The following is a 55,292-nucleotide window of genomic DNA, read 5'->3' on the forward strand; positions in this document are numbered from 1 at the left end:
CATCCCCGCGGTGCGCACGATGCAGCCCATCGTCGGCGGCAGGTTGAGCTCGTCGATCATCGCTTTGAGCTTGCGGCGATCGGCGCCGTTCGAAATCTTGCGGCTGATCCCGCCGCCGTGCATCGTGTTCGGCATCAGCACGCAATAGCGGCCGGCGAGCGACAGATAGGTCGTCAGCGCAGCGCCCTTGTTGCCGCGTTCTTCCTTGACGACCTGCACCAGCATCACCTGGCGGCGGCGGATGACGTCCTGAATCTTGTAGCGGCGACGCAGCGACATGCGGCTTTCGCCGTCCTCGTCCTCGTCCCGGCGGCGGCCGCGCCCGCGGCCACCCTTGCGGTTGTCGCGTCCGCGCCCACGGCCCTTGCGGTCGCCGCGGCCGTCCCTCGCTTCGCCATTGCCTTCTCCGGCGTCGCCATTCTCTTCGGCTTCGCCATGGTCTTCGTCGCCATGGTCGTCATCGCCATTTTCATCGTCGCTATGGTCGTCATCGCCGACGGTCTCGGGATGCGGCGCATCGCCATTCTCGTCCTCGTCATGCCGCTCGACGTCGGCAACATCGCCTTCCAGCTCGTCGAGATCTTCCTCGGCGCGCTGTGCCGCGGCGGCGGCGTGCTCGGCCTCTTCGCGGAGCAGCGCTTCGCGATCTTCCTTCGGGATTTGGTAATAGTCGGGATGGATTTCGCTGAACGCCAGGAAGCCGTGCCGATTGCCGCCATATTCGACGAATGCCGCCTGCAAGGACGGTTCGACACGGGTAACCTTGGCCAGATAGATATTGCCCTTGAGCTGCTTGTGCTCGGCGGACTCGAAATCAAACTCCTCGATGCGGTTTCCCTTGGTGACGGCGACACGGGTTTCTTCCCGATGCCGCGCGTCGATCAACATGCGCGTGGTCATTATTATCACTCCAGGCGCGCCGAGGCGCGCCAACAAAAAAGGCCGCCGCCCCCCGCGAAGGAGGACTGCGGTCGATAGGGTTCAAAAAAAAAAAGACGTTATTGCCTTGTGCGGCCCGCGTCCGACCTTGGACGCGCATGCGGTCTTCCGTCGCGGCAGCGGACGCAAAAGCGCCGGCGTCGCGATCGAAAGAGGGCATGGCAAGCCTCATGCGGCATCAACCTGTTACGGGATGCCCGGTCAGCGCGAATCGACCAGATGTCCGATCTTCTTTCGCTGCCCCGTGCATCCGGGGTGGGCCGACGGCAGGTTGCCATGCCTGTTTTGCCGGGCGCCGGGGGAGCGATGCCGTCCGATCCGGATGGGCGCAGTCCCCGCATAAGGCCCGGCGGGTCAGGAATGACACCGTCAGCGTGGGCGGTGCTAGCATCGGTGGTCGCCAACGGCAACCGCCCGCCCCAAAAAATGGTGTCGGGACAAGGCCTCGGCAGGGGAATGGGCCGCACGCGGGCGAATCGTGCTGAATTGCCGGTTAACCCTTCCGCTTCACCGCGATTTGACGGGGCATCCCTAATGATCGGTTCATCGTGATGACCCGCAGGTGGCCTTGGATGTTTTCGGATAAAGACTGGACCAGCCGCCGTCGCTCGCGGCATAAACGTGCCATGCTTCTCCTCCCGCTCTTCCTCTCGACGCTGTTCGCGACGCCCGCGGTGGTCGCGGGAAATATCGGCGCGATCGAGATCGGCGAGGGCGAGGTGACAGTGCGTTTCGACGACTTCGTTACGGGCGCCTCGACGCTGCTGCTTGCGGGTCCCGACCGTATCGCGCTCGACATTTCGGGGGCCGAGGCGGGGCATTCGCCGCAGGGCGCGGGGCTGGTGCGCGCCGTGCGCCAGGGCCAGCAGGGGCCCGGCACCGCACGCGTCGTGCTGGACCTCGACCGCCCGGCGCTGGTGTCGAACGCGCGCTTCGCCGCCGACGGGCGCAGCCTGACCTTCAAGCTCGACCCGGTGTCGGCCGAGGAATTCCAGCGCGCTTCGCGTGGCCCCCGGCTCGAGCTGCAGCCGCCGGCGCAGTTCCGCGCCAAGCGGCCCGAAAAACGCTATTCGGTGACCGTGCCGATCGGCAAGCCCAAGCCCGCGGTCGCGCTGCCCCGGATCGAGGGGCCGGACAACCCGCGCCTGCCGCTTGTCGTCATCGACGCCGGCCATGGCGGGCACGATCCGGGCGCGATCAGCCCGCACAGCGGCAAGCGCGAAAAGGACATCACGCTGGCGCTGGCGCGCGCGATCCGCAACGACCTGATCGCGTCGGGGCGCGTCCGCGTCGCGCTGACGCGCGGCGACGACCGTTATCTGGTGCTCGAGGAGCGCTATGGCATCGCGCGGCGGTTGAAGGCCGACCTGTTCATCTCGGTCCACGCCGACGCCGCGGAGAACCAGCAGGCGAGCGGCGCGTCGATCTATACCTTGTCCGAGGTCGCTTCCGACCGCGAGGCCGCGCGGCTCGCGGCGCGCGAGAATAAGGCCAACATCATCAACGGCGTCGACCTCGGCGCGCACAGCAGCGACGTGTCGTCGATCCTGCTCGACCTGACGCAGCGCGAGACGATGAACGTCGCCTCGGACTTCGCGCGGCTGCTCCAGCGCGAGGCGGCGGACGACGTCAAATTCCGCACCACCGCGCATCGCTTCGCGTCCTTCGTGGTGTTGAAGGCGCCCGACACGCCGTCGGTGTTGTTCGAAACGGGCTTTATCTCGAACGAGACCGACGCCGATTTCCTCGCCTCGGCCGACGGCCAGAAGAAGGTCGCGCGCGGCGTGCGCCAGGCGGTGCAGATCCACTTCGCGCGGCAGATTGCCTCGAACTAACCCTTGACCATCCACGCCCGCGCCGACAGCTTCGCGCGGGTCGAAGGGAGAGCGGGATGGGTTGGAGCAATTGGTCGGGCAGCGTCGCCGCGCCCGTCGCCGTCACCCGCCCCGCGAGCGAGGACGAACTCGCCAGCCTCGTGCGCAACGCAACGAAAGTGCGCGGGACCGGCGCCGGCCACAGCTTCATGCCGCTCTGCGAATCGAGCGAACTCATCCTCAGTCTCGAAAACCTCCCCGGCGAGATCAGTATCGCCCCCGACCGCCAAACCGCGCGCATCCCCGCGGGATGGAGCATCAAGCGGCTCACCGCAGCACTGTGGGACAAGAGGCTGGCGCTCGCCAATCAGGGCGACGTCAACCCGCAGTCGCTCGCCGGCGCGATGGCGACGGGGACGCACGGCACCGGGGTCGATCTCGGCAGCCTCGCGACGATGGCGCGCGGCTTCCGCCTGATCGGCGCCGACGGCGAGGCGCGCTGGTGCGACGCCGGAACCGAACCCGACCTCTATCAGGCGCAGCGGCTGTCGCTCGGGATGTTCGGCATCGCGACCGAGATCGAGGTTGCGGTCATCCCCGCATTCCATCTTTCGGAGCGCATCGAGAAGCGCCGCTGGGACGAGATCCGCGAAAGCTATGACGAGCTCGCGCAGCAGCATCGCCATATCGAATTCTGGTTCTTCCCCCATGCCGATCAGGTGATCCTGAAGACGCTCGATCTGTGCGACCCATGCGATCCGCCGCCCAGCACCACCGACATGGAGGAGACCGCGTTCCGTCGCGTGCTCGATGTGGCGGCGCGGCTGCCCTTCCTAACCCCCATCCTCCAGCGCGGGATGATGAAAACCGCTATGAACGGTCGCCGACGCGGACCGGCGCATGCGATCTTTCCCTCGGATCGCACGATCCGTTTCGAGGAAATGGAATATGAAATGCCGCGCGCCGCGGGGCTCGACACGCTGGCGGAAGTGGTCGGCTGGATCCGCAAGAAGCGCCTGCCCGTCACCTTCCCCTTCGAATATCGCACCGTCGCCGCCGACGATATCTGGATGAGCCCTATGAATGCAGGCCCTGTCGCGGCGATCTCGATGCACCAATATGCGAAGATGCCGTGGCAGACCGTCTTCGCCGACGCCGAAGCAATTTTCCGCGCCAACGGCGGCCGCCCGCATTGGGCCAAGCGTCACACGCTGGCGCGCCCCGACGTCGATACGCTCTACCCGATGGCCGAACGCTATCGCGCCGTCCGCCGCGCTGCCGACCCGGCTGGCAAATTCCTCAACCCGCATCTGGAAGCCCTTTTTTCATGACCGACGATCTGACGCTCCACGCCCATCTGGTCGGCCGGCAGGGAAGCCGCGCCGACCTCAACACGCCGGTGCTGGTGCTCGACGTCGCTGCGCTGGATCGCAATATCGCGACGATGGCGGGGCTCGCGGCGTCGCACGGCATCGGCCTGCGCCCGCACGCCAAGACGCACAAGAGCGTCGACATCGCCAAGCGCCAGCTCGCGGCGGGCGCCGCGGGCGTCTGCTGCGCCAAGATCGGCGAGGCCGAAGTACTCGCCAAGGGCGGCGTGACCGGCATCCTCATCACCTCGCCCGTCGCCGCGCCGCGCGCGATCGAACGGCTCGCCGCGCTGGCAGGCAGCGCCGAGGGGCTGATGGCGGTGGTCGACCATCCCGCGGTCGCGGCGCGGATCGACGCGGCGCTCGACACCAGGCTCGACGTGATCATCGACATCGACCCCGGCATTGCGCGCACGGGCGTCGCCTCGCCCGAGGCGGCGGTCGCGCTCGCCGAAGCGATCGCGGGCCTACCGAACCTCAACTATCGCGGCGTGCAATTCTACTGCGGCCGGCAGCAGCATATCGAAGGCTATGCCGACCGCCGCGCGGCGATCGAGGAGCGCACCGCCTATCTCCAGACCGTAATCGCCGCGCTGGCCGCCGCGGGCCATCCGCCCGAGATCGTCACCGGATCGGGCACCGGCACGCACCGCATCGACCTCGATCTCGGCGTCTTTACCGAGCTCCAGGCGGGCAGCTACGTCTTCATGGACAAGCAATATCTCGACTGCGACCTGACCGGCGACGGCGCTGTGCCGTTCGAAACCTCGCTCGGCGTCGATGCGCGCGTCGTCAGCGCCAACCACAGCGGCCTCGTCACCATCGACGCCGGTTACAAGTCGCTATCGACCGACGGCGGGGTCGCGGTCGTGCGGCGCGGGGCGCCCGAAAGCGCCGCCTTCGTCTTCATGGGCGACGAGCATGCCGCGCTGATTTCGCCCGGCATCGGCGAAGCGCTCCCCCCCCGCGACCCGGTGACGCTCACCGTGCCGCACTGCGACCCAACGGTGAACCTCTACGACCATTATCATGTCGTCGAGGGCGAGACGCTGGTCGCGATCTGGCCGGTGAGCGCGCGAGGGCGGGCGCGCTGACGCGCCCCACCGCAACCATACTTCCCTTTCGCGGGCGCACGCTTTAGAGGCGGGAGCCTATGGCCGCCGAGACCACGTCCCACTTCCGCTATCGTCTGCGCCGCGACAGCAATGCCGTCGCGAGCTGGTTTCGTTCGATGTGGACGCGCCGCTGGTTTCGCTGGCTCGGCTATCTCGCGCTCACCGGCCTGCTCGGCCTGTTCCTGATCTGGCTGATCTTCGCGCGCGACCTGCCCTCGGTCGAGCAACTCCGCGACTACGAGCCGCCGCTGCCGACGATGGTTCGCGATGCCGAGGGCAAGCCGGTGCACAGCTATGCGCGCGAGCGCCGCGTCCAGCTCGAATATAGCGAATATCCGCAGCTCCTGGTGCGCAGCTTCCTCGCCGCCGAAGACAAGACCTTCTTCAGCCATGGCGGCATCGACTATCCGGGCATCGCGTCGGCGATCGTCACCAACCTCAGCAGCAGCGGCCGCCCCGTCGGCGCCTCGACGATCACCCAGCAGGTCGCCAAGAATCTTCTGCTCACCAACGAGCTCAGCTATCGCCGCAAGGTGCGCGAGGCGATCCTTGCGATGCGCATCGAGGATGCGCTGACCAAGGAACAGATCCTCGAGCTCTATCTCAACGAAATCCCGCTCGGTCGCCGCAGCTTCGGCGTCCAGGCTGCGAGCCGCGCCTATTTCGACAAGGACGTCGACCAGCTCCAGCTCCACGAAATGGCGTTCCTTGCGATTCTGCCCAAGGCGCCCGAGAAATATGGCCGCGCGCGCAACGAGGCCGAAGCGGTCGCGCGGCGCAATTTCGTGCTCGGGTCGATGGAGCAGAACGGCTGGATCACTCCCGCGCAGCGCGACGCCGCGCGCGCGATGCCGCTCGGCCTCACCAGCAGCGGCAATACCGCGGTCGCGCAGGTCGGCGGCTATTATATGGAGGAGGTGCGGCGCCAGCTGATCGCCCAATTCGGCGAGACCGCCGAGGATGGCCCGCACAGCGCCTATGCCGGCGGCCTCTGGGTGCGCACGCCTTATGACGGCAAGATGCAGGCGGCGGCGACCAGCGCGCTGCGCAAGGGTCTGCTCCGCTATGACGCGGGCAAGGGCTGGTCGGGGCCGATCGCGACGATCGAGGCCGACGACCAGTGGCAGAGCCGCCTCGCCTCCAGCTTCATCGGTATCGATTACGACGGCTGGCGCATCGCCGCGGTGCTGTCGAAAAATACCGGCGAGGCGCGCATCGGCTTCGCCAATGGCGACACCGGTCGCCTGCCCGCGAGCGCCGCGACGCAGGGCTATCGCAAGACCGGCGGCAGCGCCTTCTCGGCGATGCGCCCGGGCGACCTGATCGCGGTCAAGGCGACGGGCGGCGGCAGCTATGCCCTTCGCAACATTCCCGAGGTGTCTGGCGGCTTCATCGCCGAGAGCCCGCATTCGGGGCGCATCTTCGCGATGCAGGGCGGCTTCGACGTCCGCCTCTCGCCCTTCAACCGCGCGACGCAGGCCGAGCGCCAGCCGGGGTCGACGATCAAGCCCTTCGTCTATGCCGCCGCGCTCGACAATGGCATGACGCCCGCGACGATGATCGTCGACGGCAGCTTCTGCGTCTATCAGGGCGCGCGGTTCGGCAACAAATGTTTCCGCAACTTCGGCGGCGCGGGGGGCAGCGGCGAGCATACGATGCGCTGGGGCCTCGAACAGTCGCGCAACCTGATGACGGTGCGCGCGGCGAGCCAGGTCGGCATGGAACCGGTGGTCGACACGATCCGCACCATGGGTATCGGCGAGCACGAACCCTATCTCTCGACCGCGCTCGGCGCGGGTTCGACGACGGTCGAGAAGATCACCAATGCTTATGCGATGCTCGCCAACCACGGCCGCGAGCTCAAGCCGCGCGTCATTGACTATGTCCAGGACCGCCGTGGCAAGGTGATCTTTCCGGTCAATTGGAAACCCTGTGTCGGCTGCAACAAGAAGGATTGGGACGGACGCCCGATGCCGCGCTTCGCCAAGTCGGGCAAGCAGCTGATGGACCCGCTCACCGCCTATCAGGTCGTCCATATGCTCGAGGGCGTCGTCCAACGCGGCACCGCGGTGCGCCTGCGCGACCTCGGCGTACCGATCTTCGGCAAGACGGGGACGACCTCGGGCCCGAACGACGTGTGGTTCGTCGGCGGCACGCCCGACGTGGTCGCGGGCATGTATATCGGTTTCGACCAGCCGCGCTCGATGGGCGGCTATGCGCAGGGCGGCAGCCTCGCGGCGCCGATCTTCAAGGATTTCGCACTCGTCGGGCTCGACGACCGCCAGCCGATCCCCTTCGCGGCGCCCAAGGGCATCCGCATGGTGCGCATCGACCGCCAGTCGGGGCGCCGGGTCTATGGCAGCTGGCCGGGCACCGACCCCAAGGCGTCGATCATCTGGGAGGCGTTCAAGCCCGAAAGCGAACCCCGCCGGACGATCCGCGAGGCCGAGATCAAGCCCGCCAAGGCCGCGACGCGCCAGGATGCGCCGGTGCAGCAGGGCAATGGCCGCCGCAGCGACAGCGACTTCCTGGAGGATCGCGGCGGCATCATCTGACGTCTCGCGAGCTTCTTCCCCTTGAGCCGGACACGCTCTAAGGGCGGTTCGACATTTTTTCAGGAGCAACGACATGCGCGCCGAAGCGCAGGATCATATCGACAAGATCGGCGCCGCGCTGGCGCTGCTGCGGCGTTTCCTCGACTGGGACCGTGCGCTGCGGCGGCTCGACGAGCTCAATGCCAAGGTCGAAGACCCGACCCTGTGGAACGACGCCAAGGCCGCGCAGGAGGTGATGCGCGAACGCCGCCGCCTCGACGAGGCGATCGCCGCGACGCGCGCGATCGAGACCGAATGCGCCGACACCGCCGAGCTGATCGAGCTTGCCGAGATGGAAGGCGACGAGGCGATGGTCGACGAGGCCGTCGCGGGCCTCGCAGCGCTCGCCGCGCGCGCCGAAGAGGACAAGATCAAGGCGCTACTGGCCGGCGAGGCCGACGCCAACGATGCCTATATCGAGGTCCATGCCGGCGCGGGCGGCACCGAGAGCCAGGACTGGGCCGAGATGCTCCAGCGCATGTACAGCCGCTGGGCCGAAAAGCGCGGCTTCAAGGTCGAGCTGGTCGAATATCAGGCGGGCGAGCAGGCGGGCATCAAGTCGGCGACGATGCTGGTCAAGGGCGAGAATGCCTATGGCTATGCGAAGACCGAGAGCGGCGTCCACCGCCTCGTCCGCATCTCGCCCTACGACAGCTCGGCGCGCCGCCACACCAGCTTTTCGAGCGTCTGGGTCTATCCGGTGATCGACGACAATATCGACATCGAGATCAACGAGGGCGACCTCAAGATCGACACCTATCGCGCCTCGGGCGCGGGCGGCCAGCACGTCAACACCACCGATTCTGCGGTGCGCATCACGCATATCCCGACGGGTATCGTCGTCGCGTCGCAGAACGACCGCTCGCAGCACAAGAATCGCGCGACCGCGATGGGGATGCTGAAGGCGCGGCTGTACGAGGCCGAGCTGCAGAAGCGCGAGGCCGCGGCGTCGGGTGAATATCAGGCGAAGACCGAGATCGGCTGGGGCCACCAGATCCGCTCTTACGTGCTCCAGCCCTATCAGCTGGTAAAGGATCTGCGCACCGGCGTGACCTCGACCGCACCCGGCGATGTGCTCGACGGCGCGCTCGACCCGTTCATGGCGGCGGCGCTGTCGCAGAAGGTCACCGGCGAAAAGGTCGACGTCGAGGATATCGACTGATGCTGCGCGGCGCCGTCCTCGCCGCGCTCGCGGCCTTGCCGCTGCTCGGCGGGTGCGACGCGGCGCCGTGGGACCAGGACGGCGACCGCGCCACCACCGCGCGCGATTTTCCGCCCGCCGACCGCCCCGTCGCGCCGACGGTGTCGACCAAATGGTCGACCGAAGAAGCGCGCGACCGGGTGAACGAGGCCGAGGATGTAATGGACTCGGCCGACGTCCGTCCGGGCATGACCGTCGCCGACATCGGCGCGGGCGACGGCTATTATACCGTGCGTCTGGCGCAGCGCGTCGGCGCGAACGGACGCGTGCTCGCGCAGGACATCATGCCCGAGGTGATCGAGCGCCTCGCCGACCGCGTCGCGCGCGAGCGGCTCGACAATGTCTCGATCAAGCTCGGCGCGGTCGACGACCCGCGGCTGCCAGCCGCCAGCTTCGACCGCGTGTTCATGGTCCATATGTATCACGAGATCGGCGAGCCATACGCCTTCCTCTGGCGGCTGCGCCCGGCGCTGCGCGAGGGCGGGCAGATCCTCGTCGTCGACGGTGACCGCCCGATCGCCGACCATGGCACGCCCTTCCGCCTGCTCGTCTGCGAGTTCGAGGCGGTGGGGTATAAATTGCTGTCCTACGACGACAAGCAGCACGCGGGCGGCTATCTCGCGCGCTTCGTCCCCGACGGGAAGCGGCCCAGGCCCGAGGATATCAAGGTTTGCGCGAATCCGTGACCATTTGATCCTCCCCATCGCGAAGCGTTGGGGAGGGGGACCGCCGCCGCAGGCGGTGGTGGAGGGGTCTGGCCTTGCGCCGACGTCTGACGGCGTCGAACCCCTCCGTCAGCGCTTCGCGCTGCCACCTCCCCATCGCTGCGCGTGGGGAGGATCGATATTTCAGTAGACGACCATCCGGTCCCCCGGCCCGATATCGGCCATGAAGCTCACCAGTCCCGCCGCCTTCACATGCGGCACCAGCTCGGTCGCTGCGACGCCGACCAGCGCCATGCCCGACTGGCAGACGAACAGCCCAACCTCCATCGCGATCGCTTCCTCGACCATCCAGGCAAGCTCGGGCTGCCCCGCCGCGCGCCGCGCCGCGTCGCCGGCAAAGCTCACCGGATCACGGAGCAATGCCGCCGCCTCGCCCTGCAGGAAGACGCGCGCCGGGCGTCCGAGCGCCGCCGATGCCATCGCGGCTTCGAGCGCCGCATAGAGCCGCCGGCCCTCGGCGACCGCGACGATGATGTTCAGGCTCGACATGCCGGGCACCCCGGGTCCTTCGCGACGCCGACCTCGCGCCAGCGCCGCTCGAGCATATCGACGATGGCGAGCCGCCCGGCAAGCGGCGATCCCCAGCCGGTGAGCGCGCGCACCGCCTCGAGCGCCGCCATCGTCCCGACCATGCCAGCGAGCGCCCCCATCACCCCGGTCTCGGCGCAATTGATCCCCTCGCGGTCGGGATCGGCACCGACGAGACACTGGTAGCAGGGCGCGCCCTCGCGCCAGCCCTCGTAGAGCGCGACCTGCCCCTCGAACGCCCCGATCGCGGCCGAGAGCAGCGGGATCTGGCGCGCCACCGCGGCGCGGTTGACCGCGAGCCTTGTGTCGAAATTATCGCAGCCGTCGAGGATCAGGCTCGCGCCCGTTAGCAGGGTTTCGGCATTGCTGCTGTCCAGCCGCTGGACCACCGCAACCGCCTCGACATGCGGATTGATCCGCCGCACGGCATCGGCCGCGACTTCGGCTTTGGACGCGCCGATGTCGGCGTCGGTAAACAAAGGCTGGCGCTGCAAATTGGATAGCTCGACATGGTCATGGTCGACGATCGTGAGCCGGCCGATGCCGGCGGCGGCCAGATAGGTGATCGCCGGACATCCGATCCCGCCCGCGCCGATCACGGCGACATGGCTAGCCTTCAGCTTCGCCTGCCCCGCGCCGCCGAACTGCGGCAGGATGATCTGGCGAGCGTAGCGGTCGAGTTCGGGGTCGGAGAGCAATTACTCGCCCGGCCGCCGCAGCTTGATCTCCGAGAGCGATCCGACATTGTCGGGGATGCTGTCGTCGACCGGCTCTTCCTCGCCTTCGCTGCTTTCGCTCGCGCTCGCGACACCGGTCGAGCCGAAACCGCCGGCGCCGCGCGCGGTCTCGTCGAGCGTCTCCACTTCGGCAAAGCTCGCGCGCTGTACCGGCGCCGGGACCAGCTGCGCGATGCGGTCGCCGCGCTTGATCTCGAAATTATCGTCGCCGAGATTGGCGAGGATCACCTTCACCTCGCCGCGATAGTCGCTGTCGATCGTCCCCGGCGTGTTGAGGCAGGTGATGCCATGCTTGAGCGCGAGCCCCGAGCGCGGGCGCACCTGCACCTCATAGCCCGCGGGGATCGCCATCGCGAAACCCGTCGCGACCGCGTGACGCGTGCCGGGACGGATCGTCAGCGATTCCGCCGCGACGACGTCCATCCCCGCGGCACCGTCACTGGCATAGGCGGGCAGGGGCAGGCCGCCGCCATTGGGCAGCCGCTGGATCCGGATTTCAATCGGACTCAAGTGGGACACGCGCATCGAGCTCATCGGCGATCTTTTCCATCAATTTGCGGGCGACGGCCTGTTTGGGCAGCCGATCCCAGCTGTCTACGCCGCTTTTGCTAACGATATGCACCCGATTCGTCTCGCCCCCCATCGGGTCGGCGGCGACGTCGTTGGCGACGATCCAGTCGCAGCCCTTGCGGTCGAGCTTGGCCTCTGCATGCGCGAGCACGTCGTTGGTCTCGGCGGCGAAGCCGATCAGCAGCGCCGGGCGCTGCGGGCTCTTCGCGACGCCGGCGAGGATATCGGGGTTTTCGGCGAGCTCGAGCGGGGGAACCTGCCCGCTGCCGTCCTTCTTGATCTTCTGCGCCGATGTGTCGGCGGCGCGCCAGTCGGCGACCGCGGCGACCATGATCGCGGCGTCGACGGGCAGGCCTTGTTCGACCTCGGCCGCCATCTGGCGCGCGGTTTCGACATCGACGCGGATCACGCCGGGCGGGGTCGGCAGCGGCACGGGGCCGGCGATCAGCAGTACCTCGGCGCCCGCTTCGGCGGCGGCGGCGGCGATGGCAAAGCCCTGCTTCCCGCTCGACCGGTTGGCGATATAGCGCACCGGGTCGATCGGCTCGTGCGTCGGCCCCGCGGTGATCAGGATGCGGCGCCCGTGCAGCGGGCGGTGGTTGGCGGGGGCGAAATCGGGCTGGCCGACGAGCAGCGAGGGCGCGGGCGCGTTGGCCAGGGCTTTCTCGATCGCGGCAAAGATCGCGGCCGGTTCGGGCAGCCGCCCCGGCCCATATTCGCCGCACGCCATCTCGCCCTCGTCGGGCGCCATCACCGTCACGCCGTCGCCGCGCAGTGTGGCGACATTGCGCTGCGTCGCGGCGTGCAGCCACATCCGCACATTCATCGCGGGTGCTGCGAGCACCGGCTTGTCGGTTGCGAGCAGCAGCGTGGTCGCCAGATCGTCGGCGATGCCGTTCGCCATCTTCGCCAGCAGATCGGCGGTCGCAGGCGCGACGACGACCAGATCGGCCTCGCGGCTGAGCTGGATATGCCCCATCTCGACCTCGTCCTTGAGGTCGAACAGGCTGGTATAGACCTTGTTCTCCGAGAGCGCCGCGAGCGTCAGCGGCGTCACGAACTGCTCGCCCGAACGCGTGATGACGCAGCGCACGACATAGCCCGCCTTGCGGAGCAGCCGGACGAGCTCGATGCTCTTGTACGCGGCGATGCCGCCGCCGATGATGAGCAGGATGCGTTTCGCCGCCATTATCAGACTCCCGTCACTAGCATGTCGACCGCATTCAATATTTCATAGCGGCGGTCGGCGAGCGACGCGACATGGCTGCCGAGTTCCTTGCTGTCGACCGCCGACGCCAATTGCGTCGCCATGATATGCCGTTCGCCGTCGATTTCGAATATCGGATGAAGGCGGGTCAGCTTCTGCGCCGTTTGCGCCGGAACCAGCGGGACGACAAATCGGGTGTCGAAATGATCGAGCAGGTCGCTTTGGCAATCGAGCAGCAGCTCCTCGCCGCTGCGGCTGGCATAGACGTCGAATTGCGCCATCAGAAACGCCGGTATTTGGCGAGCGGGAGGCCGTGCTTGCGCGTATAATCGTTCCAGCTCTCGGTGGCGGCGCGATTCTTTTCCTTCCAGACCGCCTCGCGGGCCTTTTTTACCTCGGCGGCGAGACCGGTCTGGCACGCTTCGCTGACATTGATGCCGAGCTGCTTTGCCTCTTCGACCAACTCGGCGTTTAGCGAAACATTGGTCGCCTTCTTCGGCCCTTCGAATCGCGCGAGACGGTTCATCGCCATTCTCCTTGCGCATAAGATATGCGCATCCTGTGCGACGATCAAGCTGCGGCTGGCGGCGCGAAGCACCCGGCGCGGCCGAGCTTCCGGTGCAACCGCCAGCCGGCGAAGGCACCCGATGCGCCGGTCCAGACCAAGGCGGCCGTTGGCGCCAGAGGGCCTTCGACGATATCGAAGCGCGGCAAGCCGCTGACGAAGAACAGCCAGCCATAACAGAGACCGATCGCCAGCCCGATCACGCTCCACAACCTTGGTCCTGCCAAGCGACGGTCGCGCTTCGCGCCGACCAGAAGCACCGCACCCGAAATCGTGGCGGTGGGCCACAAGACGAACAGCGCCACGAGCAGGGCGAACGGCAATATCATCGCGAACAGGACCCAAAGGAAGAAGAAATTCTGCGCGATGCTGTCAAGGGTGTCGGGGTAAAGCGCCAATTCGCCCGCCGATACGATGATCATCAGTAGCGCAAGGCCGACAACGCCCGTCTCGATCGCGGTCATCAGCGCGCTGCCGGCTAGCTGCGCGGCGATCGACCGATGCACAAGGGTCAGGAGACGAACCACATCATCCCTGCCACGCCGGCAGCGGCACCCACCAGCGCCGTCAGCGTATAACGCCACCAGATGCGCTTTTCGCCCTTTTCCCACATCAGCGGAATTTCGGGCAGCGGCGGCGCGGGCGGGGCAGCGCCCTTTTTCGGGAGCTGTTCGTCGAGGCGGCGGATGATGTCGGGGATCAGTGCCAGCGTCTTGCCCTGCTGGCGCAGGCCGTCGGCGAGCGCGGCCTCGGGGCCCAGCTCGTCGCGGATCCATTCCTGCACGAACGGCCCCGATACGTCCCACATGTTGATCCTCGGGTTGAGCATCGTCGCCACTCCCTCGACCATCACCATCGTCTTTTGCAGCAGCAGCAGGTGCGGCTGGGTCTGCATGTCGAAATCGCGCGTGATCGCGAACAGCCCGTCGAGCATCTGCCCCACGCTGAGCTCGCTCACCGGCTTGCCGCGCATCGGCTCGCCGACCGCGCGAAGCGCCGTCGCGAATTCCTCGACATTATGATAATCGGGCACGTACTGCGCCTCGAAATGGATTTCGGCGACGCGGCGGTAATTGCCCGTGGTCAGGCCATAGAGGATCTCGGCGAGCCAGTAGCGCGCCTGGCGGTTGATCCGCCCCATGATGCCGAAGTCCACCGCGGCGATCGTGCCGTCGGCCTTCACGAACAAATTGCCCTGGTGCATATCGGCGTGGAAGAAGCCCTCGGCGATCGCCTGACGCAGGAAGGCGTTGACGAGGTTCGCCGACAAGGCCTCCATGTCGTGCCCTGCCGCGATCAGCTTGTCGCGGTGCGAGATCTTGATGCCGTCGATCCAACTCATCGTCATCACGCGGCTCGCGGTGCGGTCCCAGTCGATCACCGGGACCTCATAGGTCGGCACGCCGGTCATCGCGTCGGCGAGTTCGGACGCCGACGCCGCCTCGCGCCTGAGGTCGAGTTCGCGGAGCGTCCAGCGGCGGAAGTTCGCGATCACTTCGCGCGGACGCAGCCGCGTCGCCTCGCCGCCGAGCGCTTCGAGGTGCGCGGCCGCCCATTCATAGGTGTCGATGTCGCGCGCGAACTGCTTGTCGATGCCGGGGCGGCGCACCTTCACCGCGACCTGCCGACCCTCGGTGGTCACCGCGCGGTGGACCTGTGCGATCGAGGCCGATCCGACGGGGATGGGATCGAATTCGCTGTAGAGGCTTTCGAGCGGCGCTTCGAAAGTGAACTCGATTTCCTGGCGGATGCGCTCGAACGGCACCGGCGCCAGCGCGTCCTGCAAGGTCAGCAGGTTGCGCGCAGCTTCCTCGCCGACGAGATCGGGGCGCGTCGCGAGCGTCTGGCCGAGCTTGACCGCCGCAGGGCCGATCGCCTGGAAGGCCGCGGCATAGTCGGGCACCGTCGGCTGCGAGGTGCCGAAGCGCGCGATGCGGCACAGCCGCTTGACGCCGATCGGGGTCTGCGGCGCCGTCTCGATTCCGCGCAGCGCCCCGTGGCGCGCGAGGATACGGCCCCATTTCAACAGGCGGGCAATATGGACGATCGGACGGGTCAAGCTTTCCACCCGCTGTGGATCGCGACGAGCCCGCCCATGATCGGCTCGACCTTCACCGCGGTGAAGCCCGCCGCGCCGATCATCTTCGCGAATTCGGGCATCGGCGGAAAGCGGCGGATCGATTCGATCAGATAGCGGTAGCTGTCCTCGTCGTCGGCGATCAGCTTGCCGAGCTTGGGGACGAGGTGGTGCGAATAGGCGTCATAGGCCTGCGCGAAACCCGGCCATTCGTTGGTCGAGAATTCGAGGCAGAAGAAGCGCCCGCCATAGCGCAGCACGCGGTGCGCTTCCCCCAGCGCCGCGAGGATGTCGGTGACGTTGCGGATGCCGAAAGCGATCGTATAGGCATCGAAGAACTGGTCGGGAAAGCTCAGCTTCTCGGCATTCTGCTCGGACCAGACGAGCGTGTCTATGCCGCGCTCGGCGGCGCGCTCGACCCCGACGCCGAGCATGTCGGGGTTGATGTCGGCCACGGTGATGCTCGCGCCCGACTTCTCCATGCGGAAGGCGATGTCGCCGGTGCCGCCCGCCATGTCGAGGATCGCCTCGCCCGCGCGCGGTTTCACGCGGCGCACGAAGCGGTCTTTCCAGAGGCGATGCAGGCCGCCCGACATCGCGTCGTTCATGATGTCGTACTTGCGCGCGACGCGGCTGAACACCTCGCCGACCATCGCGGTCTTCTCCCCCGCGGGAACCTGCTCATAGCCGAAGCTGACGGTGTCGGGACTGGCCATGATGGTTACGCCTTTGCGGGGAGAAACGAAGTCGCACCGGCCTTTAGCGGGGCCTTGCCGCCCGCGCAAATGGCGCGTAGCCCAGCAGGGGTCAGAACCTGCGGCTGGAACGGCTGAGGTTTGAGGCCAATTTGTTCAGTGCGAGGAAGAGCGGCGCAGGCATATGAGGATATTCCAAGGCGCTCTGACGCGGCAATGGACAAATTGGGTCAAATCCCGAAGGGACGGCAAAATGGCTTCCATCTCGGGCCAAATCTCCCTTGAACATAGACCCACTATGTCCGGCGGGAGATTTGGCCCGATATGTTCGCCATTTTGCCGCCTCAGCCGTTCCAGCCGCAGGTTCTGACCCCATATATGCCCGAACTTCCCGAAGTCGAAACCACCGTCCGCGGCCTCGCCCCCTTTCTCAAGGGGCAAAGGCTGACCTCGGTCACCACCTTCCGTCCCGACCTGCGCCGCGCCTTCCCGGCCGATCTCGCGCAGCGGCTGACCGGCGCGACGGTCAGCAGCCTGTCGCGGCGCGCCAAATATGGCATCGTCTCGACCGACCGCGACGATCATATGATCTTCCACCTCGGCATGTCGGGGCGCTGGCGGACCGAGGGCGGCGATGCGGGCAAGCACGACCATCTGCTCATTGAAACCGGGGCGGGGCACCGCCTCTTCCTCCATGACCCGCGCCGCTTCGGCTCGGTCGATCTTGTCGCGGGCGATCCGCTGACCGCCTTTCCGGCCTTCGTGACGCTCGGTCCCGAGCCGCTATCGGACGCCTTCGATGCCCCCTATCTGGCCAAGGCTTTTGCGGGCCGCCGGTCGCCGATCAAGGCGATGCTGCTCGACCAGACCGTCGTCGCGGGGCTCGGCAACATCTATGTCTGCGAGGCGCTCAACATGGCGCACATCCACCCGGCGAAACCCGCCGCCGAGGTGTCGAGGGCCAGGCTCGCGCTGCTCGTTCCCGCGATCAAGGATGTGCTGGCCGCCGCGATCGCCGCGGGCGGATCGACCTTGCGCGACTTTCTCAGCCCCGAGGGCGACCTCGGCTATTTCGCCAAGGACTGGCGTGTCTATGGCCGCGAAGGCGAGGCGTGCGAATGCGGCGGCACGATCGCGCGCATCGTCCAGTCGGGCCGCTCGACCTTCTTCTGCCCCAAATGCCAGCGTTGATGCGGGATATTTCCCGCAAACCCATTGACCAAAGCGGCCTTGCTGGCTATGGGCGCACCCTTCGAGCAGGGTCCGGTGTTCCGGAACCGGCCGTATCCGGACATTGATTCGCTGCTTTGCGCGATTCGGCTGCTCCGGTGACGCTGTGCTCCGACCGACTTTGACCGTTTGAAAACCGAGGAATTTATGGCCAATACGCCCCAGGCAAAAAAGCGCATCCGCCGCAACACCGCGCGCACCGTCGTGAACAAGAATCGCGTCTCGCGCATTCGCACTTTGGTCAAGAAGGTCGAGAATGCCGTCGCCGCCGGTGACAAGGATGCCGCCGCCGCCGCGCTGAAGGCTGCGCAGCCCGAAATGGCCCGCGGCGTCGCCAAGGGCGTGCTCCACAAGAACACCGTTGCGCGCAAATATTCGCGCCTGACCAAGAGCGTCAACGCGATCGCGTGATTGCCGCCCGATTCGGCTTTGGCCGATCGCGCATCAAAAGGACCCGCCGGCGCATCGCCCGCGGGTCCTTTTTTGTACCCATTTCGGGACAGAGTGATCGGCGGCTTTGTTACGGGACCATGGCAATAGTGTTGCATCGCGGTAAGTGGCGGATTTATCGCGATTCGTTTTTCATGACTCCTATTGTAACAATTAAACTATTGATTTAATTGAGGAAAACATCGACTTCGCGCGATTCCGGGGTCCCCGGGGAGTCAAGATTTTTATTTCAATATTTTTACATCCCGCGCTCTTGATCGACTCGCTCGCCCCTGCCTAGACAGGGGTGTCATCGGCCTTCGCCGCTGGCCGCCACATCACATGATTCGCCGTCCTTCGCTGCTTGCGCGGAACGGGAAACTGCGTCCTGCGACCGGGACGCGGGCAAGGTGCTGTGCGGCCGGGGCGATGCCGGGGGGCATCCGATGACCGAGCAAGGTGGGGGGGACAGGCGTGATTTCAGGCGGGGAGAGCTATGGCCGGCGTGGCGGAGAAACGGCGATGAGCGGCGACGCCGCGACGCTGTGGCCGCGCGTGGCCGAAGGGCTCCGCCGCGACCTCGGCGCGCGCACCTTCGACCATTGGCTGAAGCCCGTGCGCTTCGCCGACTATTGCAGCCTGTCGGGCGTCGTGACGCTCGAGGCGACCAGCCGCTTCTCGGCGAACTGGATCAACGAACGCTTCGGTGACCGGCTCGAACTCGCCTGGCGCCAGCTGCTCCCCGCGGTGCGCAGCGTCAGCGTGCGCGGCGCCAGCGCGGGCGCCGAGCGCGCCGCGATCCTCGCGCAGCCGCCGCTGCCGGCTTTCGAGACGCCGCCGCCGCCCGCCGCGAACCCCGCGCTGCTCGGCTTCGACCCGCGCCTGTCGTTCGACCGCTTCGTGGTCGCGCGGTCGAACATCCTCGCCGCCAATGCCGCGCGCCGCATGGCGATGGTCGAGGCGCCGCAGTTCAACCCGCTCTACCTCTGTTCGGGCACCGGCCAGGGCAAGACGCACCTGCTCCAGGCGATCGCGCAGGATCATGCCGCGGCGCACCCGACCGCCACTATCATCCTGATGTCGGCCGAGAAGTTCATGCTCGAATTCGTCGGCGCGATGCGCGGCGGCGACATGATGGCGTTCAAGGCGCGGCTGCGCGCCGCCGACCTGCTGCTGCTCGACGATCTGCAGTTCGTGATCGGCAAGAATTCGACGCAGGAGGAACTGCTCCACACGATCGACGACCTGATGACCGCGGGCAAGCGGCTGGTCGTCACCGCCGACCGCCCGCCGGCGATGCTCGACGGGGTCGAGGCGCGGCTGCTGTCGCGGCTGTCGGGCGGGCTCGTCGCCGACATCGAGGCGCCCGAGGATGACCTGCGCGAACGCATCATCCGCCAGCGGCTCGCCGCGATGCCGATGGTCGAGGTGCCGGACGATGTCGTCGCCTATCTGGTCAAACATTTCACCCGCAACATCCGCGAGCTTGAAGGCGCGCTCAACAAATTGCTCGCTTATGCGGCGCTCACCGGCGCGCGCCTCGACCTCGCGCTCGCCGAGGACCGGCTGGCGGAAAATGTCCGCAGCGCGCGCCCGCGGATCACGATCGACGAGATTCAGCGCGCGGTCTGCGCGCATTACAAGCTCGACAAGAGCGAGATGGCGTCGAAGCGCCGCGTCCGCGCGATCGCGCGCCCGCGTCAGGTCGCGATGTATCTCGCCAAGGAACTGACCCCGCGTTCGTACCCCGAGATCGGGCGCCGCTTCGGCGGGCGCGACCATTCGACGGTGATCCACGCGGTGCGCACGGTCGAGGCGCTGCGCGTCAGCGACAGCGAACTCGACGCCGAAATCGCCGCGATCCGGCGCAGCCTCAATAGCTGATCCACAGGTTTCTGCCGGGGTTATCCCCGGACTTGTCCACCGGTTCGTCCACAACAAAAGGGCCCGCCGTCCTTTCGGAAGGCGGGCCCTTTTGTCTGGCCAATGGCGGCGCGATCAGCTCTTTTCGGGCGGCGCCACGGTGATGCGCACCTTTTCGCCCGAATTGCCGGGGAAGCCGGTGAACATCGCCTCGACCAGGTTCGGGACGATCGCCTGCAAATTGTTGTCGCGCGACTGCGCCTCGGCGCGGCCCTCGAACAGGCGATAGCCGTCCGACGCGCGGCTGATCTGGAGGTCGAGGCCGCTGGTGTAGACGGTGTAGCTCTCGACGTCGTTATAGCCGAAGCCCGGGCCGAAGCCGCCCCACAGGAAGGGGTCGCGATAGCCATAGACGAAGCGGCGGCCGCCGCGGCCGGTGACGATCACCGGGCGATAGAAGCCGCGGCCGTAATAGCCGCCGTACCAGGGGTCGCCGAAGCCGGAGGTGCTGCGCACGCGCTCGCGGCCCTTGTCGATGTCATAGCCCATACGCACGACCATGTCGGGGCGCTCGCCGGGCGCCGCGGGGCGATAGCCGAAGCGCGTCAGCTCGCCCGACACCAGATTGGCATATTGGCCGAACTCGATCCCACCCGCGAGCCGGGGATCGCCCGCCTCGACGGTGAAGCTCTGCCCCTGCGGGGCGGGCAGCTGGGTCTGGAAGCGCGCGACATCGGCGCGGAAGGGGGTGGCACAGCCGGCAATCGCCAGCGTCGCGGCGGTCAGCGCGGCGAGGCTCAGCCGGCGGAAAGTCAGGGTCTTCATCATCGTCTTCGCTCCGTGAGTCGGCGCGCCATGCACGCCGCTCTTTATAGCATGACTACGCCGATGCGACTTAACCTTGGTTGAACTCGCCTTGCCGCAACCGGTTGCACCACACGATATGGGGTGGCGGCGGGCGGAAGACAAGATTTTCGCTGCTGCGCCAGACGGTTCGCTGTTTGCGCTTAGCGGCAGAGCCCCAGCGCGGCATAGGCCGCGTCGAGCGTCGGCTGCGCGAGGGTGCGGGCGCGCTCGGCGCCCTTTTCCAGCGCGGCGTCGATCGCCGCGGTGTCGGCCTTCAGCGCATTCAGCCGCTCGGCGATCGGCGCCAGCGTCTCGACCAGCAATTCGCCGAGCGCGGGCTTGAACGCGCCGAACCCCTGTCCGGCGAAGCGCGCGAGTACGTGGTCGACGCTTTCGTCGGCCATCGCGGCATAGATGGCGACGAGATTCTTCGCCTCGGGCCTCCCCTCGAGCCCTGCCGCTTCCGACGGCAGCGGCTCCGGATCGGTCTTGGCTTTGCGAATTTTCGCCATGATCGTGTCGCGGTCATCGACCAGGTTGATCCGGCTTGCGTCGCTCGGGTCCGACTTCGACATCTTCGCGCTGCCGTCGCGCAGGCTCATGATCCGCGCCGCGGCGGGGGGGATCGTCGGCTCGGGCAGGGTGAAGGTGTCGGTCCCGGTGTCGAGGTTGAACTTGGCCGCGATGTCGCGCGCCAGCTCCAGATGCTGTTTCTGGTCGTCGCCGACGGGGACGTGCGTGGTCTGGTAGAGCAGCACGTCAGCCGCCTGGAGTACCGGATAGGCGTAGAGCCCGACGCTCGCGCCCTCGCGGTTCTTGCCCGACTTTTCCTTGAACTGCGTCATGCGGTTCAGCCAGCCGATCCGCGCGGTGCAGAAGAGCAGCCAGGCGAGCTCGGCATGCGCGGGCACGCGCGCCTGGTTGAAGAGAATCGCCTTCTCGGGATCGATCCCCGCGGCGATCAGCGCCGCCGCCATCTCGCGCGTGTTCGCGGTCAGCTCGGCGGGGTCGTTGTAGACGGTAATCGCGTGCAGATCGGCGAGGAAATAGAGCTTCTCGCCCGGCATCTCGTCCTGCATGCGCACCCAGTTGCGGATCGCGCCCAGATAATTGCCGAGGTGCAAATTTCCGGTGGGCTGGATGCCCGACAGCGTCCGCATGATCTACTCCTGTGCCGGCGCGGGTTTGGCGCGCCGCCGCGTGAGCATGGCGACGAGTTCCTTGTCAAGCGCGCCGACGAGGAAGGCGGTGGTCAGGAAGGCCACGCCGCCCGCGGCGCACAGCGCCGACAGCGACCAGATGCGCTCGAACACCCCGCCGCCATAATAAGGCGCGAGCCGTGGCATCATCCACCACAGCAGCGCGCCCATCACCGCGACCGCGACCAACTGGCGCAGGATCCGCCCGCCGAGCTTCATCGTGAAATGGAACCAGCCGCGGCGGTGCAAGATGATATAGAGCAGCAGGCAGTTGAGCGAGGCCGACACCGCGGTCGCCCCCGCCAGCCCGACGATGCCGTAACGCTCGACGACATAGAGGTTGATGCCGATGTTGACGATCAGCGAGGCTAGCGCGGTCCATACCGGGGTCTTCGTATCCTCGCGCGCGAAAAAGCCGGGGTTCAGGATTTTCACGATGACATAGGCGGGCAGGCCCGCGACGAGCGCGACGACGATATGCGCCATCAGCGCGCCGTCCTCGGGGGTGAACTTGCCGCCGACGAAGAAGGCGGCGGTGAAGGCGGGGGCGCAGATCGCGAGCGCGACCGCGGCGGGCAGGGTGAGCAAAGTCGCGATCTCGAACGCATTGGCTTGCAGCCGCTGGGCCTCGGCGCCGTCGCCGCTGTGGATGTGGCGCGCCAGCATCGGCAGGATCGCGGTGCCGAGCGCGATGCCGACGATACCGAGCGGCAGCTGGTTCAGCCGGTCGGCGAGCTTGAGCAGGGTCAGCGATCCCTGCGGCAGGCTGGTCGCGAAGAAGGTGTCGACGAACTGGCTGATCTGATAGATGCCGGCGCCGAAGGTCGCGGGCAGGATCAGCATGCCGAGCTTCTTGACCTCGGGCGTGAGCTTGGGCAGCCGGATGTGCAGCTTCAACCCCGCGCGCCGCACCGACCACCAGAGGTAAAAGAGCTGCAGCACCCCCGCGAGCGACACCGAGATCGCGAGCGCGATCGCGACGATGCGGTCGTCGCCGCCCGGCCCGCGCATCTCGGCGCCGATCAAGATACCCGCGATCAGCACGATATTGAGCAGCACCGGCGCCGCGGCCCCCGGCGCAAAGCGCGAGCGCGCGTTGAGCAGCCCCGACAGCATCGCGACGAGGCTTATCAGCCCCAGATAGGGAAAGGTGATGCGGCTCAGGAAGACCGCGAGCTCGAACTTGCCCGGCACCGTTTGATATTCGCGCGCCAGCACCCACACGATGCCGGGCATCGCGATCATCGCGACCGCGGAAAAGACCAACAGGACCCAGAGGAAGACGCCGAGCACGTCGTCGGCGAATTTCGCCGCCGCTGCCTCGCCCTCTTCCCCGTGCAGCGCGCGGCTGTACATCGGCACGAAGGCCACCGAAAAGGCGCCCTCGGCGAACAGCCGGCGAAAGGTGTTGGGCAGGGTGAAGGCGAGCTGGAAGGCGTCGGCCGCCAGCCCCGCCCCGAGCACGCGCGCGAGCAGCATGTCGCGCGCGAAACCGAAGACGCGGCTGACCATCGTCAGCCCGCCGATCGTCCCGACGCTCTTGATCAGGCTGCTCACCCCGTCAGCCCGCCCCGCCGACGAGGCTTAGGCTTGCCCGACCGGCGCGATATCGCCGGCCTGTTCGGCGGCGATCTGCTGCGCCTGCTGCTGGAAAAGGCCGTGGAAATCGATCGGCTCGAGCAGCAGCGGCGGGAAACCGCCGTCGCGTACGACGTCGGCGACGACGCGGCGCGCGAAGGGGAACAGGATGCGCGGCGCTTCGGCGAGGAAGAAGGGCTGCAGCTGGTCTTCGGGGACGTTGCGCACGCCGAACAGCCCGGCATATTTCAGGTCGACGACGAAGGCGGTCAGGTCGCCCGACTTCGAGGTGATGTCGATCTTCAGCGACACTTCGAACAGATTGTCGCCGACATTGTCGGCGCCGATGTTGAACTGGACGTCGATCTGCGGCGCTTCCTGCACCTGGTAGATCGCCGGTGCGTTCGGATTTTCGAACGACAGGTCCTTCACATATTGCGAGATCAGGCCGATCGCGGGGCTGTTGTCCTCGCCGTTGCTCAGCGTTTCGGGGGTGAATTCGGGCGTCGTTTCGTCGGCCATGACTGTGATGCTTTCCCTGTATCGAATGAAAGGGCCCGCGCTTCCGGATCGGCCCGATCCGGCGGTGCGGGCGGTTGCCGGGGCGCTTAGCAGCGCCGGGCGGGCAGCACAATGGGCGGTCTGGGGGCGCGCAAGGCAACCGGTTCCGCGCACCGGACGTTGACCTGAGGCATGGCTGCGGCCATGGAGATTTGAAACATGGCCGCCGATAGCCTATGTATCGGCCAAGACTTTCCCAAAGACCGCATTGGACTCCAGCCCGTGACAGCCATTTCGATCGTCCTGCTCGCCATGATCGCCGCCTTCCTCGGCATGCGGCTCTATTCGGTGCTCGGCAAGCGCACGGGGCACGAGCAGGAGCCCGTACTGCCGCGCCGCGACGAACGCGCCGCTCCCGCGCCGCTGCGCATCGACGACCCCGAAGCCCCGCCGTCGCCGCAGGGCGGCAGCGCCGACACTTCGGGCCTCGTCTACGAACCCGCGGCCGAGGCCGGGCTGCGCCAGCTGCTCGCGGCCGACCGCCAGTTCGACGCCGGCCGCTTCATGGAAGGCGCCGAGGCGGCCTATCGCATGATCCTCGAGGCCTATTGGGCCGGCGACCGCGAGACGCTGCGCGATCTCTGCGACGCCGACAGCTACCAGGCGTTCGCCGACGCGATCGACGCGCGCGAGGCGCGCGGCGAGCGCCTCGACAACCGCCTCGTGCGCATCGATTCGGCCCGGATCACTGCGGTCGAGCTGTCGGGCGGCGAAGCGCGCGTCACCGTCCGCTACCGGGCTGACATCAGCGCGGTCACACGCGATGCCGATGGGAACATGATCGCGGGCTCGATGATCGACGCGACCGAGACCAACGATCTGTGGACCTTCCGCCGCCGGCTCGGCAGCGGCGATCCCAACTGGCAGCTCGACGAAGCCGAATCCGCCTGACGTCGATGCCCGGCCCCGTCTCCACCAGGGCGCTGGGATTCGCCCTCCTCGCCAGCCTGCCCGCACTGTCGGCCTGTTCGTCGGTGATCCCCGATGCGGGCAGCGGGCGCGTCGAAACGACGCCGCGCCCGGTCCCCGCGCCGACCCACGCCCCGACGTCCAGCGCGCCGACCGGCCCGACGCGCCCCTACACGCCGCGCCCGTCCGAAAGCGGCAGCGCCGCGGCGAAACCGATCCCGGCGACGCCCAACCCGGTGCTCGCCGCCTCAGCCGTACCCGCGGGCGCTACTACCGCCGCCGAGGCGGGCGTGGTCGCCGGGCCCGAGTTCGACACGCTGGGCGTGACCTCGTCGCAGGCCAGCGCCGCGCTTGCCGCCTATCGCCTCAGCTGCCCCTCGGTGACGCGCCGTGCCGACGTCAGCGGGCTGACGCAGAACGCCGACTGGAACGAGAGCTGCAACGCCGCGAAAAACTGGCGCGACGATGATGCATTGGCCTTTTTCCAGCGCTATTTTGGCACGGTGCAGGTCGGCGCGGGCACCGCCTTTGTTACCGGCTATTACGAGCCTGAGATCGCCGGATCGCGCACCAGGCGCGCGGGCTACGACGTCCCCGTCTATCGCCGCCCCGCCGACCTGGTCGATGTCGACCTCGGCCAATTCTCCGACGAGCTCAAGGGCAAGAAGATTCGCGGCCGCGTCGATGGCAGCAACCTCGTGCGCTATTACGACCGCGCGGCGATCGAGCGCGGCGCGCTCGAAGGGCGCGGGCTCGAAATCGCCTGGGCGGCCGATGCCGCCGAATTCTTCTTCCTGCAAATCCAGGGCTCGGGGCGCCTGCGCCTTCCCGACGGCGGGGTGATGCGCATCGGGTACGACACGCAGAACGGGCGCGACTATGTCGGCATCGGCAAATTGCTCGCCGACCGCGGCGAACTCAAGCCCGGCCAGACCTCGATGCAGGGCATCCTCGATTATCTGCGCGCCGACCCGGTGCGCGGCGCCGCGGTGATGAACGAGAACCCGAGCTGGGTCTTCTTTCGCGAGATCACGGGTCCGGGGCCGCTGGGTGCGCTCGGCGTGCCCGTCACCGGTCGCGCCAGCGTCGCCGCCGATCCCAAATATACGCCGCTCGGTGCCCCCGTCTTCCTCTCGCTCGACCGCGCCGAGCCCAACGGGCTGTGGATCGCGCAGGACACGGGCGGTGCGATCAAGGGCGCCAACCGCTTCGACAGCTTCTGGGGCGCCGGCAACGACGCGCGCGCGATCGCCGGCGGCATGTCGGGCCGGGGCTCGGCGCTGCTCCTCTTGCCGCGTACCAGCATCGCGCGCCTGATCCGGCGTTGATATGGCCCGCCGGCTCGCCCCCGACGAGTCGGCGCTCTGGCGAAAAGTCGCGGCGACGGTAAAGCCGCTGGCCAAGACACCTGCTCCGCTCGCCCCCGCCGCCCCGCCGACGGTCAAGCCGCCCAAGCCCCAGCCGCGCGTTACGGCGTCGCCCGCCGCCCGCCCGCCGTCGCCGGTCCCCCCGCCACGCCGCACGCACAGCGCCGCGACGCTGGACGGCCATTGGGACCGCCGCCTGCGCAAGGGGCTCGTCCGGCCCGACATGAGCATCGACCTGCACGGGCATACATTGGCCTCGGCGCAGGCCTTGCTCGACGAGAGCATCCACCGCGCGCTGATCCGCGGCGCGCGCGTGCTGCTCGTCGTCGCGGGGCGGCTGCGCCCCGGCGCCGACCGGCTACCGGTGATGCACGGCGATCCCCGCCCGCGCGGCGCGATCCGCGCCTCGCTCCCCGACTGGCTCGCTTATTCGCCCTATGCCGACCAGATCGTCGCGCTTCGCCCGGCGCATATCAGTCACGGCGGGGCGGGGGCGGTCTATGTGATCATGCGGCGAGGTCGCGAGGATTAGGCCAGCGCGCGGATCAATATCCCGCGATAGATCGCCGCCAGCTTGTGCAAATCTGCGATCGCGACCGCCTCGTCGAGCTTGTGCATCGTCGCATTGGTCAGCCCGAACTCGACCACCGGGCACAGCGCGTGCAAAAACCGCGCGTCCGATGTGCCGCCCGTCGTCGACATTTCGGGCATGATATCCGTCTCGGCATGGATCGCCTCGGCGACCAGCCCCGACAGATCGCCCGGCGGCGTGAGGAAGGCTTCGCCCGAAATCTTGCCGAGAACCTTGGCTTTCGGTTCGACTTCGCGCGCGATGCGCTCGATCATCGCGACCAGGTCGGCGCCCTTGTGCTGGTCGTTGAAGCGGATCGACAGCCGCGCGCGCGCCGACGCCGGGATGACGTTGGTCGCGCCATTGCCGACCTCGATATCGGTGAATTCGATGTTCGACGGCTGGAACCAGTCGTTGCCCTCGTCCAGCACCACCGCGTGGATCGCCGCCAATATCTTGACCAGCTTGGGGATCGGATTGTCGGCGAGGTGGGGGTAGGCGACATGCCCCTGCGTGCCCGGCACGTCGATCCAGATATTGACCGACCCGCGCCGCCCGATCTTCACCATGTCGCCGAGACGGTTCACCGAGGTCGGCTCGCCGACGACGATCATGTCGGGCGCGACGCCGCGGCCCGCCATATGCTCCATCAGCGCGCGGGTGCCGAAGATCGCGGGGCCTTCCTCGTCGCCGGTGATGATCAGGCTGATCGTCCCGGCCTCGACCGGGGTGGCGGCCGCGGCGGCGGCGAACGCCGCGATCGAACCCTTCATGTCGACCGCGCCGCGACCGTAGAGCAGATCGCCGCGCACTTGCGGATCAAAGGCATCGCCGGTCCAGCCGACGCCGGGCGGCACGACGTCGAGATGCCCGGCAAAGCCGAAATGCCGCGGTCCCTTGCCCTTGCGCACCGCGAGCAGATTCTCGACCGGCCCGTCGGGCTCGATCCCGTCGATGAAACGCTCGACGGTGAAGCCGAGCGGGGTCAGCGCCGCCTCGAGCACGTCGAACACCGCGCCGGTGGCGGGGGTGACGGAGGGCGCCGCGATCAGCGCCTTGGCGAGGTCTACGGGGTCGATACGGTGCGTCATCCCTGCCCTTTACGCCCGCGCGTGCCGCGAAGTCGAGGCTTTGCATTATGTGCCGATTGTGCGAAACAAAGGCAGAACATGAAGCAGGACTGCCCCATGCCCAAGCTCGATCTCGATGCCATCCCGCAAACCAATGCGACCGGCTATCCCGCGCCCTATGACGCGGCGGTGCAGGGCCGCTGGTACCGCCGCCTCGCGCCCGTCACCGGGATCAGCGATTTCGCCGCGAGTCATGTCGTGCTCAAACCCGGCGCGATGTCGTCGCAGCGCCACTGGCACGACGGCGAGGACGAGATGGTGATCATGATCGCGGGCGAGGCGGTGCTCGTCGAGGACGACGGCCGCTGGCCGATGCGCCCCGGCGACATCGCGGTGTGGCCCAAGGGCAGCACCAACGGCCATCATCTGGTCAACGAATCGGACGCCGACTGCATCCTCGTCGCGCTCGGCGGCGGCAAGAAATACGACACCGGCGGCGGCTATTCGGACATCGACATGCTCTTTACGCCCGACGGCTATTTCCACAAGGACGGGACGCCCTATCCGACCAAGCGGATTCCCTAATCGATCCGGAACCCCGTCATCACGAACTTCGCAGGCGCGGTGGCGTAAACCCCGTGGCCGCGCGCGTTCGACGAGCCGAACACCAGCCCGATGCGCTCGACATCGGCGAGCGCGTCCTCCAGCGCTTCGGGGCTGTGCGCGGCGGGCTGGCCGAGCACCGAGATCCACTGCGGATCGTCGAGGCTCACGCTGATTTCGCCCACACCGGGCGCCAGCTCGCGCACCGTCGCGGCGGGCGCGTACCAGCGATAATATTGATAGTGGCCGCGCGCGTTCCAATTGTCGCCGCGGCGCTGGAGGTAGAGCGACACCGTGCCCGCGCGGTCGGGGTTCGCCTGCGGCACGAAGCGCGTCCCCGGCTTGGCATCGACGCGGTAGCGCACGGTGATCCGCGATTTGCCCGCGAGCGAGCCGGGGCGGAAGGTCACATAATGGACATGCCCCGCGGCCTTGCTGCCGACGGGGAAGTCGAAAGACCAGCCGCCACGCTCGGGCCGCGGCGCGAGCGGCATGCCGACCGAATAATTCTTGCCTCGGATGACCGGGCCAATTTCCCAATCGCTCGCGGGCGCCGCGGCGGCGGTGATGACGACCGCGCCGAGCGCGAGGGCGGAGGCGAGAAGGATCTTCTTCATGCCGCCTTCTTACCGCCTGCGGGGCAGCGCGGGCTGAACGCCGCGTTCATCGCGGCGACATTTCAGCTATCGGCTTTTTCGAACTGCTCGATCACCCAATCCTCGGCCTGCGCGCCGCCGATCCATTCCTGCATGCACGGGTGGCTGATCACCGCCTGGCAATAGGGCACGGCAAAGCGCGGCAGCGGGATCGAGTAAGTGATGAAGCGCGTCACCACCGGCGCGAACATGATGTCGGCCGCCGACCAGTCGCCGAACAGGAAATCGCCCTCGCCGCCGAAGCGCGCGCGCGCCTCGGCCCAGATCTGGACGATGCGCACGACATCGGCCTGCACCTCGGGCAGCAGCTCGGCCGCCGGGTAGATGCGGCGGATGTTCATGCTGTGGTTTCGGCGCAGCGCCGCGAAGGAGGAATGCATCTCGGCCGCCATCGACCGCGCCATCGCGCGCGCCGCCATATCCTCGGGCCAGTATCCGCGCGTCCCACCGGTCTTTTCGTTGAGATAGTCGATGATCGCCAGGCTGTCCCAGACGACGATATCCTCGCCGTCCCACAATATCGGCACCTTGCCCCCCGACGGCGCGAACTCGTCGCCCTCGCGGCGGTTCGACCAGTCCTCGTCGTAGAGCGGCACGGTGACCTCTTCGAAGGGCAGCCCGCTATGCTTGGCGGCCAGCCAGCCGCGCAGGCTCCAGCTGGAATAGGCCTTATTGCCGATGAACAGTTTCATGCGATCTCCCTGCCCCCTCCCTCAAGGGGAGTGGAGCGAAAGTCAAACCTCGACCGCCTCCAGCACCGCGGTGCGCAGTTCGGCGATGCCCATGCCCTTCTCGCTGCTCGTCACGATCACCTCGGGATGCGCCGCGGGATGTTTGCGCGCCTCGGCCTCGGTCTCGGCCAGCACGCGCGCCAGTTCGGTCGCTTTCACCTTGTCGGCCTTGGTCAGCACAATCCGGTAACTCACCGCCGCTGTGTCGAGCATCTCGAGCACGTCGCGGTCGACGTCCTTGATCCCGTGGCGGCTGTCGATCAGCACGAGCGTACGCTTCAGCACCTGCCGGCCGCGGAGATAATCGTTGATCAGGAAGCGCCATTTCTTGACGACATCCTTGGGCGCCTTGGCGAAGCCGTAGCCGGGCATGTCGACCAGCCGGAACACCAAGGGCGATCCGACGTCGAAATAGTTGAGCTCCTGCGTCCGCCCGGGGGTCACCGAGGTGCGCGCCAGCCCGTTGCGATTGGTCAACGCGTTGAGCAGCGACGACTTGCCGACGTTTGACCGCCCTGCAAAGGCGATCTCGGGCATCGACGGCGCCGGCAGATGTTCCAGCGCCGGCGCCGATTTCAGAAAGGCGATCGGCCCCGAAAACAGCTTGCGCGCGCGCTCGGGGCGCTCGGGATCGGCCCCGGGCCCAAGCTGGTCGGCTGGCTGGTCGTCGCTCACTTCGCCGCCGCCGCCTTCAGCGCCGGGAATTTGCGGTACATCCACTGTTGCTGCGCGATGGATAGCACGTTGTTCGTGATCCAGTAGAGCAGCAGGCCCGCGGCGAAGGGCGCCATGATGAACATGAACATCCACGGCATGATCTTGAACACCTGCGCCTGCACCGGGTCGGTCGGCGGCGGGTTCAGGCGGAACTGCAGCCACATGGTGATGCCCAGGATCACCGCCATCACGCCGATGCTGAGCAGCGACGGGGGGGTGAATTTGAGGAGGCCGAACAGATTGAGGATCATCGCCGGATCCTGCGCCGACAGATCCTTGATCCACAGCGCGAACGGCTGGTGCCGCATTTCGATCGTCAGCATCAGCACCTTGTAGAGGGCATAGAAGATCGGGATCTGGATCAGGATCGGCAGGCAGCCGGCGAGCGGATTGATCTTCTCGTCCTTGTAGAGCTTCATCAGCTCCTGCTGCATCTTGGGCTTGTCGTCCTTGTAGCGGTCCTGCAGCGCCTTCATCTTTGGCTGCACGACGCGCATCTGCGCCATCGACGCGAACTGCTTGTTGGCGATCGGGAACATCAGCAGGCGGATGATCAGCGTCAGCACCATGATCGCGACGCCGAAATTGCCGAGCTGGCGGAACAGCCAGTCGAGCAGCTTGAAGATCGGCACCGCGAAGAATTCGAACCAGCCCCAGTCGATCGCGTTCGACAGGCGGGTAATACCAAGGTCGTCCTGATAGCGCTCGAGCGTCGCGACTTCCTTGGCGCCCGCGAAGATGCGGCTGGTCGTCGTGATCTGGCGGCCGGGGGCGAGCTGCACCAGCTCGCTGGCAAAGGCCGCCCGATAGCTGGTGTTGCCCAGCGCGTTGAACGCCGCCGACACCTTTTCGCCCTTTGCCGGGATGACGGCCGCGAGCCAATATTTGTCGGTAAAGCCCAGCCAGCCGGCCGACGCATAGGAAATCGTGCGGCTCGGCGCATCGTCGAGCTCGCCATAATTGGTGAAGTTCGACTTGGCGTCGAGATAGCCGGTCGGGCCTACGTGGATCGTCCAGCTGTCGACCTCGTGCGGGTCGGTCGGGATGCCGGTGCGGTCGATATAGGTGCCGCTGCGCACGACGACCGGCGCGGTGCCCGCATTGACCACCGTCTGCTTCGCGGTGATCAGATAATTGCTGTCGATGCTGTAATCGATGCGAAAGGTCTGGCCGGTCGGATTCGCCCAGCTCAGCGACACGGGGGTCGTCGGGGTCAGGCGCGTGCCGCTCGCGGTCCACAGCGTCGTCGCGGTCGGGACGGCGATGCCCTGCGCCGACCAGCCGGTGGTCGCGAAATAGGCGCCCTTGGTTCCGGCGGGCGCGAACAGGCGCACCGGCGGCGCGTCCTTCTTGATCGTCTGGCGATATTTGGTGAGCGTGATGTCGTCGATGCGCGCGCCGACCAGGTTGATCGAGCCCTTGATCGTCGGCGTCTCGATCGCGACGCGCTGGCCCTCGGCGAGCACGGTTTCGATCGGGCGAATTGCGGCAACCGCCGGAGCGGCGGGCGCGCCCGGTGCTGCCACCGTTCCCGCGACGGGCGGCACGCCGTCGGGCGTCGCTGCGGGGGCGGGACCGGTCGCCGGGGCGCCGTTCGTGCCCGCGACCGTCTTGGTCACGTCGGGCTTGGCCGGGGTCGGGAAGAATTTATCCGACACATAGCCCCACCCGAACAGAATCGCCGCCGACAGCAGCAGGGCCGTGATCCAGTTACGCTTGTCGTCCACGCTCTTTGGTCTCTCTTCGTCTGAAAATGTCGGAGGAATTTGGTCTACGGAACCGGGTCATGCCCATGACCGCCCCACGGGTGGCAGCGCAATAGCCGCTTTGTCGCGAGCCAGCCACCCTTGATCGCACCATAGCGTTGCAGGGCGGTGATGGCATAAGCGCTGCACGACGGCTGATAGCGGCATGTCGGCGGCAGGATGCGCGACGGGCCGAGTTGCCAGCCGCGCGCGATGAGGATGAGCAGCCGGGCGATCATAAGAAAAGCCCGGAAAACCGCGCAACTTCATTCGCGATTCGCGCTTTTCTTTCTTCGTCACCCCGGACTTGATCCGGGGTCCCGCTCAGCGACGGCGACCAGCGGGACCCCGGATCAAGTCCGGGGTGACGTGGTGAAACGGCGGCGAGGGCGTTCATTTCGCCAGCTTCTTCGCAGCGCGGGTCAGCGCATTGGTCAATTGCTCGCCCAGTTCGGCAAAGACGATGTCGTTGCCGCCGGGGCGGCCGATAAGGACATGGTCGGCGCCCGCGATCCCCGATTCGGGCAGCGCGGCGCGGCACAGCGCGCGCAGCCGGCGCTTCATCCGGTTGCGCGTGACGGCGTTGCCGACCTTCTTGCTGACGGTGTAGCCGATGCCCATCGTAACATCGTGATCGTCGCGCACGCGGACGAGCAGTACGAAGCCGGGCATGGGAAAGCGAAGGCCGCGGTTGGCGGCCAGAAATTCGCTGCGTTTTGAAAGCGTTCGCACCAGCTTAGCCGGTGCAGCGTCAGCGATCAGGCCGACAGCTTCTTGCGGCCCTGGGCACGACGGTTTGCGAGAACCTTGCGGCCGCCAACCGTTGCCTTGCGGGCGCGGAAACCGTGGCGACGGGCGCGCACGAGGTTGCTCGGTTGAAAGGTACGCTTCATCGCGGTTGTCCCTAATTCTCGTCAAAGGCTTTAACAGAAAAGGGCCGCCAAACGTGGGCGGCCACTGATGGGGGCGCGAATAAGCAGGATTCGGGCGAAAGTCAATTGTCATCGCGGCGGTCGGGCGCGGTGACGTTAACCTCGGTCTTCAGCGCTTCGCGCTCGCGCCGCCGCGCCGCGCTCGCCCGCCGCATCACGCGGTCGGTCCAGCCGGCGTAGCGCGGGTGGCGGCGCTTGAAGCGGACATAGATGCGTTTCGCCCAGGCGCTGTTCTGGAGGCAGAGCATCAGCCCGACGGGAAAGACGATCAGGAAGCCGGGGCCGGGCAGCGGGCCGATCAGCACGCCGGTGATCATGAGCAATATGCCGAGGCAGAAGAGCGCGAGCCGCACCTGCGCGGTCGATCGCAATCGCTGGTAAAGGCTGCGCTTTGCCATGCGGGGCGATGTGGGGAGGGAGGCAGCGTGTTGCAAGCGTAAAGCAGCCGACCTCCCCCTCGATGGGGAAGGCAGCGAGACTTACGACCTTGTTCGTTAGTCGCAGCGGTGGGGGTGAGCTCTCGGCCTGAGGCGAAGGGTGCAAGGACGCCCCATCACCCTCATCCAACTTCGCCTAATGCCTTCGGCATAAGGCTGCGTATCCTTCTCCCATCAAGGGAGAAGGAATGCGGTCAGTTCAGCGCCACATATCGCGCCATGTCGTCGCGCGTGAGGTAGGTGACGTCGTCGAACGGCGTCGCGTTGGTCATCGCGTAAAAGGCCCGCGCCTTGGCGTCTTCGAGGCCCATTTCGCGGTAAAGCCCAAGATATTCGGCGTGCACCGGGTCGCTTGCGGGATAGTCGCGCGCCTCGCGGCCATATTCGTCGGCCCAGCTGTGCACCCCGAACTCGGCGTCGGGGGCGGCGCTGCGCTTGACCCCCGCCATCCACAGCTCGACCGCGCCCGAGCGCACCGATCCGCCCGCGGGCACCACCGTCTCCATGCCCTGGCGGCGGATCGCGCGGGCGAGGATCAGGTTCGCATCTTCGTCGAGGCTGCCGGGACAGTCGATCATCTCGAGCCGCTTCAGCGTCGGATGCGCGGCGAGCATCGCGGCGAACTGGCGCGGGGTCGCGCTGTCGACGTCGCCCGCCATGCGGACGGTGGTGGCGTCGATCACCGAGAAGGGCCCATAGACCGCCTTGGCGCGGCCGAGGGTTGCGAGATGCGCCGAGGGGGCGTAGCGCCGCGTCGCGACGCCCGTGTCCTCGGCATCCTCGTCGCTCGCGACCGCCTCGTCGTCGAGCAGCGCGGCGTCTTCGTCGATGAAGCTGCCGTCATCGTCGCCACCGTCCGAATAGCTCCACGTGATCGTCGTGGTGACGGTCGTGTGCCCGGCCTGCTGCGCCTTCGCCGGCGCGAACGCCAGCACCGACGCGAAGAGTGCGACGATCAGCGTACGGACGAGGGCGGAGGCCGAAATCATGCCTCCGCTCTCGCGCGTGCGCGCTTGCCAATTGGCAAAGCGGCACGGTAAGCGGTTCATTAACCAGAGGGTGGCCGTGCCATTTCGGGACGGCGCTTGCGGAGAGGTTAATCGCGGTCCGGCGCGCCGAGCGGGAAATAGGCGCGGTAGGGGCGCGCTTCCTCGACGCAGCGTGATACCGACGGGTGCGCGAGCAGCCGCGCGCGGTATCCGCGTAAATTTTCGTATTTTTCGTCGATGCGGTGCACCCAGTCGGCGTAGAAGAGCGACGGCGCCGAGGCGCAGTCGGCGAGGGTGAAGCCATGGGGCGTCGCCCAGCCGCCGCCCGCCAGTTCCTTGTCGAGCCAGGCGTAGATCGTCTCGAGCTTCGCCTTCGCGCCATCGACGATCGACGGGACATGCCCGTCGGGGCCGCGGATCGCGTCGTTCACGACATGTTGCCCCTGCGCCATCACATGATGGTCGAAGATACGGTCGAAGAAGCGGACCTTGAGCGCCGCGTCGGGATCCGCGGGGATCATCCGCGGTTCGGGGATCAGCCGGTCGAGATATTCGATGATGATCGAGGTCTCGAAATATGGGACGCCGTCGTGGACGATCAGCGGAAATTGCCCGACCGGCCAATGCGCCCGAAGCTCGGGCATATGGTCGGGGACGGCCGGATCGACGTTGCGATAATCGAAGGCGATGTCTTTTTCGTAGAGGGCGATCAGCGCCTTCCACGTGTAGCTCGAGAAGGGGTGGCCATAGAAGATCAGCATCAGCGGTTTTCCTTGCGCGTCAGCCAGGCGAGCGGCCAGCCGACGAAGAAGATATGCGGGAAGAGCGCGACCGCGCCCTTGACGAGGTCGGTGGGCGGGAAGGGCGAGCCGAAGCGGAGCGGCAGCACGACGGCGTTCATCACCAGATAAAGGATCAGGCCGTAGATGGTTCCGCTGAGCCACCAGGGCCGTTCGGCCAGTGCGAGTTTCGCGCGCACCGCCCAGAACCAGAAGGCGACCATCGCGCCCATGATCGCGAAGTGGGTCGCCAGCCCCGCAATATCGCCCGCAATGCCCCATTGGCGCGCGCCGTCGCCGAAGGGCCCGCTTGCGACCGCGTGGAGCATCGACGAGACGGTGCCGCCCTGCACCACGCTCGACGCCGCCGCATAGACGATGTCGAGCGTGCCGCAGAGGGCCCAAGCAAAAAGCGCCGGGTTACGCCGCGCCAACGGTTTCGCCTTTCAGCGCCGCCTCGATCGCGGCGATGTCGATCTTCTTCATCCCCATCATCGCATCCATCGCGCGCTTGGCGGCGGCGCGGTCGGGGTTGGTCATCGCGCGGGTCAGCACGCGCGGGCTGATCTGCCAGTTCACGCCCCATTTGTCCTTGCACCAGCCGCACATGCTCTCGGCGCCGCCATTGTTCACGATCGCGTTCCAGTAACGGTCGGTCTCTTCCTGCGTATCGGTGTTAATCACGATCGAGAAGGCTTCGTCCTGCTTGAACGCCGGGCCGCCGTTGATCGCGATGAAGGGGATGCCCATCACGGTGAATTCGACCGTCAGCACGTCGCCTTCCTTGCCGTCGGGGAAATCGCTCGGCGAGCGCGTCGCGGCGACGAACTCGCTGTTCGGGAAGGTCGCGGCGTAGAATTTCGCCGCGGCCTCGGCGTCCTTTTCGTACCACAGGCACATCGTCACGGGTTCGGTTCCGTTGCTCATTTCGTCTCTCCTTCGTGCTTCGGGGATTATTTGCGCGGGCCGACGAAGCCGATGGGCGCGCCCTGCGGATCGATTGCGTTCATCGCATATTCGCCCCCGGGGATTTCCATCGGTTCGTTGGAGATCGTGCCGCCGTTCGCCGCGACCGCTTCGCGCGCGCGGTCGATGTCGTCGACCCCGATGTAGAAATTCCACGCCGGCACCGGATAACCCTCCATCAGCGGCATCACTGCGCCGAGGCCAACGTCGCCGCGCTGGATGAAGCGATAGGCGCCGAGCTCGCCCATCGGCATCTCGCCCTCCTGCCCCCAGCCGAAATGTTTTTTGTAGAAGGCGATCGCGGCGTCGGGGTCGCTGGTGGCGAGTTCGTTCCAGCGGACGCGCTGCGGCTGGTCCACTGAAACGACGTCGCTCTCCATGCCTTCGGAGCCCGGCGGCGGGACGGGGTCCATGATATAGAAGGGCGCGCCCTGCGGGTCGGTGACCATCGCGATGCGCCCGACGGGGATGTCCATCGCGCCCATCTGCACCGCACCGCCATCGGCGGTGATCGCCACGATCGCGGCATCGACGTCGTCGACGTGGAGATAGCCGAGCCAGATCGGCCGCGCGCCGCCCGCTTCCATATCGGCGGTGAGCGCGAGCACGCCGCCGGCATTGCCGCCGTCGTCGCGGACGATCATCCGGTAATCGACCCCGCCCGCGGTCGCTTCGCCGCTGTCGGGAATCTTCCAGCCTACCACGGCGCCATAGAAATCGGCGGCGCCACTGGGATCGCTGGTCATCAGTTCGTACCAGATGAAGTTCGATGCTGCATTCATCGTCTCTCTCCTCGCTTGGGTCAGTGAGTTTGGCGGGGGAACCGGTCGCCACGCCTCTCGGGGATCATCGCGCATATCCCCTCGTCTTTTCGATCGGGGGCGCGCGGAAGCCCATCGCGGCCCATGCGGTGAGCAGCCGCCACATGAACTTGCCCGACGGCGATTTGTAATTGGGGATGTCGTCGGCCAGTTCGACGCCGGCGGGCCGGTCGCCAACGATCGTGCGCATCTCGGGCTTCGGGCGGTCGGCCTCGGCGAGGCGCGCCGAATAGATGCTCAGCCAATGCCCCTTGGTGAATTCGAGGGCGACGGGCGCGTTGCAGCAGCGCGCGACGAAGCGCCGCGTGGGCGAATCGGGCTTGAGGCGATGTTCGTCGAGCCGGTCGGACCCCGACAGCCAGCGGAGCCGGTCCTTGCGCATCAGCAGATAGGGCGTGCCGCCGTCGGCGCCGAGCGTACCCGGCACGCCCGGCAGCGCATCGAACGCCGCCCCGGCGGCCTGACAGCTGTGGCAATAGCAGGTCGCCGCGACGATCGGCGGACCGGCGAGTTCGAGCGTCACCGTGCCGCACGAGCAGGATGCGATGCGCTTTTCCTTGAGATCCGTTTCGGTCATCGGAACGCTCCTTTCGATCCTCCCTGTGGCGAAGCCATGGGGAGGTGGCAGCGCGAAGCGCTGACGGAGGGGCCATGGCGCGAGGTCACTGCCCCTGCACCACCGCCTGCGGCGGCGGTCCCCCTCCCCATGGCTACGCCACAGGGAGGATTAGTGGTTACGCCATCACGATCGGCTCGAAGCCGCCGTAGATCATGCGCTTGCCGTCGAAGGTCTGGTCGTTCGGATCATGCTGCATCCGCTCGTCCTTCATCATCTTTTCCCAGCCGGCGGTGCGCGTTGCCTTGTCGGGCCATTCGACCCAGCTGTAGACGACCGTTTCGCCGTCCTGCTTGTGGGCGGCGCGGTTGTAGTCGGTGACCGTGCCGTCGGGGACGTCGTCGCCCCACGCCTCGACCACGCGCGTCGCGCCATAGTCGCGGAACACCTGCGACGCCTTTTCGGCCATCGCGCGATAGGCTTCCTTGTTGGCGTCGGGGACGGGGACGACATAGCCGTCGGCATAGCCGGTGCTGCCTTCCGCGCGGTCGTCGACGATCGATTCGAAGCCGCCGATGATCATGCGCTTGGCGTCGAAGGGCATCTCGCCGCCCATCGCCGCCATGCGCGGGTCGCTCATCATCTTCGCGTTCGCGGCGTCGCGCGTCGCCTTGTCGGGATATTCGAACCAGCTGAACACGACGGTCTCGTCGTCCTTCGCCTGGACCGCGCCCTTGAAGTCGTTGACCTTGCCGTCGGGGACGTCGTCGCCCCAGCATTCGACCATGCGCGCGACCCCGAATTCCTTGAACAGCGGCGCGGCGTCGGCGGCGTGCTTGCGATAGGCTTCCTTGTTCGCGGTGGGCACCGCGACGACAAATCCTTCTACATAGGTCATCTTGTCTCTCCTTGGGGGTATGGGAGGGGGTGGATCAGGCGGCGGGCGGTCCCGCTTCTTCGCTGAAGGCGGCCAGCTGCGCGTCCATTGCGCGCTGGAAGGCGGGACGCGCGAGGCAGCGGTCGAGATAGGCCTGCAGCTTGGGCTGCTCGGCGATCAGCCCGGCCTCGACGGCTTCGCGCAGCACGGTGGCCATCGCGATGTCGGCGACGCTGAACTCGTCGGCGAGATATTCCTTGTCGCCCATCGCGTCGTTGAGGCGGCCGAGCCGGCCCTGGATGAACTCGATCAGGCTGGGGCGGCGCAACTGCGCCCATTCCTCGTCCTTGGCGAAGATGTCGACATTGCCGAGCTCGAACAGCATCGGCTCGACGCTGTTATAGGCGGCGAACAGCCAAGCGAGCGTGTTCGCGCGCGCCTGCGGGTCGCGCGGCATCAGGCGCGCGTCCTTTTCGGCGAGATGGAGCAGGATCGCGCCGCTTTCGAACAGGCGGATGCCGCCGTCGTTGAGCACGGGCACCTGGCCCCACGGCTGGAACAGGAAATGGTCGGCGGGGCGGTTGATCGCGCTGATCAGATGTTCGGCATAATCGAGCCCGATCTCCTCGCACGCCCAGCGCGGGCGCAGGTCGCGGACGAAACCGCGCGCGAAGTCGGGAACCCAGTCGAAGGCGGTGACCTCGATATTGGCATTGGGATTGACGGACATGATCCTCTCCTTTGATCGCGTCGTGTGGGGGGGGCGGGGTGTCAGAAAGCGGGCGGCGGGGGCGCCTTGTCGTCGAGGAAGGCGGTGACCATCGCCGCGATCGCCGGCGCCTCGGCCATGATGCCGATGTGCGACGTCGCGGGCAGGATCGCGAGCCGCGCCTTGGGCGCTTCGGTCATGAAGCCCTGCAATATGGTCGGCAGGTCGTAACCGCCGCGCAATTTGAACAGCGCGATCGTATGTTCGAGCGTGGTGCCGTCATTGTCGCCGGCGATGACCATCGTCTTGCCCTCGATCGCGCGGATCCCGTCCTCGGACCAGGTGAAATCGGTCGCATCGAGCGCCTTGATCTCGTTGACCAGCGTGGGAAAGGCGTCGGGCGTCGGCGACAGCGCCTTATACCCGCTTTCCATCGGCGAGCCCGCGAAGATTTCGGGCGTCAGGCTCGCGATGCTCTTGATGAGTTCGGGCGGCATGCCGTCGAGCCGGTAGGCGCCCGAGATGATGACCTGCTTGCCGGTCCGTTCGGGGTGGAGCATCGCGACACGCAGCGCGGTCGCGGCGCCCATCGAATAACCGAGCACATCGGCCTTTTCGACCTTCAGCGCCGCGAGGACGCCCGCAGCGTCGTGCGCCATCTGGTCATAGCTGAGGCCGCCCGGCGCATCGCCGGTGCGGCCGTGGCCGCGGGCATCGATCGCGATCACCGGCCGCGTCGCCGCCAGCGGCGCGATCAGCGGTGCCATCGCGTCGCCCGACATGAAGGCGCCGTGCAGCACCAAGAGCGGCGTGCGGTCCGAGGCCAGGTCGCCATGGATCTGATAATAGATGCGCGCGCCGTCGACCTCGGCATAGCCGGTCTTGGCGGCCGCCGAGACCGCGGCGGGGGCGGGGGCGGGGGTCTGGGCGTGCAGCGCCGCGGGGGCGGCGGCCAGCAGAGTCGCGGTGGCGAGCAGGGCCCGCGCGATGGCCGGGGCGCGACGGCGGAAACGGGGCAGCGAGGGGAAAGCTGTCATGGGACTGTTCCTCTTGATCTTGTGACGGAGTCTAGCTCCGCTTGCCTTTGATCCAGGCGACAAGCGACATGGCGTGGCCGTGGCCGAGGTCGTAATCCGCCTTCAGCCAGTCGATGATCGCGCCCGCCTTGACCCCGGGGGCGAGCCCCTGGTCGTCGGCGAGGCCCTTTTCGATCGCGATGGCCTTCAGCGCGTCGGGCGACCGGCCGGTCTTGGCCTCGACATTGTCCATATAGGCCTGGAAACTCATGCCGCGGCTCCCTTCGAAAAGGGGATCAGCGCGCGGACGCGCGGATCGCGCAGCCATAGCCCGCCCCACAGCATCAGCCCGAGATAGACCCCGAACAGGCTGTGGCTGAACAGCGGGCTGTTGATGCGGACATGCGTTGCGATCGCGCCGCCGAGATAGCCGGTGATCAGGATCGCGCCGAGGATCGCCGTCGGGCGCCAGATGTGCAGCAACGTCGGGATCAGCAGCAGGAGCCCAAGCATATACATGGTGCCGACCTCGAGCGGCCAGCCGAGCCCCGGCGGGCTATATTTGATCGTGGTCTCGGGCGAGACGAGCTTGAGCCCGGCGTCGAAGAGGAGGAAGAGGATCACCAGCCCGCTCAATATGCGGCCGGTCATCAACTGACCCTTGGTGGGGACTGCATCGGTCACGCTCTTCCTCCTCCCGGGTCTGGCTCAGGCCGCGGCTTCGGCGGGTTCGCCGGCGGGGATGGCGGTCGGGTCCATCCACATCACTTCCCAGATATGGCCGTCGGGATCCTCGAAGCTGCGGCCGTACATGAAGTCGCCATATTCCTGGGTCGGGGTCGGATCGGCCTTGCCGCCCGCGGCGACCGCCTTGTCGACCTGCGCATCGACGTCGGCGCGGCTGTCGGCCGAGACGCAGAGCAGGACCTGCGCGGTGGTGTGCGCGTCGGGGATCGCCTTCGAGGTGAAGGTCGCCCATTTTTCGTGCGTCAGCAGCATGACGTGGATCGAACCCTCGGTCACCACCATGCAGGCGGCGGTCTCGTCGGTGAAGGCCGGGTTGTTGACCGCGCCGACCGCCTCGTAAAAGGCCTTCGACTTGGGCAGGTCGGTGACCGGCAGGTTCACGAAAATCATCTGGGGCATCTACTCTCTCCTTTGGGGGGGTGGGGGTTCGTTAGTCAGCGTCGGCGGCGCGCGGCCGCAATTACCTGTCGCATCAAGCCGCGCCTCCGCGTCCGAACAGCATCCGGACATAACGCTTCAGATGGGTGACGGTGCCGCGCGCAATCGCCGGGTCGTTCGTGGTCTTCGCCAGGACGAAGGCGCCCTGCAGCACCGACTGGACATGCTGGGCGAGGCCGATCGCGCTGACGTCCTCGGGGGCGCCGTACAGATCGATCGTGGCCTGGATGTCGGGGGCGAGCGCCTGGCAATAGGCGTTGATGCTCGCCTCGCACGCCGCGCGGATGCGGTCGCTGGTCGCATAGGCCTCCTGCACCATCGTGCCGACGAAGCAGGTATAATCCTCGGTCGGGCCGTCGAGCATCGCCAGGCGGAAATCGATATGGCCGAGCAGCCGGTCGAGCGGATCGTCGAGCCGGTTGTGCGGCGCGAGTTCGAACATCGGCCGCGCGCGTTCGGTCCAGCCCTCGGCCGCCGCGACGGCGAGCGCTTCCTTCGACGCGAAATGGTGGAAGAAGGCGCCCTTGGTGACCCCCGCGACCGCGCAAATCTCGTCGACGCTGGTCGCGGCATAGCCCTGTTTGCGCACCGTGCTGTGCGCCGCAGCGATCAGCGCGGCGCGCGCGCTGCCACGCGGAGCCCGGCGCGGCGCTTGGGTGTCGGAGGGAGGGCGATTCGTCGTCGTCATGCGAATCAACATACCGACTGGTTGGTATGTTGTCAAATGTGCAATCGGGGGTGCGAGAAATGCAGGGTGGGTGGGGCGGTTTTCGGGCGATTATGGACGAACCGCCCTATAAATCCCGTTCGTGTCGAGCGAAGTCGAGACACGCGAAGGCAGGCGCTCCCTGAGGGTGTCTCGACTTCGCTCGACACGAGCGGAAAGTGAGGATGGTTTCTAATCCACCCCAAAGCCGCCGCCGATCGATCCGCTATCGATGCAATCCTCGAAAAAGACTCGACCTTCCCGCCGCTTGGCGTAAAAGGACGCGGGGAACAAAGCGGGCACATCGGTCGAAAGCCGGGCCCGCCGGGGGGTCTATGGTCGCGATCGTTTCCACCGTCGCCTATCTCGGCATCGACGCGCGCGGGGTCGAGGTGCAGTGCCAGATCACGCCGGGCGTGCCGCGCTTCGTCGTTGTCGGGCTACCCGACAAGGCGGTCGGCGAAAGCCGCGAGCGCGTGCGCGCCGCGATCGCCGCGATCGGCCTGTCGCTGCCGCCCAAGGTGATCACCGTCAACCTGTCGCCCGCCGACCTGCCCAAGGAGGGCTCGCATTACGACCTGCCGATCGCGCTCGCGCTGCTCGGCGCGATGGGGGTGATCGATCCCGAGACGCTCGCGTCCTACGTCGTGGTCGGTGAGCTCGGGCTCGACGGGCGCGTCGCGTCCTCGCCCGGGGTGCTGCTCGCCGCGATTCACGCCGCGAGCGTCGAGCGCGGGCTCGTCTGCCCCGCGGCGCAGGGGCCCGAGGCGGCGTGGGCGGGGCAGGTCGAGGTGCTCGGCGCGCCCGACCTCCTGTCGCTGCTCAACCATTTCCGCGGCAGCGCCCTGCTCGCCGCGCCGGTGCCGGGCGAGGTCGAAGCGCCCGTGCGCGGCGCCGACCTCGCGCAGGTCAAGGGGCAGGAAACCGCGAAGCGCGCGCTCGAAATCGCCGCGGCGGGCGCGCATAATCTGATGATGTCGGGCCCGCCCGGCGCGGGCAAGTCGCTGATGGCGGCGTGCATGCCGGGCATCCTCCCCGACCTCACGCCCGCCGAGGCGCTCGAAGTCTCGATGATCGCCTCGGTCGCGGGCACGCTCGAGGGCGGGCGGCTCGTGCGTGCGCGGCCCTTTCGCAGCCCCCATCATTCGGCGTCGATGCCTGCGCTCGTCGGCGGCGGGCTGCGCGTGCGTCCGGGCGAGGTCAGCCTCGCGCATCTTGGCGTGCTGTTCCTCGACGAACTGCCCGAGTTCCAACGCGCGGTGCTCGATTCGCTGCGCCAGCCGCTCGAGACGGGCGAGGTGAGCGTCGCGCGCGCCAACGCGCATGTCACCTTTCCCGCGCGCGTCCAGCTCGTGGCAGCGATGAACCCGTGCCGCTGCGGCCATTTGGGAGACCCCGCGCTCGCGTGCAGCCGCGCGCCGCGCTGCGCCGCCGACTATCAGGCCAAGCTCTCGGGGCCGCTGCTCGACCGCATCGACCTGCACGTCGAGGTCGAGGCGGTGCGCGCCGCCGACCTCGTGCTCCCGCCCCCCGCCGAGGGCAGCGCCGAGGTCGCCGCGCGCGTTGCCGCGGCGCGCAATGTCCAGACCGCGCGCTACGCCGAACACAAGGCGCGCACCAATGCCGAGATCGACGGCGAGCTGCTCGAGACGGTCGCGACCCCCGACGAACCGGGGCGGAAACTGCTCGCGCAGGCGGCGGAGGCGATGCGGCTCTCGGCGCGCGGCTATACGCGCATATTGCGCGTTGCGCGCACCATCGCCGACCTCGCAGGCGTGGACAGCGTCGGGCGCATCCATGTCGCCGAGGCGCTGAGCTATCGGCGGCAGGCGCCGCGCAGCTGATGCACGATATCGTGTTCGACACAGTGATCATCGAATGGCGCGGCCCCGCGCCCTTCCTCTTCGCGCCGGTGCCCGACGACCATGTCGGCGAGATCCGCTATGCCGCGCTCTCCGAAAGCTATGGCTGGGGCGTCGTGCCGGTGATCGCGACGATTGGTTCGACCGAGTTCGCGACCTCGCTCTTCCCCCGCGACGGCACCTATCTGCTGCCGGTGAAGGTCGCGGTGCAGAAGGCCGAAGGCGTCGGGCTCGGCGACAGCGTGCGCGTCGCGATGCGCGTCGGTCGCCGGTGAGGCGGAAAAGCGCGCGCGATCATGGTAAAGATTTTCCAACCTATTGCTGCGATAGCCGGGGCATGACCGTCTTGCGCGATCCCCTGGCGAAGCTCTGCGGCCGGCTGATGCTCGGCCTGGCGCTGCTGCTGCTCGGCTTTGCCGCGGCGCCTGCGCAGGCGGTGACGCTGAACGGCGAGGGCAGGCTCTGCCATGCGGTGAGCGGTTCCGATGTGCCCGACGGTAGTCTCGAATCGCTGCGCTATGCCTGCGCCGGCACGCCCGAAGGCTATCATCGCGGCAGCCTGTGGCTGCGCACCGATCCGGCGAAGGTGGTGCTCGCGCGCGGCGACCTCGCCTTGCTCGTCCACCAGACGCGCTTCGACCGGCTCGCGGTCGCCTTCACCTACGCCGACGGACAGACGCGCTGGCAGCAGGTGCGGCAGGGCGATTATGGGTCGCACTGGCGCGCGGGCGGGCAGATCCTGTTCGAGGCGCCGGAGCGCAGCGCGAAGCTCAGCAGCGTGACTCTGCGCTTCGACCGGCTCGCGAGCTATGGATTGATGCGCGCGCGGCTGCTGCCCAAGGGCGAGGCGGTGGTGCAGTCGACCGGCATGGCGGTCGGCGTCGGCGCGGCGCTGACGTTGCTGCTCGTCAGCGGCATCTACAGCCTGTCGCTCGCGGTCGCGGTGCGGCGGCAATATCTCGCGTGGCAGGCGGGCTGGTCGGCGACGATGCTTGTCTGGGGCGCGCTCTGGTCGCAGGCGCATCTCGCGCTCTTCCCCGGCCTCGCGGGCACGGTGTCGGCGCAGCTAGCGACCCTGCTCGCCTGTTTCGCCATCGCGGTCGCCACCGCGAGCGCGGTGCTGGCGATCGAGCGCAGCGTCGTGCCGCGCTGGCTGCGCACGGGTGCGCTGTCGCTCGGGGCTATCGTCGGCGTCATCGGCATCCCGCTGGCGCTCATCCGCAGCGATAGCCTCGCCGCGTGGGGCAATGTCCTCGGGCTGCTCGTCGTCACCGACCTGATCGCGGTGGCGCTCTGCCTCGGCTGGGCGTGGCGCCGCGGCTCGGTTGAGGCGCGCGATTTTCTCGCCGCCTGGTGCCTGCCGATGGCGGTGCTCGCCTTCATCCATATCGTCGACGTCGACGACAGCGTGTGGGGCGGCGGATCGAAATTGCTCGTGCTCGCCGCGGCGACGTGGCAGGCGCTGTGGCTGTCGGCCTCGGCGACGCGGCGGCTCGCGACGCTCCGCGTCGAGCGCGACAGCGCGCGCGAATCGGAGGCGCTGGCGCAGCAACTCGCGCGTCGCGACCCGCTGACCGGATTGCCCAACCGCCGCGGCTTCGTCGACAGCGTAACGCCCCTGCTCGAACGCGCGCGCGCCGAGGACCTGCCCGCGGCGCTGCTGCTGGTCGACATCGACCGCTTCAAGTCGATCAACGACATCCACGGCCATGACGCGGGCGACGCGGTGCTGTGCGAGATCGGGCGCCGCATCGCGCGCTGGGAGGGGACGATGTGCACCGCGGCGCGGCTGGGCGGCGAGGAGTTCGGGCTGCTCACCGTCGGCATGGACGGGATGGTGCTCGCGCGCTTCGCCGAGAGCGTCCGCCTCGGCATCGCTTCGTGCGACCATCGCGAGGTCATCGGCGAGCGCATCGTCACTGCGAGCGTTGGGGTCGCCGAGGTGCGCCCGGCGAGCGATTTCCAGCAGCTCTACCGCCTGGCCGACGAGGCGCTCTACGACGCCAAGCGCGGCGGGCGCGACTGCGTGGTCATCCAGCGCAGCAGCACGGCTGCGCCCGGCGAGCAGACCGACCGCGAGGCGATGACCTCGCGCTAATCGTCGCCGAGTTCGCTGCCGAGCTTCAGCACTTCGCGGCCGTCGATCATCTCGATCCGATAGGCGGGGTTCGCGGCCGACCCGTTGCGGACGATGCGGCTGCCCTTGATGATACGTTCGACGCGGCGTTCGAAGCGCTCGGCGATGCGGCCGCGCCCTTCGCCGCGTCCCCACGCCCAATGGACATGGTCGCCCACGGAAAATCGATTATCTGCCATCGTCCGCGAACGCAGCAGCGTGATCGCGGGTTGCGTCAGATGCCGAGCGAGGCCTTATTCTCGACGACCTCGAGCGGCGGCGGTGCCTTGGCGACGCCCGCGCCGTGGCGGCGGTGCGACAGCTTGCCGTCGATCTTGCCGCCATTTTCGATCGTGATCGTTTCGTAGACGACGTCGCCGGTGATCCGCGCGGTGGCGTGGACGATCAGGGTCTTCGCCTCGATCGAGCCGTCGACGAGGCCCGCAATCTTCGCGGTCTCGGCGACCACCGCGCCCTTGATCTCGCTCGCCTCGCCCTGGACGAGGTTGGCGCATTTCAGGTCGCCCTCGATCTTGCCGTCGACGTGCAGGTCGACGGTCGCCGAGACATTGCCGGTGACGACCACGTCCGATCCGAGGATCGAAAAGGTCGTATGACGCGCGCCGGTCGCCATCTTAGCGGGCGGCACTGGCGACGGAACCGACTCGCTGTCGGGCGTCGTCTTTGACTTCGAGAACATCGGCTTTGGCCTCCAGAAAACGGCGGGGGTTGACCGCGACGCCGTTCAAACGAACTTCGAAATGCAGGTGGCTACCGGTCGAGCGCCCGGTCGAACCCATTTTGGCGATCTGTTCCCCGGCCGCGACCTGCGTTCCCACCCGCGTGGTGAACCCCGACAAGTGCGCATAGCGGGTTAAGATACCCTGACCATGATCGACCTCGACGACATTGCCGTAACCCGACTTCTGGCCGACGAACACGATCTTGCCCGGCGCGGCGGCGAGGATCGGGGTGCCGATCGGGCCGCGGAAGTCGAGGCCGGCGTGCATCGCACCCGCGCCGGTGAACGGATCGCTGCGATAGCCGAAGCCCGACGACATCATCATCACGTCGGCGGGGTTGCCCGAGGGCACCGCGACGAGCGTGCGCTCGAGCACTTCCATGCGGAACAGCGCGCCTTCGAGCTTGGCGAAGGACGGGCCGAAGGCCTTCGCCTTGCCCATCTTGCCGCGGTACGGGATGAAGGGACCACCGCGGCCGGCCGCGGCGCTGCGGACGAGGCCCTTGGGGTCGAGCCCGAGCGCGGCCACCGCGGTCTCGGCCTTGGCGGCGCGGTCGTTCACGGCGGCGAGCAGGCGGCCCGCGAAGGCTTCCTGCCGCTGTTCGAGGCGCGCGAGCGCCTGCGCCTCGGGGGGCAGGCTGGGGTCGATCGCGCTGGTTTCGAGCGCGGCGGGTTCGGCCTTCGGCTCGGGGGCGGCCGCGCCTTCCTCGGCGGTGACCGCGTCGGCCTCGACCCCGAAATGCACCTTCGACCATTCGTCGAGCTGGTCCTGCCGCTCGGCGAGGTCGGCGGCGGTTTCGGCGACGCTGTCGCGATATTTTGCGATCCGCGCCAAGTCGGCGGCCGCGGCGGCCTGCTGCTGCGCCACCGCGGCGCGCTCGCCCGAGGTCAGCAGCTGGTTGACCAGCACCGCCAGCGTCGCGCCCGCCCAGGCGAGCAGCACCGCGGCGGCGATGAGCGCGACGCGCTTCTGCCATTTGGCGCTGATACGAAGGAAACGCACCTGACCGTGCGTGCGGATGAAGATTTCATGGTCCTGAAACAGCGCGTTGAAGCGCTGGCGCCAATGGCGCAGGCCCGTCGATTTCGATGACAAGTGGCGACCCCATCTTGTTATTATGTGGAGCCCTCCGCCCCGAATGATGGGCGCCTTAACAGGAGTCCGGGCGACTCGCGAATCCCGCGGCGACGACTCGCGCCGAGTCGAAAGGGGGATGCGGTGAACGGTGTCAGAGACCCGCAACGCTGCCATTTTGGGGCGATTTCGCGCCGAATCGCCCGTTAATCCTCCCTGTCGCACAGCGATGGGGAGGTGGCAGCGCGGAGCGCTGACGGAGGGGCGATAACGCCGACGTCGATGGCCCCTCCACCATCCGCTTCGCGGACGCTCCCCCTCCCCATGGCTTCGCCACAGGGAGGATTTTGCGCATCATTGACGGCTTGCTTACCATTTTTGGCTAGGCGGGAGGCGTGACGCATATGCCAAAAATGACGGTGCCCGCGGGCGCCGAGCAAGCCGCGGAATCCCCGGCGAAATCGGTCGCGCGCCCGCGTTCGGCGGTCAGCAACGGGGTCGGCATCGTCGGGCTGATTGGACTCTTCTCCTATCTGCTGATCGCGCGCTACGCGCCCGAGATCGCGGGTTTCCTCGGCATCGACTGGGGCAATCACGGGCCGCTCTCGGGGCCCAATTCGGCGATCGCGAGCGTGCTCGCCTGTGCGATCCCGATGGTGCTGTGGTCGGTCTTCGTCGACAAGGTGCATCGCAACCCCTCGACCGGCATCGACTGGTCGCTGCGCCGGCCGTGGCGCGCGACGGTCGATATCAGCCTGACCAAGCTCGCGGGCCTCTGGACGACCTGGGGCATGATCGCGCTGACCTATGCGCTGATGCGCTATTATTGGGAGGGCAATTACGCTTTCTCGATGGACCTGCTCGAGCGCGTCGCGCCGTGGCTGCTGCTGATCTCGGTGCCCTATATGCTGTGGCTCGATCGCCGCATGATCGAGCCGCGCGACGGCTGCTACCAGTTCGGGCGCTGGCTGATCGCGCCCGGCCAGCCCGTCGACGGCCGCGCGATCGGCCATCATTTCCGCGCCTGGGGCGTGAAGGGCTTTTTCACGGCCTTCATGCTGTCGATCGTGCCCGGCAATTTCTCGGCGCTGGTGACGGTGTCGATGAGCGAGGTGCTCGCGAATCCCTACATGACCGGGCTGTGGGCGATCAACCTGCTCTATCTGGTGGACGTCCATATCGCGACGGTCGGCTATATCCTGACGCTGAAGCCGCTCGATTCGCACATCCGCACCGCGAATCCCTATGGCATGGCCTGGGTCGCGGCGCTGGTCTGCTACCCGCCCTTCATCCTGATGAACGGCGGCCCGCTCGACTATCAGGTCAACGGGTCCGACTGGGGCTATTGGCTCGAGGGCCATGACACGGTGATGGTCATATGGGCGGTCGCCCTGGTATCGCTGACCGCGATCTACAGCTGGGCGACGATGGCGTTCGGCATCCGCTTCTCGAACCTCACGCACCGCGGCGTGCTGACCCACGGGCCGTATAAATATACGCGCCACCCGGCCTATCTCTCGAAGAATTTGAGCTGGTGGATCGGCGCGATGCCCTTCCTCGCGACCAGCGGCGGCTGGGTCGAGGGGGTGCGCAACACGGTGCTGCTGGGGTTGGTCAGCGGGGTCTATTACTGGCGCGCCAAGACCGAGGAGAAGCACCTCCTCGCCGATCCCGCCTATCAGGCCTATTGGAACTGGGCGCAGGAGAATGCGCCGGTGCCGCGCTTCTTTGCCAAGCTGAGCGGGCGCAAGCGGCCGTTGATCCGGCTGGAACCCGACGAGCGGATCGGGCCGGTCGCGTAAGCACAAAATCCTCCCCGCTTGCGGGGAGGGGAACCGCCGAAGGCGGTGGAGGGGGCGGGCATCCTTGCGGCAACGCCGCTTGAGGACGCGAGCCCCCTCCGTCAGCCGCTACGCGGCTGCCACCTCCCCACAAGTGGGGAGGATGGACCTTGTCAGAACTTCACGCTCGCCTCGGCGCCCCAGATGCGGGGTTCGTTGACGTAGCTGGTGAGGTTGTTGAAATCGATGCCGCCGGTCGCCGACTTGTCGCCGGTGATGTTGCGGACGAAGGCCGCGACGTCGAAGCGGTCGGTCTTGTAGCCGACGCGCAGCCCGCCCTCGAGCAGCTTGTCGTCCGAGAATTCGACCGAGCGATAGAGGAAGAACTGCACCTTCGAGCGGTAATACCAGTCGGTGAAGGCATAGACGGCGCCGTCGCCGACCGGGATTTCGTAACCCGCGGTCCAGTTCACCGTCCACTTCGGCGACTGCGGCAGCTGGTTGCCGTCGATCGAGAAGATGCCGGGGCTGCCGGGGCGCTGCGGGTCGAGCACGGTGCACGGCGTCGCCGAGCCGCAGCCCGCGACGAAAGCGCCCGCATCGTCGATCTCGGCGACGTTCCACGCGCCGCCGACCGAGAAGGTGAGGCGGGGGGCGGGTGCCGCCTGCAGCTCGGCTTCGACGCCATGGCCCTTGGCATCGACGTTGAGCAGGCTCGCGACGTTGGCGGTCCCGCCGACCGCGGTCAGCTGCAGGTCCTTGGTGTCGAAATAATAGCCGGTCAGGTTGAAACGGACCTTGTCGTTCAGGAAGGCGGTCTTGATGCCCGCCTCGTACGAGATCGTCTCTTCCTGGTCGGCGGTCGAGATCACGCGCGAAAAGGTCAGGCGGCCCTGCACCGACGGCGCGCGATAGCCGCGTGCGACGCGGGCGTAGATGGTGACCGCGTCCGACGCTTCATAGGTCGCGCTGGCGTCCCAGGTCAGGAGCTTGCCCTTGACGGTGGCGGCCTGCGGCGGGACCGGGGTGTTCGGGCTCACGACGAAGGGCGGGCGCGTTTCGACCGGACGCGCGGCGACGAAATCGCGCGTGTCGTGGTTGTAGCGCGCGCCGGCCTGGAGCTTCAGGCCATTGTCGAACGCGTAATTGACCGAGCCGAAGATGCCATAGGCTTCGCTGTCCTGGCGCTGCACCGCGATCGCCGACGGGGTGGCATCGGTCGGGCCGCCGAATTCGAAGCTGGTGATGTCGAGGCCTTCGTCGAAATAGAAGACGCCGAACTGGTAGCCGAGGCCGGTCGAATTGTTCGACGCCACGCGGATTTCCTGCGTGAACTGGTCGAGGCTGGGGACATTGTCCTGGCTCTGCGCCTGGAACGGGATCAGGCCGGGGCCCGACACCGGCAGGAACACCGCACCGAAGCCGCCGTCGATGTCGCCGCGGCTCTTGAAATTGCCGTTCCAATAGGAGGTGATCGAATAGAGCGTCACCGGCCCGAAATCATATTCGAGGTTCAGCCCGGCGTTATAGGTGTTGAGCTTCTGGAAGTTGATGCCGTCCTGATAGACCTTGTCGCGCTCGAATTCGGTGCCCGCGCCGCCGAGACCGACGAGGTCGTTGCTGCCCGGGATCTGCGTGTTGGCGCGGAAGATGATCGCCGAGCCGTCGTAGACGCGGACCTGGCCGACCGCGCGCGCGGTGAAGGGGCCGCTTTCATATTGCAGCTGGAGGCGCGCGGCGATGTCGTCGTAACCGCCGAGGTCCTTCTTCGCCGGGGTCGCGACATTGTCGACCCAGTCATTGCGGTGCTGGAACAGGGTCGAGAGGCGGACCGAGAAGCCATTGTCGTCGGCGGCGCCAGCGGCAACCTCGACCTGGCTGGTGCCGTAGCGGCCGTAGCTGACCTTGGCATAGCCGCCGGTCTTGCCGGGCTTGACGGTGTCGAACTTGACGATGCCCGCGGGGGTGTTGCGGCCGAAGAGCGTGCCCTGCGGCCCGCGGAGGACCTCGACGCGGTCGAGGTCGAAGATCGGGAAGCCCTTCAGGATCGGGTTTTCGAGCACGACATCGTCATAGACGAGGCTGACCGGCTGCGAGGCGTTGAGGTCGAAGTCGGTGTTGCCGAGGCCGCGGATATAGAAGCGCGGGAAGGAGCGGCCGTAGGAGCTCTCGATGTTGAGGCTGGGCACGCGGCCGGCGAGCGCGCGGATGTCGGAGCCGGTCGAGGTGATCGCGCCGAGCGTGTCGCCCGATAGGACTGAGACGGCGACGGGGACGTCCTGCAGGCTTTCCTCGCGGCGCTGCGCGGTGACGATGATGTCGGTGAGACCGCTGTCGTCGGCAACGGGGGCGGTGTCCTGCGCGACGGCGGGCACGGCGAAGCCGGTGGCGGCGAGAACGAGAGCTATAGCGGTAGCGGAAGGAAAGTGGCGCATGGGCAAGCTTCCTGAAACAGAGAGGGAGAGTGGGAGAGCGGATAAACCAGCCGCCCTTTGACTCCGCGCGCGCGCGTTATCAATCGCCGAACGACGCCGCGCTGACGTTCGTGTCAGCAGTGTTGCCGAATTGCTGCAGTTTGTGACAGCCGGGGGCTGCCTTTAGAAGCTAAGCTCGTCGTAGATTTTCGACAGGTCGTGGTGCCACGGGCCCTCGTAGCGGTCCAGCAGGTCGTGCGCGGGCGCCTTGCCGCTCTTGGCGATGCGGCGCAGCGGTTCGAGGAAGCCGACCTCGTTGTCGCCCATCGAATTGACCTCGCCGCGCGCCGCGAGCCCCTGTGCGGCGATGTCGAGCACGCGGTGCGCGAGCTGCCCGACGGTGCCGCCGCCCGGCGCCGGCGCGTCGAGGCCTTCGCTGGGGACCGCGTCGCGCAGCGCCTGCTGCTCCTCGATGCTCCAGCCCTTGACGAGATCCCAGGCGGCGTCGAGCGCGCCCTGGTCATAGAGCAGCCCGACCCACAGCGCCGGGAGCGCGCAGATGCGGTTCCACGGTCCGCCGTCGGCGCCGCGCATTTCGAGGAAGCTCTTCAAACGCACCTCGGGGAAGGCGGTCGAGAGATGGTCGTTCCAGTCGCTGAGGCGCGGCAGTTCGCCGGGGAGGACCGAGAGCTCGCCCTTCATGAAATCGCGGAAGCTGAGTCCCGCAGCGTCGATATATTTCCCGTCGCGGAAGACGAAATACATCGGCACGTCGAGCATATAGTCGACATAGCGATCATAGCCGAAGCCCTCTTCGAACACGAAGGGCAGCATGCCGGTGCGCGCGGGGTCGGTGTCGGTCCAGATATGGCTGCGGTACGACATATAGCCGTTGGGCTTGCCCTCGGTGAAGGGCGACGAGGCGAAGAGCGCGGTGGCGAGCGGCTGGAGCGCCAGCGAAACGCGGAACTTCTGCACCATGTCGGCCTCGGACGAATAATCGAGGTTGGTCTGGATGGTGCAGGTGCGCAGCATCATATCGAGCCCCATGGTGCCGACGCGCGGCATATGCTCGAGCATGATCTTGTAGCGGCCCTTGGGCATGATCGGCAGCTCGGCGCGGGTCTTGTCGGGCCACATGCCGACCCCCAGGAAGCCGAGTCCGAGCTCGGCGCCGACTTCCTTGACCTGCTTCAGATGGCGCCCGGTTTCGGCGCAGGTCTGATGGAGATTTTCGAGCGGCGCGCCCGACAGTTCCAATTGCCCCGCGGGTTCGAGGCTGACGGTGCCGTCGCTGCCCGCGAGCGCGATGACTTTCCCGCCCTCGATCACCGGTTCCCAGCCGAAGCGGGTGAGCGCCATGAGCAGGTCGTGGATGCCGCCGGGCTCGTCATAGGAGGGCGCGCGGTGGTCGGCGGTGCGATAGACGAATTTCTCGTGCTCGGTGCCGATGCGCCAGCGGTCCTTGGGCTTCTCGCCCTTGATCATGGGGGCCGCGAGCTGGTCGCGGTTTTCGACGATGGGATCGTTGCTGTCGGAGGCGGTGCGCGTGCTCATAGCGCGCCATCTAGACTATCCGGTACAGAATGCAATTGGGGCTATTCCACCATCGCGCGGAGGTTGATCGTGAAGCTCGATCCGGGTGCCATGCTGCCTTTGGGATTGATGCGGATGTGCGTGACATTGGGGTCGACGCCGTCGGCGTGGGCGACCGGGGTGTAGGTGAAGCTGGCGCCATTGTTGTTCGAGAAGCTGAGGTCGTCGCTCGTGCTCGCGAGACTGGTGAAGCTGTAGGTGAGGCCGCTCGATCCCGCGGCAAAGGCGAGCGGGCCGGGGCCGGGGGCGTAGGTGCCGACGAACAGCGCGAGGTTCGCGGGGAGCGCGTCGGTGACGATCACGCTGTTGCTCGTCGCCTGCGTACCCGCGGGGGCGGTGACGGTCAGGCTGTAGGTCGCGAAGCCGCCGGGGATGAGCTTGGGGTTGGTGGTGCCGTTCTGCGGGTCGCTGTACGCGGCCGAAGTCTTGGCGATCGTCAGGGGCAGGACATAGGCGTTGGTGTAGGTACAGGTCGTCGCGGTCGTGCTGCCCTGGATCGTCAGCGTGCGCCCGGTCGCGCCGCTCGCGAGCGGGCTGCCGCCGGTGCATTCGACGCTGGCGTTGTAGAGCGCGGCGACCGCGCCGCCGCCATATGTCTCTGCGGGCAGCGTCACGACATCGCCCGCGCGGACGTTGACATAGCTGCCGGTGGTCGCGGTCGGCGCGGTCGAACTAAAGGTCGGATTGGCGGTGCCCCCGCTCGTCGTGGCGCTTGCGGTGTGGCCGGTCGTCGCGCCTCTCCACGCCTTGGCGAGGCGCAGCTGCTGGGCGATGCGGCTGTTGGTAAAGGTGCAGACGATCGCGGTGTCCGCGGGGTTTACTGTCAGCACGCTGCCCGCGAGCGCGGTGGCATTGCCGGTGCAGGCGAGCGCCTGGCTATAATTGCCGCCGCTGCCCGCGGTGAAGGTTTCGGTCAGCGTGGCGGCTTCGGCGGCGTAGACGGTGACCGCTGCATTGGTGTCGGTCTCGTTAGCGCTGTTCGCGACCGAGGCGAGGCTCGCGTTGTTGATCAGCCCCGTGGTCGCGACGGTCACCGCGTTGGTGGTCAAGGCATTGACCCAGGTCTTGCGCACCACGAGCGTCGCCGACTTGCGGGCGTTGGTCCACGTGCAGGTGAGCGAGGTGCCGCTGGGCATCGTCACGGTGCGGCTGAGCCCGGTGCCCGCGGTCGTCACGACGGCATTGTCGCTGTTGCGGCGGCATTCGAGGCTGCTTGTGTAATTGGCCGCGGCGCCCGTGGTGAACGCCTCGGTCAGCGTGAGCGTCGATCCCGCGACGGCCACCGCGGTGGCGTTGGTCGTCGTGCCGCCGACGGTCGAGCTGCCCGCGGTGGGGACGAGCCCGCCGCTGATCGCCAGGCTGACCGCGTCGTTCGCGATGCCGTTCGTCCACGCCTTGGTCAGCACGACGGGCGAGTCGTTGTCGGTGATCGTGTACGTGGCGGCGGTGATCGGGGTGCCGCCGCAGCTCGACGTGCTCGACACGGTGTAGCCGGTGCCGGTGTTCAGCGCGATCTGGATC

At 67.3% G+C, this 55,292-nt stretch carries 59 protein-coding genes (2 of these 59 running past the window's edge); 17 read left to right on the forward strand and 42 right to left on the reverse strand.

Annotated elements, in window-relative coordinates:
• A protein-coding gene (locus tag BWQ93_RS17315) for an Rne/Rng family ribonuclease (RefSeq protein WP_198040414.1) crosses the window boundary here: on the reverse strand, positions 1-900 show its 5' end (the start). The gene continues 1,731 nt to the left of window position 1, outside the view; 900 of the gene's 2,631 nt are visible here — the first part of the coding sequence; it begins with the start codon at positions 898-900; its stop codon lies beyond the left edge, outside the window.
• Positions 901-1,565: 665 nt separating this feature from the next.
• On the opposite strand from BWQ93_RS17315, the gene BWQ93_RS17320 reads away from it, so the two are divergent.
• The 6 genes from BWQ93_RS17320 to BWQ93_RS17345 all read left to right on the forward strand — a co-directional run bounded on the left by BWQ93_RS17320 (position 1,566) and on the right by BWQ93_RS17345 (position 9,719).
• On the forward strand, positions 1,566-2,774 hold the full coding sequence (locus BWQ93_RS17320) for an N-acetylmuramoyl-L-alanine amidase (protein WP_232314651.1): 1,209 nt from the start codon (positions 1,566-1,568) through the stop codon (positions 2,772-2,774).
• 56 nt (positions 2,775-2,830) lie between these two features.
• Positions 2,831-4,084 carry a D-arabinono-1,4-lactone oxidase gene (locus tag BWQ93_RS17325; protein ID WP_077031581.1) on the forward strand — a complete coding sequence of 418 codons (1,254 nt, stop codon included), beginning with the start codon at positions 2,831-2,833 and terminating at the stop codon, positions 4,082-4,084.
• The gene (locus tag BWQ93_RS17330) at positions 4,081-5,217 is read left to right on the forward strand and encodes a DSD1 family PLP-dependent enzyme (RefSeq protein WP_077031582.1); all 1,137 of its coding nucleotides are present in this window, start codon (positions 4,081-4,083) and stop codon (positions 5,215-5,217) included. Before BWQ93_RS17325 ends, BWQ93_RS17330 begins: the two co-directional genes overlap by 4 nt.
• A gap of 59 nt (positions 5,218-5,276) precedes the next feature.
• The gene (locus tag BWQ93_RS17335; protein WP_077031583.1) at positions 5,277-7,793 is read left to right on the forward strand and encodes a penicillin-binding protein 1A; all 2,517 of its coding nucleotides are present in this window, start codon (positions 5,277-5,279) and stop codon (positions 7,791-7,793) included.
• Between the two features lie 73 nt (positions 7,794-7,866).
• Positions 7,867-8,994: a peptide chain release factor 2 gene (gene prfB, locus BWQ93_RS17340; protein WP_077031584.1), complete on the forward strand. Its 1,128-nt coding sequence runs from the start codon at positions 7,867-7,869 to the stop codon at positions 8,992-8,994.
• Positions 8,994-9,719, forward strand: a complete 726-nt coding sequence (locus tag BWQ93_RS17345) for a class I SAM-dependent methyltransferase (protein WP_077031585.1) — start codon at positions 8,994-8,996, stop codon at positions 9,717-9,719. The genes prfB and BWQ93_RS17345 overlap by 1 nt, the downstream gene beginning before the upstream one ends.
• A 162-nt stretch (positions 9,720-9,881) precedes the next feature.
• On the opposite strand, the gene BWQ93_RS17350 is transcribed toward BWQ93_RS17345, so the two are convergent.
• Genes BWQ93_RS17350 through BWQ93_RS17390 form a run of 9 tightly spaced genes read right to left on the reverse strand, consistent with a single transcriptional unit; the run spans position 9,882 to position 16,158 of the window.
• The gene (locus BWQ93_RS17350) at positions 9,882-10,247 is read right to left on the reverse strand and encodes a DsrE family protein (RefSeq protein WP_077031586.1); all 366 of its coding nucleotides are present in this window, start codon (positions 10,245-10,247) and stop codon (positions 9,882-9,884) included.
• Entirely contained in the window at positions 10,235-10,984 is a 750-nt protein-coding gene (locus BWQ93_RS17355) for a HesA/MoeB/ThiF family protein (protein ID WP_077031587.1), read from the reverse strand. The genes BWQ93_RS17350 and BWQ93_RS17355 overlap by 13 nt, the downstream gene beginning before the upstream one ends.
• Complete coding sequence (gene dut, locus BWQ93_RS17360; RefSeq protein WP_156878372.1) at positions 10,985-11,548, reverse strand: dUTP diphosphatase; 564 nt, start codon at positions 11,546-11,548, stop codon at positions 10,985-10,987.
• Positions 11,520-12,782, reverse strand: coding sequence for a bifunctional phosphopantothenoylcysteine decarboxylase/phosphopantothenate--cysteine ligase CoaBC (coaBC, locus tag BWQ93_RS17365; protein ID WP_077031589.1), 1,263 nt, complete (start codon positions 12,780-12,782; stop codon positions 11,520-11,522). The genes dut and coaBC overlap by 29 nt, the downstream gene beginning before the upstream one ends.
• A 2-nt stretch (positions 12,783-12,784) precedes the next feature.
• Positions 12,785-13,081 carry a CcdB family protein gene (locus tag BWQ93_RS17370; protein ID WP_077031590.1) on the reverse strand — a complete coding sequence of 99 codons (297 nt, stop codon included), beginning with the start codon at positions 13,079-13,081 and terminating at the stop codon, positions 12,785-12,787.
• Positions 13,081-13,326 (reverse strand): type II toxin-antitoxin system CcdA family antitoxin, encoded by a 246-nt coding sequence (locus BWQ93_RS17375; protein WP_077032503.1) that lies wholly within the window; start codon positions 13,324-13,326, stop codon positions 13,081-13,083. The genes BWQ93_RS17370 and BWQ93_RS17375 overlap by 1 nt, the downstream gene beginning before the upstream one ends.
• A 44-nt stretch (positions 13,327-13,370) precedes the next feature.
• Complete coding sequence (locus BWQ93_RS17380; protein WP_156878279.1) at positions 13,371-13,829, reverse strand: hypothetical protein; 459 nt, start codon at positions 13,827-13,829, stop codon at positions 13,371-13,373.
• A 47-nt stretch (positions 13,830-13,876) separates the two neighbouring features.
• A complete protein-coding gene (ubiB, locus tag BWQ93_RS17385) occupies positions 13,877-15,424 on the reverse strand; it encodes a 2-polyprenylphenol 6-hydroxylase (RefSeq protein ID WP_077032504.1) in 1,548 nt (515 codons plus the stop codon).
• Positions 15,421-16,158 (reverse strand): class I SAM-dependent methyltransferase, encoded by a 738-nt coding sequence (locus BWQ93_RS17390; RefSeq protein WP_077031592.1) that lies wholly within the window; start codon positions 16,156-16,158, stop codon positions 15,421-15,423. The genes ubiB and BWQ93_RS17390 overlap by 4 nt, the downstream gene beginning before the upstream one ends.
• Positions 16,159-16,515: 357 nt before the next feature.
• Here BWQ93_RS17390 and mutM point away from each other — a divergent pair, with 357 nt between their 5' ends.
• From mutM to dnaA, 3 genes are all read left to right on the forward strand, one after another.
• The gene (gene mutM, locus BWQ93_RS17395) at positions 16,516-17,328 is read left to right on the forward strand and encodes a bifunctional DNA-formamidopyrimidine glycosylase/DNA-(apurinic or apyrimidinic site) lyase (RefSeq protein WP_077032505.1); all 813 of its coding nucleotides are present in this window, start codon (positions 16,516-16,518) and stop codon (positions 17,326-17,328) included.
• Between the two features lie 186 nt (positions 17,329-17,514).
• A complete protein-coding gene (rpsT, locus tag BWQ93_RS17400) occupies positions 17,515-17,778 on the forward strand; it encodes a 30S ribosomal protein S20 (RefSeq protein WP_054590504.1) in 264 nt (87 codons plus the stop codon).
• Positions 17,779-18,318: 540 nt separating this feature from the next.
• Entirely contained in the window at positions 18,319-19,680 is a 1,362-nt protein-coding gene (gene dnaA / locus BWQ93_RS17405) for a chromosomal replication initiator protein DnaA (RefSeq protein ID WP_077031593.1), read from the forward strand.
• Between the two features lie 114 nt (positions 19,681-19,794).
• Here the strand turns inward: dnaA and BWQ93_RS17410 are convergent, their stop codons facing one another.
• The 4 genes from BWQ93_RS17410 to secB form a co-directional block, all read right to left on the reverse strand.
• Positions 19,795-20,484, reverse strand: coding sequence for a DUF4136 domain-containing protein (locus tag BWQ93_RS17410; protein WP_077031594.1), 690 nt, complete (start codon positions 20,482-20,484; stop codon positions 19,795-19,797).
• Positions 20,485-20,666: 182 nt separating this feature from the next.
• On the reverse strand, positions 20,667-21,665 hold the full coding sequence (trpS, locus tag BWQ93_RS17415; RefSeq protein WP_077031595.1) for a tryptophan--tRNA ligase: 999 nt from the start codon (positions 21,663-21,665) through the stop codon (positions 20,667-20,669).
• 3 nt (positions 21,666-21,668) lie between these two features.
• A complete protein-coding gene (gene murJ, locus BWQ93_RS17420) occupies positions 21,669-23,261 on the reverse strand; it encodes a murein biosynthesis integral membrane protein MurJ (protein WP_077031596.1) in 1,593 nt (530 codons plus the stop codon).
• Between the two features lie 27 nt (positions 23,262-23,288).
• Entirely contained in the window at positions 23,289-23,804 is a 516-nt protein-coding gene (gene secB / locus BWQ93_RS17425) for a protein-export chaperone SecB (RefSeq protein ID WP_077031597.1), read from the reverse strand.
• A 291-nt stretch (positions 23,805-24,095) separates the two neighbouring features.
• Here secB and BWQ93_RS17430 point away from each other — a divergent pair, with 291 nt between their 5' ends.
• Genes BWQ93_RS17430 through BWQ93_RS17440 form a run of 3 tightly spaced genes read left to right on the forward strand, consistent with a single transcriptional unit; the run spans position 24,096 to position 26,651 of the window.
• A complete protein-coding gene (locus BWQ93_RS17430; RefSeq protein WP_077032506.1) occupies positions 24,096-24,734 on the forward strand; it encodes a Tim44/TimA family putative adaptor protein in 639 nt (212 codons plus the stop codon).
• Positions 24,735-24,739: 5 nt separating this feature from the next.
• A complete protein-coding gene (locus BWQ93_RS17435; protein WP_077031598.1) occupies positions 24,740-26,080 on the forward strand; it encodes a murein transglycosylase A in 1,341 nt (446 codons plus the stop codon).
• A 1-nt stretch (position 26,081) separates the two neighbouring features.
• Positions 26,082-26,651, forward strand: coding sequence for a Smr/MutS family protein (locus BWQ93_RS17440; protein WP_077031599.1), 570 nt, complete (start codon positions 26,082-26,084; stop codon positions 26,649-26,651).
• Here the strand turns inward: BWQ93_RS17440 and dapE are convergent.
• On the reverse strand, positions 26,648-27,781 hold the full coding sequence (gene dapE / locus BWQ93_RS17445; RefSeq protein ID WP_077031600.1) for a succinyl-diaminopimelate desuccinylase: 1,134 nt from the start codon (positions 27,779-27,781) through the stop codon (positions 26,648-26,650). The two genes, BWQ93_RS17440 and dapE, sit on opposite strands and share 4 nt — an antisense overlap.
• A gap of 96 nt (positions 27,782-27,877) precedes the next feature.
• Between dapE and BWQ93_RS17450 the strand changes: the two genes are divergently transcribed.
• Positions 27,878-28,345, forward strand: a complete 468-nt coding sequence (locus BWQ93_RS17450) for a cupin domain-containing protein (protein WP_077031601.1) — start codon at positions 27,878-27,880, stop codon at positions 28,343-28,345.
• Here BWQ93_RS17450 and BWQ93_RS17455 read toward each other — a convergent pair.
• The 21 genes from BWQ93_RS17455 to BWQ93_RS17555 form a co-directional block, all read right to left on the reverse strand.
• Entirely contained in the window at positions 28,342-28,980 is a 639-nt protein-coding gene (locus tag BWQ93_RS17455) for a hypothetical protein (protein ID WP_077031602.1), read from the reverse strand. The two genes, BWQ93_RS17450 and BWQ93_RS17455, sit on opposite strands and share 4 nt — an antisense overlap.
• A 62-nt stretch (positions 28,981-29,042) precedes the next feature.
• Positions 29,043-29,711, reverse strand: coding sequence for a glutathione S-transferase family protein (locus BWQ93_RS17460; protein ID WP_077031603.1), 669 nt, complete (start codon positions 29,709-29,711; stop codon positions 29,043-29,045).
• A 42-nt stretch (positions 29,712-29,753) separates the two neighbouring features.
• Positions 29,754-30,425, reverse strand: a complete 672-nt coding sequence (gene yihA, locus BWQ93_RS17465; protein ID WP_077031604.1) for a ribosome biogenesis GTP-binding protein YihA/YsxC — start codon at positions 30,423-30,425, stop codon at positions 29,754-29,756.
• On the reverse strand, positions 30,422-32,194 hold the full coding sequence (gene yidC / locus BWQ93_RS17470; RefSeq protein ID WP_077031605.1) for a membrane protein insertase YidC: 1,773 nt from the start codon (positions 32,192-32,194) through the stop codon (positions 30,422-30,424). The genes yihA and yidC overlap by 4 nt, the downstream gene beginning before the upstream one ends.
• 44 nt (positions 32,195-32,238) lie before the next feature.
• Positions 32,239-32,451, reverse strand: a complete 213-nt coding sequence (yidD, locus tag BWQ93_RS17475) for a membrane protein insertion efficiency factor YidD (protein ID WP_077031606.1) — start codon at positions 32,449-32,451, stop codon at positions 32,239-32,241.
• Between the two features lie 154 nt (positions 32,452-32,605).
• Positions 32,606-32,944 (reverse strand): ribonuclease P protein component, encoded by a 339-nt coding sequence (rnpA, locus tag BWQ93_RS17480; RefSeq protein ID WP_077031607.1) that lies wholly within the window; start codon positions 32,942-32,944, stop codon positions 32,606-32,608.
• Between the two features lie 26 nt (positions 32,945-32,970).
• On the reverse strand, positions 32,971-33,105 hold the full coding sequence (gene rpmH / locus BWQ93_RS17485) for a 50S ribosomal protein L34 (RefSeq protein ID WP_037517054.1): 135 nt from the start codon (positions 33,103-33,105) through the stop codon (positions 32,971-32,973).
• 101 nt (positions 33,106-33,206) lie between these two features.
• Positions 33,207-33,542 carry a PGPGW domain-containing protein gene (locus BWQ93_RS17490; RefSeq protein WP_077031608.1) on the reverse strand — a complete coding sequence of 112 codons (336 nt, stop codon included), beginning with the start codon at positions 33,540-33,542 and terminating at the stop codon, positions 33,207-33,209.
• A 233-nt stretch (positions 33,543-33,775) separates the two neighbouring features.
• The gene (locus tag BWQ93_RS17495; protein ID WP_077031609.1) at positions 33,776-34,570 is read right to left on the reverse strand and encodes an alpha/beta hydrolase; all 795 of its coding nucleotides are present in this window, start codon (positions 34,568-34,570) and stop codon (positions 33,776-33,778) included.
• Between the two features lie 107 nt (positions 34,571-34,677).
• Positions 34,678-35,331, reverse strand: a complete 654-nt coding sequence (locus BWQ93_RS17500) for a glutathione S-transferase family protein (protein ID WP_198040415.1) — start codon at positions 35,329-35,331, stop codon at positions 34,678-34,680.
• Positions 35,331-35,783 carry a hypothetical protein gene (locus BWQ93_RS17505; RefSeq protein WP_077031610.1) on the reverse strand — a complete coding sequence of 151 codons (453 nt, stop codon included), beginning with the start codon at positions 35,781-35,783 and terminating at the stop codon, positions 35,331-35,333. The genes BWQ93_RS17500 and BWQ93_RS17505 overlap by 1 nt, the downstream gene beginning before the upstream one ends.
• Complete coding sequence (locus BWQ93_RS17510) at positions 35,770-36,276, reverse strand: VOC family protein (RefSeq protein ID WP_077031611.1); 507 nt, start codon at positions 36,274-36,276, stop codon at positions 35,770-35,772. The genes BWQ93_RS17505 and BWQ93_RS17510 overlap by 14 nt, the downstream gene beginning before the upstream one ends.
• A gap of 26 nt (positions 36,277-36,302) precedes the next feature.
• Positions 36,303-37,097, reverse strand: a complete 795-nt coding sequence (locus BWQ93_RS17515; protein ID WP_077031612.1) for a VOC family protein — start codon at positions 37,095-37,097, stop codon at positions 36,303-36,305.
• Positions 37,098-37,161: 64 nt separating this feature from the next.
• Positions 37,162-37,713 (reverse strand): GFA family protein, encoded by a 552-nt coding sequence (locus tag BWQ93_RS17520; protein ID WP_077031613.1) that lies wholly within the window; start codon positions 37,711-37,713, stop codon positions 37,162-37,164.
• A gap of 157 nt (positions 37,714-37,870) precedes the next feature.
• Entirely contained in the window at positions 37,871-38,590 is a 720-nt protein-coding gene (locus tag BWQ93_RS21530) for a DUF1428 domain-containing protein (protein ID WP_077031614.1), read from the reverse strand.
• Positions 38,591-38,624: 34 nt separating this feature from the next.
• Positions 38,625-39,299: a glutathione S-transferase family protein gene (locus tag BWQ93_RS17530; protein ID WP_077031615.1), complete on the reverse strand. Its 675-nt coding sequence runs from the start codon at positions 39,297-39,299 to the stop codon at positions 38,625-38,627.
• Between the two features lie 41 nt (positions 39,300-39,340).
• Positions 39,341-40,315 carry an alpha/beta fold hydrolase gene (locus BWQ93_RS17535; RefSeq protein WP_083720998.1) on the reverse strand — a complete coding sequence of 325 codons (975 nt, stop codon included), beginning with the start codon at positions 40,313-40,315 and terminating at the stop codon, positions 39,341-39,343.
• 31 nt (positions 40,316-40,346) lie between these two features.
• On the reverse strand, positions 40,347-40,565 hold the full coding sequence (locus tag BWQ93_RS17540) for a DUF4287 domain-containing protein (protein ID WP_077031616.1): 219 nt from the start codon (positions 40,563-40,565) through the stop codon (positions 40,347-40,349).
• Entirely contained in the window at positions 40,562-40,978 is a 417-nt protein-coding gene (locus BWQ93_RS17545; RefSeq protein WP_198040416.1) for a DoxX family protein, read from the reverse strand. Before BWQ93_RS17545 ends, BWQ93_RS17540 begins: the two co-directional genes overlap by 4 nt.
• A 24-nt stretch (positions 40,979-41,002) precedes the next feature.
• Entirely contained in the window at positions 41,003-41,440 is a 438-nt protein-coding gene (locus tag BWQ93_RS17550; RefSeq protein WP_077031618.1) for a VOC family protein, read from the reverse strand.
• 73 nt (positions 41,441-41,513) lie between these two features.
• On the reverse strand, positions 41,514-42,167 hold the full coding sequence (locus BWQ93_RS17555) for a TetR/AcrR family transcriptional regulator (protein ID WP_083721221.1): 654 nt from the start codon (positions 42,165-42,167) through the stop codon (positions 41,514-41,516).
• A 353-nt stretch (positions 42,168-42,520) separates the two neighbouring features.
• On the opposite strand from BWQ93_RS17555, the gene BWQ93_RS17560 reads away from it, so the two are divergent.
• From BWQ93_RS17560 to BWQ93_RS17570, 3 genes are all read left to right on the forward strand, one after another.
• On the forward strand, positions 42,521-44,029 hold the full coding sequence (locus BWQ93_RS17560; protein ID WP_077031619.1) for a YifB family Mg chelatase-like AAA ATPase: 1,509 nt from the start codon (positions 42,521-42,523) through the stop codon (positions 44,027-44,029).
• Positions 44,029-44,322 (forward strand): DUF1905 domain-containing protein, encoded by a 294-nt coding sequence (locus tag BWQ93_RS17565; protein ID WP_198040417.1) that lies wholly within the window; start codon positions 44,029-44,031, stop codon positions 44,320-44,322. Before BWQ93_RS17560 ends, BWQ93_RS17565 begins: the two co-directional genes overlap by 1 nt.
• 62 nt (positions 44,323-44,384) lie before the next feature.
• Positions 44,385-46,145 (forward strand): sensor domain-containing diguanylate cyclase, encoded by a 1,761-nt coding sequence (locus BWQ93_RS17570; RefSeq protein ID WP_077031620.1) that lies wholly within the window; start codon positions 44,385-44,387, stop codon positions 46,143-46,145.
• Here BWQ93_RS17570 and BWQ93_RS17575 read toward each other — a convergent pair.
• Genes BWQ93_RS17575 through BWQ93_RS17585 form a run of 3 tightly spaced genes read right to left on the reverse strand, consistent with a single transcriptional unit; the run spans position 46,142 to position 48,001 of the window.
• On the reverse strand, positions 46,142-46,342 hold the full coding sequence (locus BWQ93_RS17575) for a DUF2945 domain-containing protein (protein ID WP_443029350.1): 201 nt from the start codon (positions 46,340-46,342) through the stop codon (positions 46,142-46,144). The genes BWQ93_RS17570 and BWQ93_RS17575 overlap by 4 nt on opposite strands.
• Before the next feature lie 56 nt (positions 46,343-46,398).
• Positions 46,399-46,797, reverse strand: coding sequence for a bactofilin family protein (locus tag BWQ93_RS17580; RefSeq protein ID WP_077031622.1), 399 nt, complete (start codon positions 46,795-46,797; stop codon positions 46,399-46,401).
• A 1-nt stretch (position 46,798) separates the two neighbouring features.
• On the reverse strand, positions 46,799-48,001 hold the full coding sequence (locus tag BWQ93_RS17585) for a M23 family metallopeptidase (RefSeq protein ID WP_083721002.1): 1,203 nt from the start codon (positions 47,999-48,001) through the stop codon (positions 46,799-46,801).
• 392 nt (positions 48,002-48,393) lie between these two features.
• Here BWQ93_RS17585 and BWQ93_RS17590 point away from each other — a divergent pair, with 392 nt between their 5' ends.
• A complete protein-coding gene (locus tag BWQ93_RS17590; RefSeq protein WP_077031623.1) occupies positions 48,394-49,782 on the forward strand; it encodes a methyltransferase family protein in 1,389 nt (462 codons plus the stop codon).
• A 152-nt stretch (positions 49,783-49,934) separates the two neighbouring features.
• Here the strand turns inward: BWQ93_RS17590 and BWQ93_RS17595 are convergent, their stop codons facing one another.
• From BWQ93_RS17595 to BWQ93_RS17605, 3 genes are all read right to left on the reverse strand, one after another.
• Positions 49,935-52,196, reverse strand: a complete 2,262-nt coding sequence (locus BWQ93_RS17595) for a TonB-dependent receptor (RefSeq protein WP_077031624.1) — start codon at positions 52,194-52,196, stop codon at positions 49,935-49,937.
• A 162-nt stretch (positions 52,197-52,358) separates the two neighbouring features.
• The gene (locus tag BWQ93_RS17600; protein WP_077031625.1) at positions 52,359-53,732 is read right to left on the reverse strand and encodes a glutamate--cysteine ligase; all 1,374 of its coding nucleotides are present in this window, start codon (positions 53,730-53,732) and stop codon (positions 52,359-52,361) included.
• A 41-nt stretch (positions 53,733-53,773) separates the two neighbouring features.
• On the reverse strand, positions 53,774-55,292 hold the 3' portion of the coding sequence (locus tag BWQ93_RS17605; protein ID WP_077031626.1) for a beta strand repeat-containing protein. Its footprint extends 839 nt past the window's final position; 1,519 of the gene's 2,358 nt are visible here — the last part of the coding sequence; the start codon falls outside the window, past its right edge; the stop codon is at positions 53,774-53,776.

This window comes from Sphingopyxis sp. QXT-31 (assembly GCF_001984035.1).
Taxonomy (GTDB): domain Bacteria; phylum Pseudomonadota; class Alphaproteobacteria; order Sphingomonadales; family Sphingomonadaceae; genus Sphingopyxis.

Coding starts and splice junctions, on each gene's coding strand:
- BWQ93_RS17320 (WP_232314651.1), top strand. CDS start 1,566: ATGCTTCTCCTCCCGCTCTTCCTCTCGACGCTGTTCGCGACGCCCGCG.
- BWQ93_RS17325 (WP_077031581.1), top strand. CDS start 2,831: ATGGGTTGGAGCAATTGGTCGGGCAGCGTCGCCGCGCCCGTCGCCGTC.
- BWQ93_RS17330 (WP_077031582.1), top strand. CDS start 4,081: ATGACCGACGATCTGACGCTCCACGCCCATCTGGTCGGCCGGCAGGGA.
- BWQ93_RS17335 (WP_077031583.1), top strand. CDS start 5,277: ATGGCCGCCGAGACCACGTCCCACTTCCGCTATCGTCTGCGCCGCGAC.
- prfB (WP_077031584.1), top strand. CDS start 7,867: ATGCGCGCCGAAGCGCAGGATCATATCGACAAGATCGGCGCCGCGCTG.
- BWQ93_RS17345 (WP_077031585.1), top strand. CDS start 8,994: ATGCTGCGCGGCGCCGTCCTCGCCGCGCTCGCGGCCTTGCCGCTGCTC.
- BWQ93_RS17350 (WP_077031586.1), bottom strand. CDS start 10,247: ATGTCGAGCCTGAACATCATCGTCGCGGTCGCCGAGGGCCGGCGGCTC.
- dut (WP_156878372.1), bottom strand. CDS start 11,548: ATGCGCGTGTCCCACTTGAGTCCGATTGAAATCCGGATCCAGCGGCTG.
- coaBC (WP_077031589.1), bottom strand. CDS start 12,782: ATGGCGGCGAAACGCATCCTGCTCATCATCGGCGGCGGCATCGCCGCG.
- BWQ93_RS17370 (WP_077031590.1), bottom strand. CDS start 13,081: ATGGCGCAATTCGACGTCTATGCCAGCCGCAGCGGCGAGGAGCTGCTG.
- BWQ93_RS17375 (WP_077032503.1), bottom strand. CDS start 13,326: ATGAACCGTCTCGCGCGATTCGAAGGGCCGAAGAAGGCGACCAATGTT.
- BWQ93_RS17380 (WP_156878279.1), bottom strand. CDS start 13,829: ATGACCGCGATCGAGACGGGCGTTGTCGGCCTTGCGCTACTGATGATC.
- BWQ93_RS17390 (WP_077031592.1), bottom strand. CDS start 16,158: ATGGCCAGTCCCGACACCGTCAGCTTCGGCTATGAGCAGGTTCCCGCG.
- mutM (WP_077032505.1), top strand. CDS start 16,516: ATGCCCGAACTTCCCGAAGTCGAAACCACCGTCCGCGGCCTCGCCCCC.
- rpsT (WP_054590504.1), top strand. CDS start 17,515: ATGGCCAATACGCCCCAGGCAAAAAAGCGCATCCGCCGCAACACCGCG.
- dnaA (WP_077031593.1), top strand. CDS start 18,319: ATGAGCGGCGACGCCGCGACGCTGTGGCCGCGCGTGGCCGAAGGGCTC.
- BWQ93_RS17410 (WP_077031594.1), bottom strand. CDS start 20,484: ATGAAGACCCTGACTTTCCGCCGGCTGAGCCTCGCCGCGCTGACCGCC.
- trpS (WP_077031595.1), bottom strand. CDS start 21,665: ATGCGGACGCTGTCGGGCATCCAGCCCACCGGAAATTTGCACCTCGGC.
- secB (WP_077031597.1), bottom strand. CDS start 23,804: ATGGCCGACGAAACGACGCCCGAATTCACCCCCGAAACGCTGAGCAAC.
- BWQ93_RS17430 (WP_077032506.1), top strand. CDS start 24,096: ATGATCGCCGCCTTCCTCGGCATGCGGCTCTATTCGGTGCTCGGCAAG.
- BWQ93_RS17435 (WP_077031598.1), top strand. CDS start 24,740: ATGCCCGGCCCCGTCTCCACCAGGGCGCTGGGATTCGCCCTCCTCGCC.
- BWQ93_RS17440 (WP_077031599.1), top strand. CDS start 26,082: ATGGCCCGCCGGCTCGCCCCCGACGAGTCGGCGCTCTGGCGAAAAGTC.
- dapE (WP_077031600.1), bottom strand. CDS start 27,781: ATGACGCACCGTATCGACCCCGTAGACCTCGCCAAGGCGCTGATCGCG.
- BWQ93_RS17450 (WP_077031601.1), top strand. CDS start 27,878: ATGCCCAAGCTCGATCTCGATGCCATCCCGCAAACCAATGCGACCGGC.
- BWQ93_RS17455 (WP_077031602.1), bottom strand. CDS start 28,980: ATGAAGAAGATCCTTCTCGCCTCCGCCCTCGCGCTCGGCGCGGTCGTC.
- BWQ93_RS17460 (WP_077031603.1), bottom strand. CDS start 29,711: ATGAAACTGTTCATCGGCAATAAGGCCTATTCCAGCTGGAGCCTGCGC.
- yidD (WP_077031606.1), bottom strand. CDS start 32,451: ATGATCGCCCGGCTGCTCATCCTCATCGCGCGCGGCTGGCAACTCGGC.
- rpmH (WP_037517054.1), bottom strand. CDS start 33,105: ATGAAGCGTACCTTTCAACCGAGCAACCTCGTGCGCGCCCGTCGCCAC.
- BWQ93_RS17490 (WP_077031608.1), bottom strand. CDS start 33,542: ATGGCAAAGCGCAGCCTTTACCAGCGATTGCGATCGACCGCGCAGGTG.
- BWQ93_RS17495 (WP_077031609.1), bottom strand. CDS start 34,570: ATGATTTCGGCCTCCGCCCTCGTCCGTACGCTGATCGTCGCACTCTTC.
- BWQ93_RS17500 (WP_198040415.1), bottom strand. CDS start 35,331: ATGCTGATCTTCTATGGCCACCCCTTCTCGAGCTACACGTGGAAGGCG.
- BWQ93_RS17510 (WP_077031611.1), bottom strand. CDS start 36,276: ATGAGCAACGGAACCGAACCCGTGACGATGTGCCTGTGGTACGAAAAG.
- BWQ93_RS17515 (WP_077031612.1), bottom strand. CDS start 37,097: ATGAATGCAGCATCGAACTTCATCTGGTACGAACTGATGACCAGCGAT.
- BWQ93_RS17520 (WP_077031613.1), bottom strand. CDS start 37,713: ATGACCGAAACGGATCTCAAGGAAAAGCGCATCGCATCCTGCTCGTGC.
- BWQ93_RS21530 (WP_077031614.1), bottom strand. CDS start 38,590: ATGACCTATGTAGAAGGATTTGTCGTCGCGGTGCCCACCGCGAACAAG.
- BWQ93_RS17530 (WP_077031615.1), bottom strand. CDS start 39,299: ATGTCCGTCAATCCCAATGCCAATATCGAGGTCACCGCCTTCGACTGG.
- BWQ93_RS17535 (WP_083720998.1), bottom strand. CDS start 40,315: ATGACAGCTTTCCCCTCGCTGCCCCGTTTCCGCCGTCGCGCCCCGGCC.
- BWQ93_RS17540 (WP_077031616.1), bottom strand. CDS start 40,565: ATGAGTTTCCAGGCCTATATGGACAATGTCGAGGCCAAGACCGGCCGG.
- BWQ93_RS17550 (WP_077031618.1), bottom strand. CDS start 41,440: ATGCCCCAGATGATTTTCGTGAACCTGCCGGTCACCGACCTGCCCAAG.
- BWQ93_RS17555 (WP_083721221.1), bottom strand. CDS start 42,167: ATGACGACGACGAATCGCCCTCCCTCCGACACCCAAGCGCCGCGCCGG.
- BWQ93_RS17560 (WP_077031619.1), top strand. CDS start 42,521: ATGGTCGCGATCGTTTCCACCGTCGCCTATCTCGGCATCGACGCGCGC.
- BWQ93_RS17565 (WP_198040417.1), top strand. CDS start 44,029: ATGCACGATATCGTGTTCGACACAGTGATCATCGAATGGCGCGGCCCC.
- BWQ93_RS17570 (WP_077031620.1), top strand. CDS start 44,385: ATGACCGTCTTGCGCGATCCCCTGGCGAAGCTCTGCGGCCGGCTGATG.
- BWQ93_RS17580 (WP_077031622.1), bottom strand. CDS start 46,797: ATGGCGACCGGCGCGCGTCATACGACCTTTTCGATCCTCGGATCGGAC.
- BWQ93_RS17590 (WP_077031623.1), top strand. CDS start 48,394: ATGACGGTGCCCGCGGGCGCCGAGCAAGCCGCGGAATCCCCGGCGAAA.
- BWQ93_RS17595 (WP_077031624.1), bottom strand. CDS start 52,196: ATGCGCCACTTTCCTTCCGCTACCGCTATAGCTCTCGTTCTCGCCGCC.
- BWQ93_RS17600 (WP_077031625.1), bottom strand. CDS start 53,732: ATGAGCACGCGCACCGCCTCCGACAGCAACGATCCCATCGTCGAAAAC.